Origin of the sequence: Rhizobium sp. Root1334 (assembly GCF_001426665.1) — a bacterium.
Classification (GTDB): Bacteria; Pseudomonadota; Alphaproteobacteria; order Rhizobiales; family Rhizobiaceae; genus Pararhizobium.
On sequence record NZ_LMEY01000013.1, the window covers coordinates 1 to 55,389 of the forward strand.

Annotated in this window: 49 protein-coding genes and 4 pseudogenes; 28 read left to right on the forward strand and 25 right to left on the reverse strand. The window is 59.8% G+C overall.

The features are described 5' to 3' along the window. The 6 genes from ASD36_RS17170 to ASD36_RS17195 form a co-directional block, all read left to right on the forward strand. On the forward strand, positions 1–1,260 hold a 1,260-nt coding region (locus ASD36_RS17170), incomplete at its 5' end, for a TonB-dependent siderophore receptor (RefSeq protein WP_156393878.1). Between the two features lie 67 nt (positions 1,261–1,327). After that, positions 1,328–2,314, forward strand: coding sequence for an iron-siderophore ABC transporter substrate-binding protein (locus ASD36_RS17175; protein WP_244489848.1), 987 nt, complete (start codon positions 1,328–1,330; stop codon positions 2,312–2,314). A 58-nt stretch (positions 2,315–2,372) separates the two neighbouring features. Then, positions 2,373–3,122: a siderophore-interacting protein gene (locus ASD36_RS17180; protein WP_244489849.1), complete on the forward strand. Its 750-nt coding sequence runs from the start codon at positions 2,373–2,375 to the stop codon at positions 3,120–3,122. Further along, a complete protein-coding gene (locus ASD36_RS17185) occupies positions 3,119–4,216 on the forward strand; it encodes an iron chelate uptake ABC transporter family permease subunit (RefSeq protein ID WP_060511309.1) in 1,098 nt (365 codons plus the stop codon). The genes ASD36_RS17180 and ASD36_RS17185 overlap by 4 nt, the downstream gene beginning before the upstream one ends. Next, a complete protein-coding gene (locus ASD36_RS17190; protein ID WP_082562827.1) occupies positions 4,213–5,325 on the forward strand; it encodes an iron chelate uptake ABC transporter family permease subunit in 1,113 nt (370 codons plus the stop codon). The genes ASD36_RS17185 and ASD36_RS17190 overlap by 4 nt, the downstream gene beginning before the upstream one ends. After that, the gene (locus ASD36_RS17195; RefSeq protein ID WP_060511311.1) at positions 5,322–6,125 is read left to right on the forward strand and encodes an ABC transporter ATP-binding protein; all 804 of its coding nucleotides are present in this window, start codon (positions 5,322–5,324) and stop codon (positions 6,123–6,125) included. Before ASD36_RS17190 ends, ASD36_RS17195 begins: the two co-directional genes overlap by 4 nt. Positions 6,126–6,151: 26 nt before the next feature. On the opposite strand, the gene ASD36_RS31130 is transcribed toward ASD36_RS17195, so the two are convergent. Next, entirely contained in the window at positions 6,152–6,385 is a 234-nt protein-coding gene (locus ASD36_RS31130; RefSeq protein WP_200954909.1) for a hypothetical protein, read from the reverse strand. A gap of 45 nt (positions 6,386–6,430) precedes the next feature. Here ASD36_RS31130 and ASD36_RS17205 point away from each other — a divergent pair, with 45 nt between their 5' ends. After that, positions 6,431–8,512, forward strand: coding sequence for a carboxy terminal-processing peptidase (locus ASD36_RS17205; protein WP_060511315.1), 2,082 nt, complete (start codon positions 6,431–6,433; stop codon positions 8,510–8,512). Between the two features lie 220 nt (positions 8,513–8,732). Here ASD36_RS17205 and ASD36_RS31490 read toward each other — a convergent pair. The 3 genes and pseudogenes from ASD36_RS31490 to ASD36_RS17215 all read right to left on the reverse strand — a co-directional run. Then, positions 8,733–8,891: pseudogene (locus ASD36_RS31490) on the reverse strand (IS6 family transposase); the annotation flags it as partial. 23 nt (positions 8,892–8,914) lie between these two features. Next, positions 8,915–10,369, reverse strand: a complete 1,455-nt coding sequence (locus ASD36_RS17210; RefSeq protein ID WP_060511317.1) for an amidohydrolase family protein — start codon at positions 10,367–10,369, stop codon at positions 8,915–8,917. A gap of 34 nt (positions 10,370–10,403) precedes the next feature. Continuing rightward, the gene (locus ASD36_RS17215; protein WP_060511319.1) at positions 10,404–11,093 is read right to left on the reverse strand and encodes a GntR family transcriptional regulator; all 690 of its coding nucleotides are present in this window, start codon (positions 11,091–11,093) and stop codon (positions 10,404–10,406) included. A 199-nt stretch (positions 11,094–11,292) separates the two neighbouring features. On the opposite strand from ASD36_RS17215, the gene ASD36_RS17220 reads away from it, so the two are divergent. From ASD36_RS17220 to ASD36_RS17255, 8 genes are all read left to right on the forward strand, one after another. Beyond that, positions 11,293–12,864 (forward strand): ABC transporter substrate-binding protein, encoded by a 1,572-nt coding sequence (locus ASD36_RS17220; protein ID WP_060511321.1) that lies wholly within the window; start codon positions 11,293–11,295, stop codon positions 12,862–12,864. Between the two features lie 97 nt (positions 12,865–12,961). Then, positions 12,962–13,954: an ABC transporter permease gene (locus ASD36_RS17225; protein WP_060503389.1), complete on the forward strand. Its 993-nt coding sequence runs from the start codon at positions 12,962–12,964 to the stop codon at positions 13,952–13,954. A gap of 13 nt (positions 13,955–13,967) precedes the next feature. After that, positions 13,968–14,897, forward strand: coding sequence for an ABC transporter permease (locus ASD36_RS17230; protein ID WP_060503424.1), 930 nt, complete (start codon positions 13,968–13,970; stop codon positions 14,895–14,897). Between the two features lie 4 nt (positions 14,898–14,901). Then, a complete protein-coding gene (locus ASD36_RS17235; protein WP_060511323.1) occupies positions 14,902–16,944 on the forward strand; it encodes an ABC transporter ATP-binding protein in 2,043 nt (680 codons plus the stop codon). 9 nt (positions 16,945–16,953) lie between these two features. After that, entirely contained in the window at positions 16,954–17,616 is a 663-nt protein-coding gene (locus ASD36_RS17240; protein ID WP_060503386.1) for a flavin reductase family protein, read from the forward strand. A 61-nt stretch (positions 17,617–17,677) separates the two neighbouring features. Then, the gene (locus ASD36_RS17245) at positions 17,678–18,868 is read left to right on the forward strand and encodes an amidohydrolase family protein (protein ID WP_060511325.1); all 1,191 of its coding nucleotides are present in this window, start codon (positions 17,678–17,680) and stop codon (positions 18,866–18,868) included. A gap of 9 nt (positions 18,869–18,877) precedes the next feature. After that, on the forward strand, positions 18,878–20,359 hold the full coding sequence (locus ASD36_RS17250) for an amidohydrolase family protein (RefSeq protein ID WP_060511327.1): 1,482 nt from the start codon (positions 18,878–18,880) through the stop codon (positions 20,357–20,359). A gap of 211 nt (positions 20,360–20,570) precedes the next feature. After that, positions 20,571–21,311: a GntR family transcriptional regulator gene (locus ASD36_RS17255; protein ID WP_162252463.1), complete on the forward strand. Its 741-nt coding sequence runs from the start codon at positions 20,571–20,573 to the stop codon at positions 21,309–21,311. Between the two features lie 20 nt (positions 21,312–21,331). Here the strand turns inward: ASD36_RS17255 and ASD36_RS17260 are convergent, their stop codons facing one another. After that, positions 21,332–22,099: an aspartate/glutamate racemase family protein gene (locus ASD36_RS17260; protein ID WP_060511331.1), complete on the reverse strand. Its 768-nt coding sequence runs from the start codon at positions 22,097–22,099 to the stop codon at positions 21,332–21,334. A gap of 370 nt (positions 22,100–22,469) precedes the next feature. Here ASD36_RS17260 and ASD36_RS17265 point away from each other — a divergent pair, with 370 nt between their 5' ends. From ASD36_RS17265 to ASD36_RS17280, 4 genes are all read left to right on the forward strand, one after another. Beyond that, entirely contained in the window at positions 22,470–23,486 is a 1,017-nt protein-coding gene (locus tag ASD36_RS17265; protein ID WP_060511333.1) for an amino acid ABC transporter substrate-binding protein, read from the forward strand. 66 nt (positions 23,487–23,552) lie between these two features. Further along, positions 23,553–24,701 carry an ABC transporter permease subunit gene (locus tag ASD36_RS17270; protein ID WP_060511335.1) on the forward strand — a complete coding sequence of 383 codons (1,149 nt, stop codon included), beginning with the start codon at positions 23,553–23,555 and terminating at the stop codon, positions 24,699–24,701. Further along, on the forward strand, positions 24,701–25,795 hold the full coding sequence (locus tag ASD36_RS17275) for an amino acid ABC transporter permease (protein WP_082562828.1): 1,095 nt from the start codon (positions 24,701–24,703) through the stop codon (positions 25,793–25,795). Before ASD36_RS17270 ends, ASD36_RS17275 begins: the two co-directional genes overlap by 1 nt. Then, positions 25,788–27,227: an amidohydrolase family protein gene (locus ASD36_RS17280; protein WP_060511337.1), complete on the forward strand. Its 1,440-nt coding sequence runs from the start codon at positions 25,788–25,790 to the stop codon at positions 27,225–27,227. Before ASD36_RS17275 ends, ASD36_RS17280 begins: the two co-directional genes overlap by 8 nt. A 49-nt stretch (positions 27,228–27,276) precedes the next feature. Here the strand turns inward: ASD36_RS17280 and ASD36_RS30680 are convergent, their stop codons facing one another. From ASD36_RS30680 to ASD36_RS17305, 9 genes are all read right to left on the reverse strand, one after another. Beyond that, positions 27,277–27,444 (reverse strand): hypothetical protein, encoded by a 168-nt coding sequence (locus ASD36_RS30680; RefSeq protein ID WP_156393880.1) that lies wholly within the window; start codon positions 27,442–27,444, stop codon positions 27,277–27,279. Positions 27,445–27,511: 67 nt separating this feature from the next. After that, positions 27,512–27,661, reverse strand: coding sequence for a hypothetical protein (locus ASD36_RS31030; protein WP_164491967.1), 150 nt, complete (start codon positions 27,659–27,661; stop codon positions 27,512–27,514). Then, positions 27,658–27,804 (reverse strand): hypothetical protein, encoded by a 147-nt coding sequence (locus tag ASD36_RS30685; protein ID WP_156393881.1) that lies wholly within the window; start codon positions 27,802–27,804, stop codon positions 27,658–27,660. The genes ASD36_RS31030 and ASD36_RS30685 overlap by 4 nt, the downstream gene beginning before the upstream one ends. A gap of 101 nt (positions 27,805–27,905) precedes the next feature. After that, the gene (locus ASD36_RS31035) at positions 27,906–28,052 is read right to left on the reverse strand and encodes a hypothetical protein (RefSeq protein WP_164491968.1); all 147 of its coding nucleotides are present in this window, start codon (positions 28,050–28,052) and stop codon (positions 27,906–27,908) included. Positions 28,053–28,451: 399 nt separating this feature from the next. Further along, positions 28,452–30,179 carry a biotin carboxylase N-terminal domain-containing protein gene (locus ASD36_RS17285; RefSeq protein WP_060511340.1) on the reverse strand — a complete coding sequence of 576 codons (1,728 nt, stop codon included), beginning with the start codon at positions 30,177–30,179 and terminating at the stop codon, positions 28,452–28,454. 43 nt (positions 30,180–30,222) lie between these two features. After that, complete coding sequence (locus ASD36_RS17290) at positions 30,223–31,824, reverse strand: 5-oxoprolinase/urea amidolyase family protein (RefSeq protein ID WP_060511343.1); 1,602 nt, start codon at positions 31,822–31,824, stop codon at positions 30,223–30,225. A gap of 7 nt (positions 31,825–31,831) precedes the next feature. Further along, the gene (locus ASD36_RS17295) at positions 31,832–32,638 is read right to left on the reverse strand and encodes a putative hydro-lyase (protein ID WP_060511345.1); all 807 of its coding nucleotides are present in this window, start codon (positions 32,636–32,638) and stop codon (positions 31,832–31,834) included. 22 nt (positions 32,639–32,660) lie between these two features. Next, a complete protein-coding gene (locus tag ASD36_RS17300) occupies positions 32,661–33,425 on the reverse strand; it encodes a 5-oxoprolinase subunit PxpA (RefSeq protein ID WP_060511347.1) in 765 nt (254 codons plus the stop codon). Positions 33,426–33,436: 11 nt separating this feature from the next. Further along, complete coding sequence (locus ASD36_RS17305; RefSeq protein ID WP_060511350.1) at positions 33,437–34,699, reverse strand: NRAMP family divalent metal transporter; 1,263 nt, start codon at positions 34,697–34,699, stop codon at positions 33,437–33,439. A gap of 393 nt (positions 34,700–35,092) precedes the next feature. Here ASD36_RS17305 and ASD36_RS17310 point away from each other — a divergent pair, with 393 nt between their 5' ends. Then, positions 35,093–35,761: a GntR family transcriptional regulator gene (locus ASD36_RS17310; RefSeq protein ID WP_060503373.1), complete on the forward strand. Its 669-nt coding sequence runs from the start codon at positions 35,093–35,095 to the stop codon at positions 35,759–35,761. 205 nt (positions 35,762–35,966) lie between these two features. Continuing rightward, the gene (locus ASD36_RS17315) at positions 35,967–37,358 is read left to right on the forward strand and encodes a family 16 glycosylhydrolase (RefSeq protein WP_060511352.1); all 1,392 of its coding nucleotides are present in this window, start codon (positions 35,967–35,969) and stop codon (positions 37,356–37,358) included. Between the two features lie 34 nt (positions 37,359–37,392). On the opposite strand, the pseudogene ASD36_RS17320 reads toward ASD36_RS17315, so the two are convergent. Next, positions 37,393–37,853, reverse strand: a pseudogene (locus ASD36_RS17320) (acyl-CoA thioesterase). Positions 37,854–37,983: 130 nt separating this feature from the next. Further along, positions 37,984–38,631 carry a GntR family transcriptional regulator gene (locus ASD36_RS17325; RefSeq protein ID WP_060511354.1) on the reverse strand — a complete coding sequence of 216 codons (648 nt, stop codon included), beginning with the start codon at positions 38,629–38,631 and terminating at the stop codon, positions 37,984–37,986. 189 nt (positions 38,632–38,820) lie between these two features. On the opposite strand from ASD36_RS17325, the gene ASD36_RS17330 reads away from it, so the two are divergent. The 5 genes from ASD36_RS17330 to ASD36_RS17350 are packed head-to-tail and all read left to right on the forward strand — an operon-like array spanning position 38,821 to position 43,428. Beyond that, positions 38,821–40,248 (forward strand): M20 family metallopeptidase, encoded by a 1,428-nt coding sequence (locus ASD36_RS17330; protein ID WP_060511356.1) that lies wholly within the window; start codon positions 38,821–38,823, stop codon positions 40,246–40,248. Positions 40,249–40,299: 51 nt separating this feature from the next. Continuing rightward, positions 40,300–41,019, forward strand: a complete 720-nt coding sequence (locus tag ASD36_RS17335) for an ABC transporter permease (RefSeq protein ID WP_060511358.1) — start codon at positions 40,300–40,302, stop codon at positions 41,017–41,019. Further along, positions 41,019–41,744 carry an ABC transporter permease gene (locus tag ASD36_RS17340; protein WP_060511360.1) on the forward strand — a complete coding sequence of 242 codons (726 nt, stop codon included), beginning with the start codon at positions 41,019–41,021 and terminating at the stop codon, positions 41,742–41,744. The genes ASD36_RS17335 and ASD36_RS17340 overlap by 1 nt, the downstream gene beginning before the upstream one ends. Then, a complete protein-coding gene (locus ASD36_RS17345; RefSeq protein ID WP_060511361.1) occupies positions 41,741–42,523 on the forward strand; it encodes an ATP-binding cassette domain-containing protein in 783 nt (260 codons plus the stop codon). Before ASD36_RS17340 ends, ASD36_RS17345 begins: the two co-directional genes overlap by 4 nt. Before the next feature lie 47 nt (positions 42,524–42,570). Continuing rightward, positions 42,571–43,428, forward strand: coding sequence for a transporter substrate-binding domain-containing protein (locus ASD36_RS17350; RefSeq protein WP_060511363.1), 858 nt, complete (start codon positions 42,571–42,573; stop codon positions 43,426–43,428). A gap of 77 nt (positions 43,429–43,505) precedes the next feature. Here the strand turns inward: ASD36_RS17350 and ASD36_RS17355 are convergent, their stop codons facing one another. The 9 genes and pseudogenes from ASD36_RS17355 to napE form a co-directional block, all read right to left on the reverse strand. Beyond that, positions 43,506–44,261, reverse strand: coding sequence for an MBL fold metallo-hydrolase (locus ASD36_RS17355; RefSeq protein ID WP_060511365.1), 756 nt, complete (start codon positions 44,259–44,261; stop codon positions 43,506–43,508). Positions 44,262–44,590: 329 nt separating this feature from the next. After that, positions 44,591–46,017: pseudogene (locus ASD36_RS17360) on the reverse strand (ISNCY family transposase). Positions 46,018–46,198: 181 nt separating this feature from the next. Continuing rightward, a complete protein-coding gene (locus ASD36_RS17365; protein WP_060511367.1) occupies positions 46,199–47,209 on the reverse strand; it encodes an IS30 family transposase in 1,011 nt (336 codons plus the stop codon). Between the two features lie 246 nt (positions 47,210–47,455). Beyond that, positions 47,456–48,151, reverse strand: a complete 696-nt coding sequence (locus ASD36_RS17370; RefSeq protein WP_060511391.1) for a NapC/NirT family cytochrome c — start codon at positions 48,149–48,151, stop codon at positions 47,456–47,458. 7 nt (positions 48,152–48,158) lie between these two features. Next, positions 48,159–48,662, reverse strand: a complete 504-nt coding sequence (locus tag ASD36_RS17375) for a nitrate reductase cytochrome c-type subunit (RefSeq protein ID WP_060511369.1) — start codon at positions 48,660–48,662, stop codon at positions 48,159–48,161. After that, a complete protein-coding gene (napA, locus tag ASD36_RS17380) occupies positions 48,629–51,136 on the reverse strand; it encodes a periplasmic nitrate reductase subunit alpha (RefSeq protein WP_060511371.1) in 2,508 nt (835 codons plus the stop codon). The genes ASD36_RS17375 and napA overlap by 34 nt, the downstream gene beginning before the upstream one ends. After that, positions 51,133–51,399, reverse strand: coding sequence for a chaperone NapD (locus tag ASD36_RS17385; protein ID WP_060511373.1), 267 nt, complete (start codon positions 51,397–51,399; stop codon positions 51,133–51,135). Before ASD36_RS17385 ends, napA begins: the two co-directional genes overlap by 4 nt. Beyond that, positions 51,392–51,958 (reverse strand): ferredoxin-type protein NapF, encoded by a 567-nt coding sequence (napF, locus tag ASD36_RS30220; RefSeq protein WP_347360135.1) that lies wholly within the window; start codon positions 51,956–51,958, stop codon positions 51,392–51,394. Before napF ends, ASD36_RS17385 begins: the two co-directional genes overlap by 8 nt. Beyond that, a complete protein-coding gene (napE, locus tag ASD36_RS17390) occupies positions 51,897–52,088 on the reverse strand; it encodes a periplasmic nitrate reductase, NapE protein (RefSeq protein ID WP_060511379.1) in 192 nt (63 codons plus the stop codon). Before napE ends, napF begins: the two co-directional genes overlap by 62 nt. Before the next feature lie 703 nt (positions 52,089–52,791). Here napE and ASD36_RS17400 point away from each other — a divergent pair. Together ASD36_RS17400 and ASD36_RS17410 are read left to right on the forward strand one after the other, a co-directional pair. Then, positions 52,792–54,066: pseudogene (locus ASD36_RS17400) on the forward strand (IS1182 family transposase). A gap of 502 nt (positions 54,067–54,568) precedes the next feature. After that, the gene (locus ASD36_RS17410; RefSeq protein WP_060511393.1) at positions 54,569–55,087 is read left to right on the forward strand and encodes a hypothetical protein; all 519 of its coding nucleotides are present in this window, start codon (positions 54,569–54,571) and stop codon (positions 55,085–55,087) included. The last annotated feature ends 302 nt before the right edge of the window (positions 55,088–55,389 follow it).

The following is a 55,389-nucleotide window of genomic DNA, read 5'->3' on the forward strand; positions in this document are numbered from 1 at the left end:
CGGTCATCGGTGGTGTCCTTCAGGTTGGTTCTAAGCAACCCGACCCTACCGGAAATCACCGATGGCTATGAAATCCAGCTACACCACTCCCTGGGACACGATCCCAATCCCGATGGGACGACGGACTATTCGAAGGTGGGACGCACCAAACTTAACTGGGCACAGCACAACTCGGTTTTCTCGGTCGATAACAATCTCGAGATAAACTACGACACCGGCGCCCTCCAGCATACGACACTGGTCGGCATCGACTACCGCCGCTTCCTCCGCAAATACGACGGTTACAATGACTATGCCGCGACCCCTATCGATCTCTACAACCCGGACTACAGCGCTACATCACCACGTCCTCCGCTTACTACGCGCTGGGACAACACACTGGATCAGGTCGGCATCTATGCCCAAGACCAGATCGAATGGGATCGCTTCATTTTGACAGCCGGTGGTCGGTACGATTGGTCGAGCATCGACAATAAGACACTGCCGGTAACAGCCGGCGGAACAATGATCCGGGATCAGCAGGATGATGGGGCGTTTACCGGACGGCTGGGTTTGACGTATGTCTTCGACAATGGTGTTGCACCCTATGCCAGCTATTCGGAATCCTTCCTTCCCCAGGTGGGGACCAAATATGACGGAGAATCCTACAAGCCGACGACTGGTCAGCAATATGAGGTCGGGGTAAAATACCAGCCGCAGGGAATGAATGCGCTGTTTACGCTATCGGCCTATCAAATTACCCAGCAGAATGGATTAACCGACGATTACGACCATATCGGTTACTATCTACAGGACGGAGAGACTCGCGCACGCGGCGTTGAATTCGAAGCAAAGGCCGAAGTGATCGATGGTTGGACGGTTATCGGAGGACTAAGCTATACCGACGCAGAATATTTGGTGGATTCTTATAGCCAAGGGAAAAAGACCACACAGCATGCACCTTGGGCAGGTTCTCTGTGGACCAACTACGAAATACAACAAGGCCTTCTCGAAGGGTTGAATATCGGCGCAGGCGTGCGCTACACCGGCACGAAATTCGTCGATGGGGCAAATACTTTGCGGACCCGCGCCTTCACCATAGTGGATGCTGCCGTCAGCTATGACCTCGGCAATCTCCGGCCGGAGCTCAAGGGTACGAAAGCAACCCTGAACATCGACAATCTCCTGGACACCAGCTACGTGTCCGACTGCGGTTATGCGTTCGGCTGCGCCTATGGCAAGGCGAGGACGATAAACGCCAGTCTCTCTTTCAAATTTTAATGCAAGGCCGAGGCGCGCCTGCTCGTAAGCGCGCCTCGAGTTACGAACAATTCCAACCGATAGACATATGATGTTGTTGCTACCCGTCAATTGGCTATTCCGGTCTGTGACGCTGATCATCGCAGCGGCATTTCTGGTAACGGCAGTCGAAGCTCAGGACTTATACCCGGTCACGATCACGCATGCGCTTGGCACGACTATCGTAAGCCGGCCACCGCAACGTATCGTAACCCTCGGCTGGAGCAGCGAGGATGCTGTTTTGGCGCTTGGCAAGATACCGGTCGGCATGCCGCATTATCGTTTTTTCGAGAGCGGCATCTTTCCCTGGAATGAAGAACTGCTGGGCGCGACCCGGCCGTATCTGTTCGAGGGTGATATCGATTACGAGGCGATTGCAGCGCTGCGGCCCGACCTCATCCTCGGTATTTATTCTGGCATCGATGATCTCGCCTACAAGCGCCTTTCCAGCATCGCGCCGACCGTCGCCTACCGGACTGCGCCATGGTCGGCCGACTGGAAGGAACAGATGGACCTGACCGGGCAGGCGCTTGGCAAGACCAGCGAAGCCAGGGCGATGATCGGGAAGACAGCGACGTCCCTTACCGCGATGGGCGGTAGCTGGCCGGTCCTGCGTGGCAAGACGTTCACCTTCGGGACCTATTTTGCCGGCGGATCGGGCGTCGTCGTCTATCTGCCGGATGATCCGCGCGTTGCCGCCTTGTTGGATCTGGGACTCAAGGTTTCCCCGGGCGTCGCGGCACTGTCCGCCGACAATCCCGGTCAAGGCTCGGTAACGGTTGGCATGGAACAGGTCGACCGGCTCGATGCCGATATCCTGATCATGTGGTACGGCGAAGGCGCGCGCGCTGCGGCCGAGGCGCAACCCCTGTTCATGCGGCTCGGAGCCGTCACCCGCGGCAGTTATGTCGCGCTGGAGGATCCTGTTTCGGTATGGTCGACATCGGCCTTGAGCGTGTTGTCTATTCCCTACGGTTTCCCGAGATTCTTGCCGCGTCTTGCCGATGCGGCAGAGCGGGCAGGCAAGGAACGCTGATGTCACATGACCACGAACACGATCACGAGCCCTATCGCGAGGACTATTTTTTTGTGAGGTGACTGCCGTCAAGCGGCTAACGCCGTCGATGATCCGGGTTGTTCTGCATGTCCAGGGCGGCAAGCGATTGATCTCCACCGGGCACCCCGACGAATGGGTCCGACTTGCCTTGCGGCCGGATCCGGAAACGCCGGTGACGCTTCCGGTTTTGATGGGCAACGGCGAGTGGGGACGGCCGGATGGTTCGCAGCATTGCCCAAACCGGCCCTATACGATCCGCCGCTGGAATCCAGATCTTTGCGAGATGCTGATCGATATCGTCGTGCACGAAGGCGGCGTTGCTGCCAGCTGGGCGATGGGGGCCAAGGTTGGCGATATCGTCGGCATCTGTAATCCAGAAGGCCGTTTCGAGCCGCCGGCCGATACGGCGTGGATGCTGCTGATGACCGATATTACCGGGCTCCCGGCAGTCGGCCGGGTTCTGGAAGAGCTGAGCAAAGATCAGCGCGCCATCGTGCATGTCGAGATACCGTCGGCTGCCGACCGTCAGGTGATTGGCAGCGCTGGCGACGTTTCGATCACCTGGCACGAGACCCATGGCCGGAATGAGGGCCGCAATGGTTATACCCAGCTGCCACAGATTGCCCAGGCGATCGAAAGCCTGCCGGACGGGCCGGGTTACATCTACATCGCCGGCGAGGCGCGGGCGGCCTCTGAATGCCGCAAGTATTTTCGCGATCGGCTCGGCTTTGACAAGACGCGGATCGATGCGGTGGGCTACTGGATCGAGGGGCAGGCGCGCGTATGATTACGCAAGTTGTGGAGCCAGGGGCCGATCCGGCCGGACATCCGGCCTCGGTACTGCCGGCGGCTAACCGGCCTTGTGGTGCGAGCACCTCTCAGCTGCGGTTGCAGCGTCTCGCGCTGCTTGCCCTGTCTGCAGCCATTCTGATCGTGTTTTGCATCATCAGCCTGCTGATCGGCGCGCGCCCCGTCGCGTTCTCGACGGCCTTCGATGCCCTGTTCGCCTATGATCCGGTATCTGCCGAACACATCATTATCCGCGACTACCGGCTGCCACGAACCCTGCTGGGCTTATTGTGCGGCGCAGCTTTCGGCGTCTCCGGTGCGCTGATCCAGGCGGCCACCCGCAATCCGCTCGCCGATCCCGGCATTCTCGGCGTCAATGCCGGTGCTGCCTTCTTCGTGACACTGGCCGTCGGTCTGTTCGGCTTCCATGCGGTCTCCAGCCATCTCTGGTTCGCGTTTCTCGGCGCCATCACAGTGACGCTGCTGGTCTATGCGGTCGGCTCGCGCGGACGCGATGGGGCAACGCCAGTGCGCCTGGTTCTGTCCGGCGTGGCCCTCTCGGCCGTGCTCGGCGGCATCGGCTCGTCGATCACGCTGCTTGATCCGCTCGCGTTTGACAGTCTGCGGCTGTGGTCTATCGGCTCGCTTGCCGGGCGCAATATGGATGTGGCGTCCACCGTGGCGCCGTTCATCGTCTGCGGGCTGGTCCTCTCGCTCTGTGTCACGCCTTCGCTCAACGCCATCGCGCTGGGTGACGACCCTTCGCGTGCGCTCGGGGTCAATCTCGTGCAAATCCGCATCCTCGTGGTCATCGCCGTCACCTTGCTTGCCGGTGGGGCAACCGCGGCGGCAGGTCCTATCGGCTTTGTCGGGCTGATGGTGCCGCATGTGGTTCGATGGTTCACCGGGCCTGACCAGCGCTGGATCATCCTCTTCACCATCCTGTGCTCGCCTATTCTGCTGCTGGCGGCCGATATCGCCGGCCGGCTGGTGCTGTTTCCGGGCGAGCTGGAAGCCGGTATCGTCACCGCCTTGATCGGCGCGCCGGTATTGATCGCGCTTGCCCGGCGCACGCGGGCCGGCGGCCTATGACCGAACCCAACCACAATCCATCCCCAGTTCTTCGCAATCGTGTCATTGTGCGGGTAGCCCGCTCCGGCCCAATCGATTTCGGCCGCAGGGTCGCCGCGATCCGGCTGTTTGGCGGGCGGCTCTCGATGCGGGCCGATCTGCGCAGCCTTGGTGCCGGTTCTATCCTGCTGTTGCTGGCAGGGGTGATTGGCACTGTGTCGCTTGCGAGCGGAAAGTTTCCGATCCCGCTTGTCGATGTCTTTCGCGCTTTGTTGGGCACCACTGACGACAATATCCGCATGGTCGTGGTGGAATGGCGGCTGCCGCGCCTGCTGCTTGCCTTTCTGCTGGGGACTGCTCTTGGCCTGAGCGGTGCGATCTTCCAGTCGCTGACCCGCAACCCGCTGGGATCGCCGGACATCATCGGGTTTTCCGCCGGCTCCTATACCGGTGCGCTTGTGGTCATCCTGTTGTTTTCCGGCGGCTACTACGCGACGGCAGCGGGCGCGCTGGCCGGCGGCATCGTTACAGCAGCGGCGGTCTATCTCCTGGCCTATCGGGGTGGTGCGCAGGGCTTCCGGCTGATTGTTGTTGGCATCGGTATCTCGGCGATGCTGGGCGCGCTGAACGCCTGGATGATCCGCCAGGCCGACCTTCAGATTGCGATGTCAGCGGCCATCTGGGGAGCAGGCTCCCTCAATGGTTTGGGCTTTGAGCAATTCTGGCCGGTTTTGCTGATGCTCATACTGATCGTCCCTTTTGTTCTGGTGCTGGCGCGGCCGATGCGGCAGCTGGAACTTGGCGACGATGCGGCCATGGCGTCCGGCCTCAATGCAAACCGTCTGCGCTTGATGCTGATGATCGGCGGCGTCGCGCTGACAGCGATCGTTACTGCGGCGGCTGGCCCGATCGCATTCGTCTCCCTGGCTGCCCCGCAGATCGCCAGGCGTCTTGTCCGTGCAGCCGGCGTCGCATTGGTCCCGGCAGCGCTGACCGGTGGGCTGCTGCTCACCGCCGCCGACTGGGGTGCCCAGCATGGGTTCGGCGTTCAATTGCCCGTCGGCGTCATGACGGTCAGTATCGGCGGGCTCTATTTTTTATGGCTGCTGCTGCGTGAGGCAAGGCAATGACCGACGGTTCCAACAGCAGAAGCAAAAGGCTTCAGGCTCAAAACGTTACGCTGCGCTATAATCAACGCATCATCGCCCAAGACTTGTCTGTCGCCATTCCCAACGGCTCCTTCACCGTCATCGTCGGCCCCAATGCCTGCGGCAAATCCACCTTGCTGCGCGCCCTCTCACGGTTGCTTATCCCCTCGGCCGGCACGGTTATTCTGGATGGCAAGACCATTGCCGGCTACCCCGCCAAGCAGGTGGCGCGCACTGTCGGCCTGTTGCCGCAGACCTCGGCCGCCCCCGATGGCATCCGCGTCGCCGATCTCGTCGCCCGCGGCCGCTATCCGCATCAATCCTTCTTCCGGCAATGGTCACACGAAGACGAGGCGGCCGTCGCCGCGGCAATGGCGGCGACACAGACGATGGAGCTTTCCGGCCGTCTCGTTGACGAACTTTCCGGTGGCCAGCGTCAAAGGGTCTGGGTGGCGATGGTCCTCGCCCAGCAGACGCCGCTGCTTCTCCTTGATGAGCCCACCACCTTCCTCGATATCGCCCATCAGATCGAGCTGCTCGATCTCTGCCAGGACCTGAATGCTGAGGGCCGCACCATCGTCGCCGTGTTGCACGATCTCAACCATGCGTGCCGCTATGCCACCAACATCATCGCCATGAAGGGCGGCGGTATCGCTGCACACGGTCCGCCAGCAGCCATCATGACTGAACAACTGGTCGAGGACGTTTTCGGCCTCCCGTGCATGATCATTCCTGATCCCGTCGCAAACACGCCGCTCATCATCCCGAAGCGCAGAGGGTAAGGCTCCGGCACGGGTAAAGCGGCGCGCTACCGCAAATTTTGCCGCGCGGCCTCATCGAGGATCTGGGTGATGTCGAGATGCGGAATCTGGCGGCCGCGCATCAGTACCTTGCCGTTGACGATGACGGTATCAATATCGGCGGTATTGGCGAAATGGGCGAGCCGGGTGACCGGCCATTCCTGGCGGGGTTGATAATGGACAGGCTCGGCACATCGAGGCAGCGCATTCCTCTGGTTGCCAAAGAGCCATAATTGGTCCACCACCATCATTCATCAAACGGCACGACGTTAAGAATTGGAAGCTGAATGCGTATACACTACGGCTTGCTCGGTCTGTTCCTGGCAATCGCGCCATCCGCATATGCTCTGGAAGCCGGATCGCCGCCCGTCCTGGCTCCACTGCAGCAGCAGGCGCAAGCCGCTCGTTTTAGTGCGCAATTTCTGACGCGGTTCGGCTACAGGCCGGTTCCGCTCGATGATGCCCTGTCGGTCAAGATCATGACTCGGTTCATCAAGTCCCTGGATCCGGACCGGATGCTGTTCCTACAGGCGGACATCGATACGTTCACGGCTGACAGCACAAAGATTGACGATGCGATTAAACGGGAGGATCTGCGGATTCCGTTTTCAATTTTCAATGTGTATGAGCAGCGTGTTGCCGGCCGCATGGAGTACGCGCGCAGCTTGCTCACCCAGAACTTCGATTTCGGTGTGAAGGAATCCTATTCCTTGGTGCGCGATGAAGCCCCCTGGCCGCGATCTCAAGCCGAAAGCGATGACCTCTGGCGCAAACGCGTCAAAGGCGACTGGCTGCGGCTAAAACTGGCAGGTAAGACGGACGCGGTTATTCGCGATACGCTCGCTAAACGCTATCAAAACTCCCTCGATCGCGCTTTCAAGTACAAGAGCGAGGACGTTTTCCAGGCATTCATGGATGCCTATACGACGTCGGTGGACCCGCACACGGACTATTTCGGCGCAAGGGCCGCGGCTGAGTTCGACATTTCCATGAAGCTTTCGCTGGTGGGGATCGGTGCGGTCTTGCAGGAACGCGATGACTACACGACCATCCGTGAACTCGTGCCGGGTGGGCCGGCACAATTGTCCGGCAAGCTTGCGGTCGGAGACCGCATTACAGGTGTCGGTCAGGGCAAGGATGGCCCGATAAAGGAAGTGCTGGGCACGCGCCTTGATGAAATCGTGCAACTAATACGGGGGAAGAAAAACTCCGTCGTACGATTGGACATCTTGCCAGCAGACGCCGGGCCGGATGGCAGCCACCGCGTTATCAGCCTGACGCGCGATAAGATAAGCCTCGAAAAGCAAGCTGCCAGGAAGACCATCTTGGCAGTAAAGGATGGCGACGCAACGCGCAAAATCGGAGTGATTACGCTTCCGGTGTTTTACGAAGACTTCGAAGCGCGGCAGAAAGGCGACCCGGATTACAAAAGCGCCAGCCGCGATGTCGCCAAACTTCTTGGAGACCTGAAACAGGACGATGCCGACGGCGTTGTGATCGATTTGCGCAACAACGGTGGCGGGTCGTTGAGCGAGGCGATCGAACTGACGGGACTGTTCGTCGGCAAAGGCCCGGTGGTTCAGCAACGTGGCGCCGACGGTAAAGTTGAGGTCGGGAGAGGTGATCTTGCCACACCTGCATGGACCGGTCCGGTTGGTGTTTTGATCAATCGCGGCTCCGCATCCGCCTCCGAGATCTTTGCCGCAGCGATACAGGACTACGGCCGTGGTGTGATTGTCGGCGAACCCAGTTTTGGCAAAGGCACCGTGCAGACGGTGGTCAATCTTGACAAGGCGGCCCACAACATCAAGCCGAAATTCGGCGAGCTGAAATTGACGATTGCGCAGTTTTTCCGCGTGAACGGCGGGACGACACAGTTGCGCGGCGTGACGCCTGATATCAGCCTTCCGGGCCTTTCGGACCCGAAGAGTTTTGGTGAAGCGAGCTACGACAATGCTCTGCCGTGGATACAGATCAAGCCTGCAAACTACGCGCCTGCCGGCAACTTGACGGCTTTGCTGCCGCAACTGCAAAGCCGCCATGATGCCCGGGTGGGAAATGATCGGGATTTCCAGCGCTTTGTGGAAGACATTGCCGAATTGAAAGCGCAGCGCGAAAAAGGGGCAGTCTCTCTCAATCTTACCGAGCGCCGAAATGAGCTGGCTGCTCAAGCATCTCGTCAAAAAGCGCGTGCGCAAACAAACGATGGGGTGGATCTTGGCGAGGATGACGGCCTGGAGGCAAACGAGCGCAGCCTGAGCGCTGATATCGCGATCGAAAATGCCCGCAAGAACGTAAAAGATGTTTTGCTCAACGAGGCCGCCGCCATTCTTGCCGATGAAGCGGATTTGCAGAAAAGCATGCGATAGGCAGCCAGGCACAACCGAGGAACAGGTGGAAAGGTTCTTTCCGGATCGGCTCTGGACAATTTTGTAGAGAACATAACCGTCCTGGCCGGCAGCATGCCATGGCCAGTGCTTCTTGCAGTTGATGGAAATGACCAGCTCGGCGAGATGCCAGATATCGTTTGCCTATGCACTTTTGTACAGCGAGCGATCGGCATAATCCGGACCGAACTTTCTGGCCAGCTCGGATGGCTTCGTAGGAAACGGCAATGCCACGCTCCATCAACATCTCCCCTGTCATGCGCAAGCCCAGCGAAAAACGGAAGTACAGCCACACCGGGTATGCGATGATCGACGGTGGAATATAGCCACCGCCGCTCGTTGTGTCAGGCGGGTCAGTCATTCCGGCCAGCTCACATATGACGCTCAAGGCGTATCGACTACCCGCCGGCTTGTGCGCCAGTAGGATGCCGGCTCAGACCAGAGTTGCGTCATGCCCACGCGCTCGAAAGCCAATGCCTGCTCGTGCGCGGCCTCATCGAGGATTTGCGGGATGTCGAGATGCGGAATCTGGCGGCCGCGCATCAGTACCTTGCCGTTGACGATGACGGTGTCGACATCGGCGGCATTGGCGAAATGGGCGAGCCGGGTAACCGGCATTCCAGGCGGATACATGTGCGCCTTTCGTGCATCCACCAGCACGATATCGGCCTTCTTGCCTGTCTCCAGCGAACCGAGATCCTTATCCAAACCGAGCGCGCGCGCTGCATCGATGGTCGCCATCTCGAGGGTCTTGCCGGGCGGCATATAGTCAGGATCGCGGAAGTGACGGCGGTGATAGTGCATGCATTGCGCCATGTGGCGGAACATATCGTAGCCCCGATCCGGCGCGGCGGCGTCCGAGCCGAGGCAGACCGTAATGCCGGCGTCGATCAGTTCGGGAACGGGGCAGCGGCCATAGATGGACATAATGGCGCTGGGGTTATGGATGATCGACGCACCGGTTTCCTTCAGTGCCTCGAAATCTTCCGGTGTCAGATCAACGCTGTGACCCAAGAGTGCAAACCGGCTGAGCACGCCAAGGTCGCGCGCAAGTGCGATCGAACCGTCACGATGTCCGTCCTGGGTGAAGAGGACATTCTTGCGCTGACGCAAGGCCATGACGGCGTCGCCCATCTCCCGGACGTGGCGTAGGCTTTCTACGTCGCCAACATCCTTGGCGTAATAGACCGGCATTGTCAGCGACACACCGGTCCTCCGTTCGAGTACGTCGTCCCAGCGATCGATAAGGGTCTCGCAAACCTCCAGCTGACGTTCGAAGGAAACCGGCGCGTCATGGCTTTGGCCATCGTCACCGAAACGCCGGTAAGTGCGCGGGTAGGGAGGACGGCCGGGGCCGACTGCGAGGATCGTGCGCAGGCCGGACTCGACCGTTGCGTTGCAATGGGCATCGCCGAAGGCAGGGTCGTCGGTGCGCATGATGTCGGCGCCGCCGCCCAGCAGGGTCATCGCCGTGGTGACGCCGCCCTGCAGCCGCTCCAGCAACGTCAGGCGAGCTTCGGCGCGCCAGAACGCGGTAGTCGAGCCGCGTGCATAAATTTCCTCGCAGACCTCGAACCATCGGTCGACATCACCCGAACCCGCTGACCGGACCAGGCCGTGTCCGGCGTGGGAGTGACTGTCGATCAGGCCGGGCATGGCGATCATGCCCGAGCCATCGATCACCTGCCTTGCGCCTTCCGGTGGCGCTTCGCTGGCCTCGCTTCCCAATCCGGAAATACGATCGCCCTTGACTGCGATCCAGGCGCGGTCGATGACGCGTCGATCCTCATCGACAGTCACGGCGGTTACGTTTCGCAGCAGGATGTCCGGCTGTTCCATGGTCTTGCCTTTCAGATGATGGTACGGGCGCGGATCAAAAACCGAGAATGTCTTCCAGATCCCGGGTGACGACGCGGTCGGTTTCCAGATCGAGCTGGTTTTCGATATGAGCGAGATGGTGATGCATGACGGCAAGCGCCTGCTTGGCGTCGCGGGCGACGATGCAATCAACGATCGCATTGTGCTCGTCGGGGCCGCAATTGTGGACGTCTTTCTGCTGGTACATCGCCATGATCAGCGACGTCCGGGAGATGAGGTCGCGCAAAAGGTCCGTCAGGATTTGTGACTGCGCGAGTTCCGCAATCATCAGATGAAACGCCCCGGAGAGCCGGATCGCAGAGGCAACATCGGCATTCGCATGCGCGTTGCGTTCTTCCTCGACATGATCGCGAAGCTTGTTGATCCCGGCAGCGTCGATGGTGACGCATAATCTTTCGACCAGCCGCTCCTCGATGGTGCGGCGGGCGAAGAAGACGTCGCGCGCCTCTTCGATGGAAGGTTTGGACACAAAGGCTCCCCGGTTAGGAACGAGCGTAATCAGTCCGTCGCGGGCAAGGTTCTGCAGCACCTGGCGAATGCGCGCCCGGCTTGCGGAGAAGATTTCCGAAAGCTGCTCCTCTTTCAGCCGCGTACCGGGGCTGATCTGCCGCTCGGCTATGGCGTTCCACAGCCTCTGGTAAATCTCCTGATCCGTCGCGGGCCGTTTCCCGGCTTCCATATCCATCCAGCATCCCTCCCAAGCTGCTACTGAAAATTGTGTCTGCAAGTCATCGACTGAAACACGAACCGTGTCAACATTTTTGTCAACAAACATTGTTGACAATTTTATTATCGAATGTCAGCAATAAAGGCAGGAGCGATATCCGCCGCCGGAGGAACAGGCGTGACGAGATGACCGCGCTCCGACATTGGGAGGAATTTACATGAGGAAGTTGCTGCTCGCCGCATCCACGGCGTTCCTAGTTCAGTTCAGCGCCCCGGCGTTTGCTGCCGAGCATACGCTCCGCTACGCCTCGGCTGGCGATATCTACGGGCTTGATCCGCAATCCACCACGGACAGCTTTTCGATCAATTTCCTGATGCACATCTACGAACCGCTGGTGCGCTACAACAGGGAACTGAAGATCGAGCCGGCTCTGGCTACATCCTGGGAAATCGTCAAGCCGGACGTGATCCGCTACAAGCTTCGCCAGGGCGTCAAATTCCACGACGGCTCGGATTTCACGGCTGATGACGTCGTCATGTCGCTGATGCGCGCCACCGACGACAAGTCGCCGATCAAGGGCAACCTGCCGGCACTCAAGTCCGTCGAAAAGATCGATGATTACACTGTCGAATTGCATCTCAGCGGCCCAACGCCACTGCTTAACAACTATCTGACCAACATCGCGATCTTTGATGCGCAGTGGCTTGAGAAGAACAACGGCGTCAAGCCGGTCAATGCCGAAGTCGGTGAGGAAGGCTACACGACCACCCATGCCAACGGCACTGGTCCCTTCAAGCTCGAGAGCCGCCGCCCGGATGCGCAGACCGTGCTGACTGCCAATGAAGGCTGGTGGGACAAGCCGGAACACAACCTGACGAAGATCGTCCATACGCCGATCAGTTCGGATGCAACCCGTGTCGCGGCATTGCTCTCCGGTGAGGTCGATGTCATCACCCCGTCGCCACTGCAGGATGCCAAGCGTATCGCCGGTTCGCCGGGCACCAAGGTGCTGGAATCGCCCGGCCTGCGCACGATCATGATGAATTTCAACATGCGCGACAAGTTGGCTGACGGCAATGTCGAGGGCAATCCGTTCAAGGATGCCCGCGTTCGCAAGGCCGTCTATCTGGCTATCAACATGGACCTGGTGCGCGACAAGATCATGCGCGGCAAATCCCGTAACGCCGGCATGCTGGTTGCTCCGGAAGTGCCGGGCTTTGACGAGAAGCTCAACCAGCGTTTTCCCTATGACACGGCTGCCGCCAAGGCGCTGCTGGCAGAGGCAGGTTATCCGGATGGCTTCCAGTTCAACATGAACTGCCCCAACGATGCCTATGTCAACGACGAGGAAGTCTGCCAGGCAATGACGGCGATGCTGGCTCAGGTCGGCCTTAATGCCAAGCTTGTCACGGAAGGCCGCACGCTGCACTTCAAGAAGGCGCAGGAAGGCCAGGCGGACATGTTCATGCTCGGCTGGGCGACTTTGCCGATGCTCGACGGCTTCAGCGTGCTTTCCGCCATGTTGCATTCGCCGGAAGGCAAGCTCGGCACCTGGAACCCGGGCGGCTACAAGAATGCCAAGGTCGATGAACTCACGAAGAAGATCGATGTTGAACTCGACGAGGCCAAGCGGCGCCAGATGATGGCGGAAGCCTTCGCTATCTCCGAAGAGGAAGTGGCGTGGCTGCCATTGCACCAGCAGCCGCTGTCCTGGGCCGTGCGTGACAATGTCGAGGTGGTTCAGACCCCCGACGATCTGCTGCGCCTCTGGTACGCCCGTATCAAGTAGTCGAACGGGTCTCCGCTTGTAACTCAGGCGGGGACCCGTCCACGACTGGCCGGGCCGCGCAGACGCGGCGCCGAGTGATCCCAAGGGAGTTGGGTCGATGTTTGTATTCCTCGTTCGCCGTCTTTTTCAGGCCGTGATGGTCATGCTCGCCGTGGCGTTCATTGCCTTCCTGATGTTTCGCTACCTGGGCGATCCCGTCAACAATATCGTGTCGCAGGATGCCACTCAGGAACAGCGCGAAGAAGTGCGCCAGCGGCTGCATCTGGATGATCCGATGATCATGCAGTACGGACGGTTCGTCGCCAATGCAGCCCAGGGCGACTTCGGCATGTCCTACCGCAACAGCCGTCCCGTGAGCGCTTTGCTTGCCGAACGCCTGCCGGCAACGGCCGAACTGGTGCTGGTGGCAGCGCTCCTGTCGCTGGTTCTTGGTATTCCGCTTGGTATCTACACCGCGCTGAAGCCGCGCGGGATCCTCAGTCAAGGGTTGCAGATCCTGTCCCTGATCGGGATCTCGCTACCGACATTCGTCACCGGTATTCTGTTGATCCTGATCTTTTCCGTTTGGCTCGGCTGGCTGCCATCGTTCGGCCGCGGCGAGGTCATCGACATCGGCTGGTGGTCTACCGGTTTCCTGACACTCAGCGGTATCAAGGCGCTGATCCTGCCGTCCTTTATGCTCTGTCTGTTCCAGCTGACGCTGATCATGCGGCTGGTGCGGGCCGAGATGATGGAAGTGCTGCGCGCCGACTATATCAAGTTTGCCAAGGCGCGCGGACTGCGCAACAAGACGATCCATTTCCGCCATGCGCTGAAGAACACCCTCATACCCGTGGTCACCATCTTCGGGCTCCAGCTCGGCGGCCTCATTGCCTTTGCTATCATCACCGAAACGGTCTTCCAGTGGCCGGGCATGGGCGCGCTGTTCATCCAGGCAGTCAACTTTACCGACGTGCCGGTGATGGCGGCATATCTCGTCATGGTCTCGCTGATCTTCGTCATCATCAATACCAGCGTCGATCTTCTCTACAACGTCATTGACCCACGCCTCCGCGCCGACCCGACCAGGGCGAGCGGACGTGGCGCCTGAAGGAGACATGGCCATGAGTGACACATCCTTCACCGGGCGGCTGCGCAGCTTTGCCGACAGCGACCTGTTCTATAGTTTCCGCCGCTCCAAGACGACGGTAATCGCCTCGATCGCGCTGGCATTGCTGGTTTTCTTGGCAGTCTTTGCGCCTGTGATTTCGCCCCATAACCCCTTCGATATCGCCGGGTTGAATCTGCTCGACAGCGAACTGCCACCATCCTGGCAGGAAGGCGGCAATCCCGCCTACCTGCTTGGGACGGATACGCAGGCACGCGATGTCTTGTCTTCTCTGCTTTACGGCTTGCGTATCTCACTGCTGGTCGGTTTCGCCAGCGTGATCCTGGCGGCCGTCCTCGGCGTGTTCCTCGGTCTTGTCGGCGGTTTCGTCGGCGGCATTGCCGATGCGATCATCATGCGCATCGCCGATGTGCTGTTGAGCTTCCCGGCGATCCTCGTCGCTCTCCTCATCAACGGTGTCATGCGTGGCATCCTCCCGGCCAACCAGCAGGATAGCGCGGCAATTGTCGTTCTCGTTCTGTCGATCGGATTGACGAACTGGGTGCAGTACGCGCGCACGGTGCGCGGTTCGACACTCGTCGAGCGCCAGCGGGAATATGTTCAGGCGGCTCGTACCATTGGTGTCGGCCCGCTGCGGATCATGCTCACCCATATCATGCCCAATGTGCTTGGCCCGGTTCTGGTACTGGCCACCATCAACCTCGGCATGGCGGTGCTCACGGAGGCGACGCTGTCGTTCCTCGGCGTCGGCATGCCAGCGACCCAGCCGTCACTCGGCACCCTGATCCGCGTCGGCAACGAATATCTGTTCTCGGGCATCTGGTGGGTGGTGATCTTTCCGTCGGCGACGCTCGCCGTACTCGTGCTTGCGGTCAACCTGATCGGTGACTGGCTGCGCGATGCGCTCAATCCGAAACTGAGGTGATCCCATGGCTCTGCTTGAAGTCGAAAATCTCAAGGTCGAATTCCCCACGCGCAAGGGTGTCCTGACCGCCGTCGACAGCGTCTCCTTCTCTGTCGAACAGGGAGAAATCCTCGGTGTGGTCGGCGAGTCGGGTGCTGGAAAGTCGATGACCGGCGCTGCTGTCATCGGCCTGCTCGAGCCACCCGGCCGGATCGGCGGCGGCCAGATCCGCCTCGACGGCAAACGCATCGACAATCTGCCGCCAAGCGAGATGCGCAAGGTTCGCGGGCGCCATATCGGTGCGATCTTTCAGGATCCGCTGACCAGCCTCAACCCGCTGTTTACTGTTGGCGAGCAGTTGGTCGAAACCATCCGGACGCACCTGCCGATGTCTGCGGCCGATGCACGCAAACGTGCCATCGAGTGGTTGGCGGAAGTGGGGATTCCAGCTCCCGACAAGCGCTTCGACCAGTATCCGCATCAGTTCTCCGGCGGCATGCGCCAGCGCGTCGTCATTGCGCTTGCGCTTTGTGCCGAGCCGCGTCTGATCATCGCCGATGAGCCGACGACCGCGCTTGACGTTTCGGTTCAGGCGCAGATCATTGCGCTGTTGAAGCGCGTCTGCCGCGAGCGCAATGCGGCGGTGATCCTGGTGACCCACGACATGGGCGTGATTGCCGAAACGGCAGATCGCGTTGCCGTGATGTATGCCGGGCGTCTGGCCGAAATCGGGCCGGTTGCGCAGGTACTGCAAAAGCCGAGCCATCCGTATACAGCGGGTTTGATGGGCTCGATCCCGCGTATCGGGCCACGGCCGGACCGGCTGATCCAGATCGAAGGGTCGATGCCGCGCCTGACCGATATTCCGAAAGGCTGCGCCTTCAATCCGCGCTGTCCGAAGGTTTTTGCCAATTGTCATCATAATCCGGCCCGAACTGCGGCAGATCGCCGATGGTGCGGCCGCCTGTCTGCTCTACGAAGGGGTGACGCAATGAACGCCATGCCGACAAGTTTGAAAACCGCAGACAATCGCACTCTTTTGTCCGTGAAGGGGCTGAAGAAGCATTTCGCGATGACAAAGCCCTTTCTCAACCGGCTCATCGAGAAGGAGGAGCCGCAGTCGGTAAAAGCCGTAGACGGCCTTGATCTCGACATTCCCCGAGGCCAAACGCTGAGCCTTGTCGGCGAATCCGGCTGCGGCAAGTCGACGGTGGCGCGGTTGATCATGGGGCTCTCCACGCCCTCTGGCGGCAACATCACGTTCGATGGCATCGATATTTCCCGCGCGCCTGCCGGGAGCCCTGCTGCCGTTCGCCAGCGCATGCAGATGATCTTTCAGGACCCGTATGCCAGCCTCAACCCGCGCTGGCGGGTTCGCGACATCATTGCCGAGCCGCTACGCACCTATGGTCTGAGTGGCTCCCGCGAGGAGGAACGTCGCGAAGTTGATCGCCTGCTTGAATTCGTCGGCCTGAATGCCAAGGATGGCGACAAGTTCCCGCACGAATTCTCCGGCGGCCAGCGCCAGCGTATTTCAATCGCCCGCGCCATCTCGACCAAGCCGGAGTTCCTGGTCTGCGACGAGCCGACATCAGCGCTCGACGTTTCGGTCCAGGCGCAGATCCTCAATCTGATGCGCGAGATGCAGCGCGAACTGGGGCTTACCTATCTGTTCATCAGTCACGATCTGGCTGTCGTCAACTTCATGTCGGATTGGATCGGCGTCATGTATCTTGGCCGTCTGGTCGAGGTTGCACCCGCAGCGGAACTCTTCAATAATCCGCAGCATCCGTATACGCGGCTGCTGCTCGACACGATCCCTGATCTTGGCATGTCAAAACGTGACCGGACCCCGGCTGCCGGCGAGGTGCCCAATCCGATCAGTCCGCCGCCGGGTTGCCATTTCAACCCGCGCTGCCCGCTTGCCAACGACCGTTGCCGCAGCGAAGCTCCGGTGCTTCGGGCCTATGCAAACGGTGGGCGTGTATCCTGTCATGCGGCCGAAGAGGGACGCGGACCTGCCATCGTTCCGGCAGGCATGGAACACTCCACGCAGACAGCACCTTGAGAGGGTATGATGGATTTCGATTTTACCGAATTGCCTGAGAAGGATCGCTACCGGCTGCTATGCAGCTTCGTCGGCCCGCGTCCCATCGCGCTGGTGACCACCATTGATGAACACGGCTGCAATAATGCCGCGCCGATGAGCTTTTTCAACGTCTTCTCGCACGAGCCGCCCTTGCTGATCCTTGGTATGCAGACCCGCCCCGATGGAACGGCCAAGGATACGGTCGCCAACATCCGGCGCTCGGGCGAGTTCGTCGTCCACATGGTCGATATGTCGATTGCCGAGGAAATGATCGTGACCGGCATCAATTTTCCGAGCGACGTTGATGAGATCGAGTTTGCCGGACTGACCAGCGTGCCGTCTGTCAAACTGGCGGCCCCCCGTATCGAGGAAGCCCCTTGCGCGATGGAGTGCCGGGTGTCGCAAATCCTCGATTATGGACGCCGAACCATCGTCATCGGCGAAGTCGTGCAGATGTATGTGCGCGACGAATGCCTCGATGAACGCGGCCACTATGTCCGCCCGGAGGTCTATCAGCCGATCGCCCGTCTGCATGCCGACAACTATATCGTTGCCGACAATCAGTTCGTGCTCAAACGCCCGGCCGAGCTCTTACATCACGAGGAAGCTGCCGGTTACGGCGAGCCAAAGCCGGAAAAGGCAAACGCCTGAAAAATCGCGCCGGACGCCCGGCTCCGGCATGACGTAGGTGAAACAGACGAGCGGTGCAGACATGACAGAACTTCTTCTCAAGAACGTCAGGCCCTTCGGCGGCGCCGTGACCGACATCCTCATCCGGGATGGCCGCATTGCCCGGATCGGCCTTGGCGACGCTGGTACGGTCGCAATCGAGGATGGCGGCGGAGCGATCGCTATTCCCGGCCTGATCGAGGCACATGCGCATCTCGACAAGTCGTTGTGGGGTATGGGTTGGCAAGTGCATCAGGCCGGGCCTACGCTGGAAGACAAGATTTCCACCGAGCGCCGCCTGCGCCGCGAATGGAACATCGACCCTGCCCGCCAGTCGGCGCGGCAGGTGGCTCTCGCTGCCTCCCACGGCACGACAGCCATCCGCAGCCATGTCGATATCGATACCGACCAGAAGCTCTGGTGCTTCGAAGGTGTTTCGGCAACGCGGCAGCGTTTTCGCGATGTGATGGACATCGAGATCGTTGCTTTCCCGCAATCAGGCCTGATGATCCGGCCCGGCACGCTGGAGCTGATGGACGAGGCGCTTGCCAATGGCGCGGACGTCGTTGGAGGCCTTGATCCATGCGGCATTGACCGCGATCCGAAAGGCCAGCTCGATGCGATCTTCGGCCTTGCCCAGAAGCATGGCAAACCGATCGACATCCATCTGCATGAAGCGGACGATCTCGGTGCTTTTTCGATGGAGATGATCATCGAACGGACCCGCGCGCTCGGCATGCCCGGCAAGGTCACGATCAGCCATGCGTTCTGCCTCGGCATGGCAAATCGGGCTCGGGCAGCCTCCCTTACCGAACAGTTGGCGCGCGAAGACATTGCCATTGCCACCACAGCCCCAGCGTCACGCGCCGTGCCCGCGGCCGCCGAAATGCGCGCCGCCGGTGTCCGTCTCTGCGCCGGCTCAGACGGCATCCGGGATACCTGGGGTCCTTACGGCAATCTCGACATGCTGGAACGTGCGCTGTTCATCGGCCTGCGCAACAATTTCCGCCACGACGCCGACGTCGAATATGCGCTTCAAATCTGCACTCAGGGCGGCGCCGATGTGATGGAGCTTGAAAGCTACGGCCTGCACGAAGGTGCCTTTGCCGACATCGTGCTGATCGATGCCGAAACCGTGGCCGAGGCGGTCGCCGCCCGTCCAAAACGCAAACTTGTGCTCAAGCGCGGCAATCCGATCGCCCGTGATGGCCAGGCCCTTTTCACTGTCGAATGAGAATTTGAAATGACCGAAACGCTGCTTCTCACCGCCCGCTGGATCGTTGGCCACGCCGATGGCCGTCACTGCCTTTACCCAAATGGCGAGGTTGTCGTTTCCGGCGACCGCGTATTGTTCGTCGGCCATGGTTATGAAGGCCCGGTTGCCCGCCGCATCGACTATGGCAATGCACTGATCGGCCCAGGCTTCGTTGATCTCGATGCCCTCTCGGACCTCGACACGACGGTACTCGGGTTCGATAATCAGCCGGCGGTGAAGAAAGGCCGCATCTGGCCGGATACTTACATGGAAAGCGGCCCCTTCGAAATGTATTCCGAAGAGGAACTGGCATTCCAAAAGCGCTATGCCTTCTCGCGCCTGATCCGCTCAGGCATCACCACGGCACTGCCCATCGCCTCGTTGTTCTACCGCCAATGGGGCGAGACGGTTGGTGAGTTTACCGCAGCGGCACAGGCCGCTCGCGATCTCGGCCTGCGTGTCTATCTTGGGCCGGCCTATCGTTCCGGCAATTCGCTGGTGCGCCGCGACGGTACCATCGACTTTCATTTCGACGAGGATCGTGGCTTCAAGGGCCTTGCCGATGCCGCAGCGTTTTGCCGGACATTCGAGGCGCAAGCGAACGGCCTGGTCCGGACCATGCTGGCGCCGGATCGCATCGAGACCTGTACTCCCGACCTGCTCAAGCGATCGGCCGCCTTTGCGGAAGAACTCGATGTGCCGATCCGGCTGCACTGCTGCCAGTCTCCGTTCGAATACCAGAGTGTATTGAAGCTGCGCGGCATGAGCCCGGCCGAATGGCTCGAGAGTCTCGGTTTCCTGTCGCCGCGCGCTATCCTGCCGCATGGCACCCATGTCAGCGGCCGCAACGGCATCGACCGGCCGGGCAGGGACCTCGAAATCCTGCGCGACGGCGGCGGCACGATCGTCCATTGCCCGCTGGTCTCGGCGCGACATGGCAATGCGCTGCAGTCGTTCCGCAAGTACCGCGACATGGGCATTCGCATTGGTCTCGGCACCGACACCTATCCGCCGGATATGTTCCTCAACATGCAGGTCGGCATGATGCTCTGCCGCATCGAGGAAGGTGGAACGGAAGGTTGCCGTTCCGAGGATTTTTATGACGCCGCGACCCTTGGCGGCGCCGATGCGCTCAACCGTCCTGATCTCGGCCGGTTGCAGGCTGGATCCGCCGCCGACCTGATCGTCGTCGATTTCGATGATCCATTCATGGGGCAGACCATCGATCCGATTCAGACCTTGATGCTGAATGCTTCGGCGCAGTCCGTACAGACGGTGATGATCGGCGGCCGCTTCGTCATGGAGAATGGCGTCATTCCCGGCGTCGATGATCGCGCCTACCGGAAGCGCGCGCAGGAGCAATTCGAAGGCGTCGTTGCCAAATATCCGCTGCGCACGTTCAACCACCCGCCGGCCGAGGAAATCTTTTCGTCGAGCTACCGCAGGATCGATCCAGCCTCTGGCAGTTAACGCCGGCGTCCCTGCCGATGCCGATTTTCGCGTTCGACCCCTTCTGTATACATTCGGTGGGGTTGAGTGCGGTACAAGGCTTGTATTCGTTTTCAGTTTGCGCCATCACGATTATACCTTCCGCCGCGCCGGCGATCGCCAAGCCATCAAACAGATCGGCGGTGGTCATTCGTACCAAGGCTGGGCGAGGGATCGTGTGTGGAACATCATCATGCCAAGCGTGCCGAAAACGGCTGAGAGTGCCGACAAGCCAAGCCGTCCGACAGCCGCGCGCAAGCGCACTGGCCAGACCGACGAACGCATTCACGGCGAGATTTACGCCGCCATTATCAATCATCAGATCCGGCCGGCAATGCCGTTGCAGGAAGACGCGTTGGCGACAGCTTTCGGCGTCAGCCGCACGATCATCCGCAAGGTGCTTCAGCGCCTCGCGCACGAAAAGCTCGTCGACCTCATCCCCAACAAGGGCGCCTTTGTCGCAAAACCCTCGATAGAGGAAGCCCGGCAGGTCTTTGAGGCGCGGCGCGGCGTCGAATGCATTCTTGTGGCCAAGCTCGCGGCAACCGTCACCGATGACGAAATTGGCAGGCTGGCCAGCCTCTTGGCGGAGGAAGCCGACGCACTCGCCCGCACCGACCGGAAACGCCGGCTTCAGCTGTCCGGGGATTTCCACCTGGAACTGGCGACCCTTGCCGGCAACGCCGTGATGCGCGGGTTCGTGCAGGAACTGGTATCGCGCACCTCCCTGATCATCGCACTCTATGAATCGCCCGGCGCCGTGCCGTGTTCCCAAAGCGAACATAGCGATATCATTGACGCATTGAAGCGCAGGGATGGAGCGGCCGCGGCGCGGGTTATGGAACACCATTTGCGCCATATCGAAGCGCAGATCGAGTTGGCCGATCAGCCCCTGCGTGTGGATTTCTCCACGCTTTTCAAGCCGGTCAACTGAAACGGGCGGCGCTTGGCGATTCAGCTGGCCCGGAGGACGTCGCCGCGCTGAGCCATTCCGGTCGCAGCGCCATAGCCGGAGAGTTTTCCACGATAGATCTTCGGCAGCGGCGGGGCGAGATCACCGCGTTTCGAGGTCTTCAGGCCCATGCCGACGATTGCTTCAGCGAATTTTACAGCTGCCGCGACACCATCGATAACCGGCACCTGCAGCCGTTCTTCGAGATAACTCGCCAGATCGGCCATTCCCGCACAGCCAAGCACGATTGCCGACGACTGGTCCTCCTGCAGAGCCCGTTCGCATTCGGCAAGGATCGTCGCCCGGGCGTTCGAGTCCGGGTTTTCAAGTTCGAGAACCGGCACATCCGTTGCCCGCACCCGGCGGCAATGATGCTCCATGCCGTATGTGCGCACGAGGTGTTCGGTGATGATGCGGGTACGCTCAAGCGTCGTCACGACGGAGAACCCGGTGGAGACGAATGTGGCGGCGTGCATGGCCGCTTCGGCAATGCCAAAGACGGGCGCATTGGTGATCTCGCGTGCTGCAAGCAAGCCCGGATCACCGAAACAGGCGATCACATAGGCATCTGCCGGCGGCCCTTCAAGGATTTCGTCGATCAACCCGACAATGCTCATTGCTTCATCGAAGTGGCCCTCGATCGAGGCTGCGCCGGACTTGGAGGTTGTTGCTATGATTTCGGTGCGCTCCGCTGCTACCGCACGGGCAGCAGCGCCGATCAGGTCCGTCATCGAAGACGTTGTATTCGGATTGATGAGCTTGATCCTCATGGCGTCCTCGCTGAATGCACGGTTCGCTCCATGCCTAATTGTATACTATTTTATCCACTATTGGATTTTATGCTGGATTGTCAACTTTCCGCTTGGCGCAACGATACCTTCGCCGCCGAAATGTGAGGTAATGCCCGGTTAAACGGTCTTTTCAACCTTTCGAGTGGGGAAAGTTCATTTTAGGTCCTGAGGCTGCCGGTAGCCGGCATACCGAAACGCCATCATTTCTTGGATTCGGTTTTGTTGCCAAAACACTTTTAACATTGTACACAATTTTTGCGATCGGGAGGATCGCCGATTGTGGGGTTTCTGCTGGAGGGCGGAAGCATCCTTCGATCGTAACAGCGAAGAAACCACGAGGGAGGGGACTATGAAACAAGGATTTCTGGCGATCTGCGCCGCCGCCACAGCACTTCTGGCAGCCAGCGTCGCGCAGGCGGGAACGCTCGATACCGTAAAGGACCGCGGCAAGCTGGTCTGCGGCGTGTCGCTCGCCACGCCAGGGTTTGCCGCGCCGGACGACAAGGGCCGGATGCAGGGCTTCGATGCCGACATCTGCCGCTCGGTTGCAGCCGCCGTCTTTGGTGATGGCGACAAGATCGAGTTCGTACCGACCAATATCAACACCCGATTCCAGGCGCTGCAATCCGGCGAGATCGACATGCTGTCGCGCCAGACCACGCAGACCTTTTCTCGCGAAGCCTCACTCGGGCTCGATTTTGGCCCGACGGTGTTTTACGACGGCCAGGGCCTGATGGTTGCCAAGTCACTCGGCGTTTCCAGCGCCAAGGAGCTGACGGACGCCGCCATCTGCACGCTTCCCGGCACGACAACCGCGCAAAATCTCAGCGATTTCTTCCGGACGATCGGCGGCAAGTTCGAGCTGGTGGTGTTCGAAAGCCCCGATGAAAACCGGGCAGCTTTCTTCGCCGGACGTTGCGAAGCGATCTCGTCAGATCGCTCTGACCTCGCATCGATCCGTGCGGTAGCCAATAATCCCGACGACTATCTCGTGCTGCCGGAAACCATCTCGAAGGAGCCGCTTGCGCCCGCCGTCCGTCAGAACGATTCCAATTGGCGCGATATCATGTCCTGGTCGGTCTGGCTGCTGATGGCAGCGGAGGAAAAAGGCATTACTCAGGCCAATGTCGATGAGATGTTGAAAAGCCAGGATCCGGACATCCAGCGCATGCTCGGCGTCACTGATGAACTCGGCGCCATGCTCGGCCTCGACAACAAGTGGGGCTACAACGTCATCAAGGCCGTCGGCAATTACGGCGAAATCTTCGAGCGCAGCCTGGGTGAAAAAACGCGGCTTGGGCTGACACGTGGACCGAACGCACAGTGGAATGCCGGTGGTCTAGTCTACGCACCGCCATTCCGTTGAGTGCATCGCTCGCGCGCATGAAGCGCGCGAGCTTTCTCCCGTTCGGCAAAATAGCGGCGAGTTTTCATGAGCTTCCTGAATGATATGCGTTTCCGCGCCTTCTGCTATCAGATCGGCGCGATCGGTCTGGTTGTTGCGGCGGCATGGACCATGTTTGCGACAGCGAGCGACAATCTTGCAAAGCAGAACATTGCCACCGGTTTCGGCTTCCTGGCGCGGCAGGCCGGTTTCGTCATCAGCGAAACGGCGATTGCCTACCAGCCGACCGACAGCATCGGCCGGGCGATCCTGGTTGGCATCGTCAACACGGTCAAGGTCTCGCTGCTTGCCGCGATCCTCGGCACCGTCCTGGGGCTCTTCGTCGGCGTGGCCCGCATGTCGCGCAATCCGCTTTTGGCGCGTTCGGCACTTGCCTATGTCGAGGTGCTGCGAAACGTCCCGCTGCTGCTCTATCTCTTCCTCTGGTACTCGTTGATCATCATGGTGTTTCCGCCAGTCAAGCAGGCGCTCAACATCCTGCCTGGTGTCTACCTATCCAACAGCGGGCTGGTTCTTCCCGCGGTGTTCCTGGAAAGTGGCGCTGCGATCTTCGCATTGCTCATCTGTGCCGGTATCGCAGCGGCGATCCTGATCCGGCGCATCAGCCAGCAACGGCGAGTCGCGACCGGAAAGTCCAACCACGGCATGGCCTTTGCCTGTCTCGCACTGGTATTGCCGCCCCTCATTCTCTGGGCACTGGGCCTTGTTTCCTTCGGTTGGGATATTCCGCAGGCCGGCAGGTTCCGGCTGACCGGTGGTCTGCATGTACGGCCGGAATTCGTTGCCTTGCTGTTCGGGCTTCTTCTGAGTGTGTCCGCCAGCGTTGCCGAAATCGTGCGGGCCGGCATCCAGGCCATCGGGCCGGGACAGTGGGAGGCTGCCGCAGCACTCGGGCTTCATCGTTCACGGGTGATGCGGCTGGTCGTGTTGCCGCAGGCCCTGCGCCTGATCATTCCGCCTCTGACCAATACCTACCTGACCGTCTTCAAGAACAGCTCGCTGGCGATTGCCATCGGCTATCCGGATCTGGTGATGGTGTCCAACACCGTCATGAACCAGACGGGGCAGGCGATCGAGACCATCGCCATCTTCATGGGTGTCTATCTCGGCCTGTCGATCACCATTTCGCTGGCGATGAACTGGTACAATGCGCGTGTTGCGCTGAAGGTGCGCTGATGGCCGAAACTCAAGCTCTTCCGTTGCCGGTCGGCGCTGCCAAGCCGCCCGTGCGGCGTTCTGGATGGGCCAAGGCCTATTTCGGCACGCCGCTGAATTCCATGATCAGCCTTGTCTCGATGGCTATGATCTTTTTCCTGGGCAAGCTGGCGTTTGGCTGGCTGGTGCTCAATGCCGTCTTTTCCGGTGATGGCGCAGCCTGCAAGGACAGCAGCGGCGCGTGCTGGCCGTTTCTTGCCGAAAAACTCCGCTACATGATCTTCGGCTTCTATCCGTTCGAAGAGCAATGGCGGCCGCTGTTAGCCCTGACGCTGTTTCTGACGAGCTGCCTGATCTCGATGATACCCCGCTTCTGGAGCCGGGCACTGCTGTGTGCGTGGCTGCTTGTGGTTCTGCCGGTGCTCTATGTCCTTATGGCGGGTGGGGTTCTCGGTCTTTCATCGGTCCCGACATCGAGCTGGGGCGGCTTGCCGCTGTCATTCATGCTCTCCTTCATCGGGCTGGTCTGCGCCCTGCCGCTCGGCATCGGGCTTGCGCTTGCGCGCGCCTCAAGCCTACCGGCGATCCGCGTTCTTGCAGTCGGCTTTATCGAGATCGTCCGCGGCGTTCCCTTGATCAGCATCCTGTTCATGGCAACGGTAATGCTGCCCTTGTTCATGCCGGAGGGCGTGACCATCGACAAGCTTCTGCGGGCACAGGTCGCCATCATCATTTTTGCCGCCGCCTATATCGCCGAAATCGTTCGCGGCGGCCTGCAAGATGTTCCAGAAGGCCAGTTCGAGGCGGGATCATCGCTTGGTCTGTCTTACTGGCAGGTGATGCGAAAAATCGTCCTGCCGCAAGCCTTGAAGAAAGTCATACCGCCGATGGTCGGGCTGTTCATCGGCTTTTTCCAGGATACGACGCTGGTCACCATCGTCGGCCTGCTCGATTTCCTCGACACCGTGCGCTCGGCGCTGCGGGATCCCGAATGGCAGGGCATTGCCGTACTCGAAGGCTATGTCTTCGCCGCCGCCGTCTATTTCACCTTCAGCGCCCTGATGGGCCTGTACAGCCGCTTTCTCGAACAGCATTTCAGGGTCACCCATGGCTAACGATATTCATGTCATCCGCAACGTAAGCACGATCGTCGGTTATGACGAAAACCGGCAAGGACATGCCTATATCGCCGATGGCGACATAGCCTTCGATACCGGCGGCTTCATCCATGTCGGCGGCCGGTATGATGGCACGTTCACGCACGAAATGTCCGGCAAGGACAAAATGGTGCTGCCCGGGTTTGTCAACGTGCACTGCCATTCCGGCGAGGAGCCGATCTCCAAAGGCCTGTTTGAAGATGAGGGCACGGCTGCTCTCTGGGGCAACGCTCTTTATGAATATTCCAACCTGATCGAGATCAGCGACAGCGCGGTCGAGGCCTCGTTGACGGTGATGCTCGGGGATCTGATGCGCAGCGGCGTCACGACCCTGGTCGATATTGCCGGCCCGCATGACAGCTGGTTGCCGACCTTGGCAAAGAGCGGTGCCCGTGCCTATGTGGCGCCCGGCTTCCGCGAAGCCGCTTGGCACGTCGAAGACAGCCGCCGCCTTGATCTCACGTGGGACAAGGGCAGGGGATATGAGGCGTTCGCCCGGGCACTTGAAGTTGTCGACACGGCCCGCGCGCATCCGTCCGGCAGACTGGGCGGCATCGTCTCGCCCTCGCAGGTCGAGACATGCTCCGCCGAGCTGTTGCAGGCAGCGGCAGAGGCAGCGCGGACGCGGAATGTGCCCATTACTGTGCACGCAGCCCAGACGATGGCCGAACATGAAGAACTAATGCGCCGCACAGGCCTGACAGCGGTCCAGTATCTCGACGAGCTGGGCGTGCTTGGCGAAGACCTGATCATCGGACACTGCATCTTTGTCGACGGCCATTCCTGGACGCGGCAGCGGACCGATATGGATCTCGGCCTTCTTGCGGAGCGCCGAGCCTCGGTGGCGCACTGCCCCGTTACCTTCTCGCGCAGCGGCATGGTGCTGCAATCGCTCGGCCGCTACCGCCGCCGGGGTGTCAATGTGGGGCTTGGAACCGACAGCTATCCATTCAACATGCTGGAAGAAATGCGCCAGGCAATGATCTGCTCGCGCATTGCCGGCCGTTCGGTCTTCGACGTCGGCACAGCAGATGTGTTCGAGGCCGCCACGCTTTCCGGAGCACGTGCGCTCGGCCGGCGCGATATAGGCCGGATAGCACAGGGGGCCAAGGCCGATTTCCTGTTGGTTGACCTGAAGCATTCGGCCATGCAGCCAGTCTATGACCCCTTGCGTAACCTTTTGCACTGCGCTGCAGAACGGGCCATTGACGCTGTTTATGTGGATGGCCGACCGGTGGTCGAAGCGGGCAAGGCACTTCATCTCGATTATGATGGCGCGGTGGCAGAACTGCAGGAAGCACAGGATTTCGCAGTCAGACACCTTCAGTCAAATGATCCTGCTGGGCGGTCGAGCACTCTGCTCGCAAGACGATCACTCCCGGCGATGTGAGACACGGTACCTCGTAACCTGCTTGACCACAGGTCTCACACAGTGAGCCTCACTGGTCGAGCAGGTTTTCCCGCCAGGACATTTCATCGATCCGGTCCTGGCGCGTGGGGTTCATTTTCGCATTGAACCGCCGTTGGCTGAGAATACCGTAAGCGATGGCGATGCCACAGACTGCGAGCGCTGCCATCAGTGCTATGATCCACGTTACGCTGGCCATTTTCCGTCTCCTCCGGATGGCAAAACGCGGCAGGTGTGCTCAAAGTTCCAAAAAACCGGAATACCATTCAACCATAGGGCAGCATTTCGCTGTGGACCTTGGCGGGCGGCTCGACAGCGCTGGTTGAAACGGGGCGGTAAAACGCGTTGTGTATAAGCAGGAGGGCCGTCAAAAAGAACGCGGTGACCATCAAGAGCAAGACGTCACGGGCCGTCATCGCCGTTCACCCGCTTTGCCGGTGTCGAACGGTACCAGGACCAAAGGATCGTCCCATCCCAAGTTATCTTGATCGCGGATAAGCGGCGCCCAAGTGCCGCGATTAAAGTTTGTAAGGCAAAGCGCAAAACGATTGTCGTCCATCGCAAATCTCCTCTATCGCGAGAACACGATGGACCGGTAAAAGTTCCCTGCTGTTCGACGTTGCGAACGCCGATGACAGTCGGGGACGGTTACCCAGTGAATTATTTTGGTATCGACGAGGTGATTTCGCCCGACACGCCGTCATGTGCGGCTGGCGTGCCATAATGGGCCATCGCGAAATTCAGCGTGAACATCGCAACGACCGTAAATGCGATGACAGCGAGCGTAATTCCTTTGTCCGTGTTCATATCCTGATCCCTTCGCGAGCAACTGCAACGCTTTGAAAGCCGGGATCAGGCTATTGTGCGGCACGGAAACTGCTGTTCCACCAGTGACACTCATCATGGTAAATGGCGGGTTAAAACAGAGCCGTTTGGCGTGAAAAAGCAGTCAGGATTGCGGTAAAGGAGAGAACAAGAGAGTGCACCGGCGTCTGGGCGAGGCGGCGTCTATGCGGGTTAGGCCTTCGGCTTCCACAACGGACCCTGCATCCACCTGCCCTCCCTCCGTGCCGTTTTTGAATAAGGGCATATCGCCGAAGCCGACAATGCAGGCAGAGAACCACGCCGCCCTTGTAAGGGCAACGTGGTGAATGCACCGGTTTTGTCACATGTCAGACGCGGCGAAAGGACCTGACTGGAAAAGCCTTACTCGACCCGGGCGAGGGCCGATCCGGCATTCACGTAGGCGCCTTCTGCAGCCTTGATGCGCAGCACGCCGGAGCGCGCCGAGAGGATCTGCGTTTCCATCTTCATTGCTTCCATCACGGCGATCAGGTCGCCCTCTTTGACAGTATCGCCGTCGTTGCATTTCCAGGCCTGCAACGTGCCGGAAATGGGAGCCGCAACCGTGGAGGCGTCCTCGACATTCGCCGTTGCCGCCGGACCGGACTCCTGTCCTTTCAAGCCGCCGAGACCGGCCAGCAATGTAGCCGGAATGCCAAGCGTATGGCGTTTGCCGTCGATCTCGACATGAGTGCGGATCAGCGATGTGTCGGCACCCGGAGTGGGCCGGGTTTCGGCTGCCAGGGTGTCTGCGAAATCGGTCTCGATCCAGCGCGTGTGAACCTTGAAACCATCTTCGCCGATGAAGTCAGAGGCTTCCATCGCGGCGCGGTGGAACGGCAGAACCGTCGCGATGCCTTCGATCTTGAACTCCTGGAGTGCCCGGCGCGCGCGTGTCATCGCCTGCTCGCGGGTGGCGCCGGTGACGATCAGCTTCGCCATCAGCGAATCGAACGTGCCGGGAATGGTCGAGCCGGAGACGACGCCGCTGTCGAGTCGCACGCCGGGGCCGGACGGGGCTTCGAAGGCCATGATGGTACCCGGTGTCGGCAGGAAGCCGCGGCCGGGATCTTCGGCATTGATGCGGAATTCGATCGAGTGGCCGCGCGGGGCAGGCGTCTCGGTCACCAGCAGCGGCAGGCCGTCGGCGATGCGGAACTGTTCGATCACAAGGTCGATGCCGGTGGTCTCTTCGGTGACGGGATGTTCGACCTGCAGGCGGGTATTGACCTCGAGGAAGGAGATCGTGCCATCGACGCCGAGCAGAAATTCGACCGTACCGGCGCCGGAATAGCCGGCGGCGGCGCAGATCTTTTTTGCGGCATCGTGGATCGACTGGCGCTGCGCGTCGCTGAGGAAGGGAGCGGGGGCCTCTTCGATGAGCTTCTGGTTACGCCGTTGCAGCGAACAATCGCGGGTGCCAAGCACCAGGACGTTACCGTGTTTGTCGGCGATCACCTGTGCCTCGATATGGCGCGGACGGTCGAGGAAACGTTCGAGGAAACATTCGCCGCGGCCAAAGGCGGCCTTGGCTTCACGCACGGCCGACTCGTAGAATTCGGCAATGTCTTCCATTTTCCAAGCGACCTCGATCCCGCGCCCACCACCGCCGTGGGCGGCCTTGATCGCGACCGGAAGGCCGAATTTTTCGGCAAAGGCAATAACCTCGGCTGCCGTTTCGACAGGGCCGTCGCTGCCGGCCACCAATGGCGCACCGACGCTCTTGGCGATCCGCCGTGCTTCCACCTTGTCGCCGAGCGCTTCGATGACATGCGGATCGGGGCCGATCCAGATCAGACCGGCATCGATAACCGCACGGGCAAATTCTGCCCGCTCGGAAAGAAAGCCATAGCCCGGATGCACGGCGTCGGCGCCGGAGCGTTTGGCAATGCCGATCAGCTTTTCGATGTCGAGATAGGTTTCCGCCGGCCGGCTGCCGGAAAGCCCGTAGGCTTCGTCGGCCAGTTGGACGAACAGCGCGTCCATGTCCGGATCAGCATAGACTGCAACCGAGCCAATGCCATGATCGCGGCAGGCGCGGATGATACGGACGGCGATTTCGCCACGGTTGGCAATCAGCACTTTTTTCATGGGTTCTATCCTCATTGTCCTTGTTCGGCCGGGCATCACGATATCAGGCGTTGGCAGGCTTGATATCGGCGAAGGCCGTCACGGGCCGGAAGCGGATTTTTGCATTGACCGGAATCTGCCCGGCGAGATCGAGATGGTATTCGGCGACGGTCCCGACCACAGGATAGCCACCGGTCAGCGGATGGTCGGCGAGGAACAGCACGGGCTGGCCGCTATGCGGCACCTGGATGGCGCCGGTGGCCGTGCCTTCGCTCGGCAGTTCCGCCTTGTCCTTACGCTCGAGCGGCACGTCGCCGGACAGACGGATGCCGACGCGGTTCGATTGTGGAGTCATCGTCCAGAGCTGCCCGGAAAGCGTGGCGATCCCGGCTTCTGTAAACCAGTCGCTGCGCGGCCCCATCACCACGTCGAGCGTCACGGTCTCACCCGAGGCCGGATGCTCGAAGGCCGGCGCTTCGGTGAGCGAGACAGGCGCCAGGCCGTTCGTCCCGGTCTCGATAGCCAGCACGGCGCCCGCGGTCACGGGGGCCGGACCGACGATGGCGAGCGTATCGGTGGAGGCACTACCAAGCACCGGCTGGACGGCAAAGCCGCCGCGGATTGCGAGATAGCTGCGCATGCCCTTCGGTGCCTGGCCGAGTGTGACCACGTCGCCGGGCTCCAGCGAGATCGGCTGGTAGGTTTCGGCCGTCTGAACGTTACCCGCAGCATCACGGACGAGGATGGGGCAGGGCGCGCCGGTGATGCCGAGCACCGCGCGGCCGGTGATCTCGAAGGAAAAGCCGCCGAGGGTGATTTCCAGGCAGGCGAAATCGACGGGATTGCCGACAACGCGATTGGCGGCCTTGAGAGCGCCAAGGTCGAGCGCGCCGGAGGCCGAGACGCCCTGGCCGGTCTGGCCGAACCGGCCAAGATCCTGAAACAGCGCCGGCATGGGGGCCGCCAGCACCTTCAGCGTCAGCGCATCGGCTGCCTGGGGCAGCGCTGGCTCTGCGGACGTCTTGGCGGCAGCCGTGGAGATCGTCGCGTTGGCCTTCGAGAGATCGGTGAAACGCACCCGGTAACCCGGCTGAAACAGCGCCGGCGGATCGCGTGACAGATCCCACATCTTTTCCGGCGTCGTGCCGATGATCTGCCAGCCGCCGGGGCTTGCCTGCGGGTACACACCCGAGAAGGCGCCCGCGAGCGCGACGGAACCGGCCGGTATTTTCGTACGCGGGCTCTGGCGGCGCGGCACCTGCAGGGCGGGATCGCCGCCGACAAGATAGCCAAAGCCGGGTGCAAAACCGCAGAAAGCGACAGTGAATTCGCTTTCGGTGTGGCGGCGAATGACCTCTTCGACCGGCAGGCCGGTCAGCTCGGCTACATCCGCCAGATCCTCGCCATTATAGTTGACGGGGATTTCGACGCATTTGTCGGATGGCGCGATGCGGGCGGAGAGGTCGCGGGTGGCGATTGCGCCGGCAAGCCGTTCGGCCGTCAGCCGTTCCGGACGGAAACGGATCATCAGGGTGCGGGCAGCTGGCACCATGTCTTCGATGCCGTCAACCGGATCGGCTTCGAGCGAGGCAAACAGCGCCAGCGTCTCGTCGAGATCGGCGAGTTCGACAAGCAGGACTGTCAGGCTGACGGGTAGAAAACGCATCGGAACCTCAGGCGTGATAAGCGGAATCAGGGATATCGGTGATGAACATATGACCCGGTGCATGGGTGATGGCAAACGGGACACCGGACGCCATGACGGCTGCCTGCGGGGTGACGCCGCAGGCCCAGAAGACCGGGATTTCACCTGGCTCGATCCGCACCGGATCGCCGAATTCCGGCTTGGCGAGATCCTTGATGCCGATCTCCTCCGGGGCGCCGATATGCACCGGCGCGCCATGCACCGACGGGAAGCGGCCGGAAATCGTCGCAGCGTCGGCAACGCGCGAAGCGGGGATCGGCCGCATCGACACGACCATATTGCCATGCAGGCGCCCGGCCGGACGGCAGGGCTTGTTGGTCAGATACATCGGTACGTTGGACTTGTCGGTGATGTGGCGGATCTCGATGCCGGCTTCTGCCATCGGTGTCTCGAAGGTGAAGCTGCAGCCGATCAGAAAGCTGACGAGATCGGGATGCTCGGCCCAGGCGGCGCGCGCATCGGCGGTTTCTTCGGCCAGCTTGCCATTGCGCCAAATGCGGTAGAGGGGAATATCGGTGCGCAGGTCAGCGCCAGGGGCGAGCAGGGTGGCATGCGAGCCGGGATCGGACACATCGAGAACCGGGCAGGCCTTCGGATTGCGCTGCGCATACAGCAGGAAATCGAAAGCCCAGTCGCGCGGCAGCACGATCATGTTGGCCTGGGTGAAACCGGGCGCGACGCCCGAGGTCGGCTCGACTGCGCCTGCGCGATAACGCTCGCGGGCGAGGCGCGCCTGTTCGGCATTCACGTGGCGAAGATGGTCTATCGCGATCATTGTGTTCCTCCCAAAATGTCGATCAGGCCGGCAGAAATGACTGGACGGTGATGCCGTCTGCCTCGAAGGCACGGCAAATTTCCTGCGCAATGGCAACGGCGCCCGGGCTGTCGCCGTGGACGCAGATCGACTGCGCGTCAATTCTGATGGTCGATCCGTCGATTGCTTCCAGCGTGCCTTCATGGGCAAGCTGCAGCATGCGGCGGGCGATCAGTTGCGTATCGTGCAGCACGGAACCCTGCTCGCGGCGCGACACGAGCTGTCCGTCCGGCGTATAGGCGCGATCGGCAAAGGCTTCGGCGACCGTCTTCAGGCCGGATTCTTGGGCCAGCGCGAGGATCGGGGCATTGGCGAGGCCCATCAGGACGAGTGTGGGATCGATCGCCTTGATGGCATCGATCACGGCCTGTCCCTGCTTGGTATCGTGGGCGATGCGGTTGTAGAGGGCGCCATGCGGCTTGACATAGCCGACGGTCACGCCGGCGGCTGCGGCCATGCCCTTCAGGGCGCCGATCTGGTAGATTACGTCGGCGATCAGTTCGCCGCTGGTCACATCCATGTCGCGCCGGCCGAAGCCGACGCGATCGGGATAGGAGACATGCGCACCGATCGAAACACCCTTTTCAGCTGCGGCCTTGACGGTCTTCCCGATACCGGCGGGGTCGCCGGCATGGAAGCCGCAGGCGACATTGGCGCTGGAAACGATGGCCAGCATCGTTTCGTCGTCGCCCATGCGCCAGGCGCCGTAGCTTTCACCGAGATCGCTGTTCAGATCGATGGCAGTCATGTTTATCCTCCTCAGGTGGCTGGCGACAACAGGGCGAAGATCGGGCCGATCGACTTGTAGCCCATGTACCAGGTGAGCGCGCAAGCCAGGACACCGAGCACCAGCAGCCAGCGCGGATAACGGTAGCCGGCCATGAGGTCCGACCGTGCCCAGGCGGCGTAGATGAAGATCGACAGGCCGATAGGCAGGATCAGGCCGTTGAGGCCGCCAACGAAGACCAGCATCTGCGCCGGAGGCGTGGTGATGATCACGTAGAAGAACAGCGAGACGGCGATGAAGATCACGGTCGCGATGTTGCGGGCGCGTTCGCTGATGTCCTTCTTGAAGACGGTGATGAACGATACCGAGGTATAGGCTGCGCCGATCACCGAGGTGATGGCGGCAAACCACAGAACGGCACCGAAGATGCGGTATCCGGTTTCGCCTGCGGCCGCCTGGAAGGCCTGCGCCGCCGGGTTGGCGCCCTTGCCGGATACATCGATGACGACACCGCTGGCGACCACGCCGAGAATGGCAAGGAACAGCACGTAGCGCATCAGGCCGGTGACGGCGATGCCGGTCAACGCTGCCTGATTGACGGCGCCGAGGTTCTCGATGCCGACCGTGCCCTTGTCGAGCAGGCGATGAGCGCCGGAATAGGTGATGTAGCCGCCGACCGTGCCGCCGACGATGGTGGTGATCGTGGCGAAATCGATGGTGGAGGGCAGGAAGGTCTGGAACAGCGCATCGCCGACCGGTGGAGCCGAGACGATCGCGACATAGAGTGTCAGCAGGATCATCAGGATGCCGGCAACGACGATCAGCCGGTCGATGGCAACGCCTGCGCGCTTCGAGCTGAAGATGCCGATGGCGATCAGTGCGCTGATGGCGCCGCCCCATTTTGGATCAAGGCCGATCATGGCGTTGAGGCCGAGGCCCGAGCCACCGATATTGCCGATGTTGAAGAACAGGCCGCCGACGATGACGAGAACGGCCAGCAGGTAACCGGTACCGGGGATGGCAGCATTGGCAATGTCGGATGCGCGCATCTTGGTGAGCGTCACGATCCGCCAGATATTCAGCTGCACAATGAAATCGATGAGAATTGACGCGAGGATCGCGAAAGCGAAAGCGGCGCCAAGCTTGCTTGTGAACGTGGCTGTCTGGGTGATGAAACCCGGGCCGATGGCGGATGTCGCCATCAGAAAGATTGCTGCGACGAGTGCGGCGCGGCGCGACTTGGCCGACATGCCGGGCGTTGCCGCTTTGTTGGGTGAGATAGCTGACTGTTCCATGAACCCTCTCTGTTATTTAAGGCGCCCGCAAACTCACCGGGGTTGGCCCATATCAATTTTATTGACAGTCGCAACCTTGCCGCATTTCACAATTCTGTCAATATTGTTCAACGATTATTATTTCATCGTTCTATCATACTGTTGAAATGTTGAGCCTTTCATATTTGAAGCGAGAGCAAATATGCTTCTCTGACGTGCTGTTTGGGCTCGTTTTCGACGTGGGGCGGCGCCGTTTTGTTGTCGATGAGGACAGAACCGGATGACGGAAACGCACCGTGAGAGCCGCAAAGCATACTCCTATCCATGTGTTCGCCCCAGACCCCATTTCCAAGGGAAGAAAACCACGATATCGGTCAACCATGAGATGCTAACTGCTTCGAATGAAAGACATGTATGACTGACCAGGACATGACATCCGCACTCGCGCCGCGCCTGGCGGAAGCGATCCGTAACAAGTTGATCGCTGGCGAACTCAAGCCCGGCCATCGCCTGTCGGAAGTGAAGTTGAGCGCCGATCTGCAAGTTTCCCGCAATTCCTTGCGCGAAGCGTTCCGGCTTCTGACCAAGGAGGGCCTGCTGCGTCACGAGCCGAATCGGGGCGTTTTCGTTGCCATTCCCAGCATGGCCTCGATCATCGATATCTACCGGGTGCGCCGCGTTATCGAGTGCCGTGCGGTGGCCCAGGCCTACCCAAAGCATCCCGCAGTCGGCCGCATGCGCGCTGCAGTCGAAGAGGCGCGTGCAGCCAGCATCAAGAGCGATTGGGGCACGGTCGGCAGCGCCAACATGGTCTTCCATGCGGCGATCGTCGATCTCGCCGACAGCGAGCGCCTCAACGTGTTCTATCTCCAGATCGCTGCGGAGCTGCGCCTGAGTTTCGGGCTTCTTGATAGTCCAGAACTTCTGCATGCACCTTATATCGAGCTGAACGCCGCCATCGTCGAAAAGCTCGATGCCGGCGAGATGCAGGAAGCCGCCGCGGCGCTGGAGGCGTATCTTTTGCAATCGGAACGCACCGTCCTTGCCGCCTTCTCGCGCATTCCAGACAAGGGAAAAGCCTGAACTGCGTAGCTGTTCCGAAATCGGTCACACTTGATCCAGAACGGGATCGCTTGTCTGCCTATTAACGTCGCTTGCTGGTTTCGTGCGCTTCTGCCCAATCGATGATGGGGGATCCGGCGGCCTGCTGTAGCTTGGGTGCACTGCGGCATCGTTCTCGTTTTATGTTTCCGCAGGCAATTGCCAGCAGGCCAGACAGGAGACGATCATGCGAAAAACCGTTTTGAATGCCGTTGGGCAAACTCTGCTCTACAGTGACAGTTCGACCGGGTTTTTCTCCGCAACCGGCTCGGGCCCGGTGCTGAAGGGAACGGCGGGCAACGATTCCATGTGGGGCGACAGCGCCGTCAACGTCACGATGAGTGGGGGCACGGGCGACGACATCTATTACCTCTATTCGGCGATCAACCGGGCTTATGAGGCGGCAGGTGAGGGGGTCGACACGATCAGCACCTGGATGAGCTTCACCCTGCCGGAGAATTTCGAGAACCTGACCGTCACCGGCGATCTGCGCTATGCCTTCGGAAACGCCGGCGACAACATCATCAAGGGGGCTTCCGGCCGTCAGACCCTAGACGGCCGAGGCGGCAATGACGTGCTTACCGGCGGTTCAGGCGCGGATACCTTCATTTTTACCAAGGGGAATGGCAGCGATCTGATCACAGATTTTGAAGCCGCCGATATCGTCCGGCTAAATCACTATTCGCTGACGTCTTTTGATCAGGTTCTCGCCAATGCGAGGCAGGAAGGCGCGCATCTGAGGCTCGATCTCCGCGATGGCGAAAGCCTGGTGTTTGCCGATACGGCCAAGGCCGATCTGAGTGCGAACCAGTTCGAACTGAGCCTTGACCGTTCCGCCCTGACGCAGACATTCGGCGATAATTTCAATACGCTCCGGCTGATGAATGGGACGGAGGGTGTCTGGGAGGCAAAATACTGGTGGGCGCCGGAAAAGGGCGCCACGTTGACGGGCAATGGCGAGCTTCAGTGGTACGTCAATCCCCGTTATGCGCCGACATCCGAAAGCAATCCGTTTTCCGTCAGCGACGGCGTGCTGACGATCACGGCGGAAAAAACGCCCGATGCGATCAGCGGCGAGGTCAATGGGTACGACTACACGTCCGGCATGCTGACGACGCACGCCTCCTTCTCGCAGACCTATGGCTATTTCGAAATCCGTGCCGATATGCCGGAGGATAAAGGCGTGTGGCCGGCGTTCTGGTTGCTTCCGGAAGACGGCTCCTGGCCGCCGGAACTGGATGTCGTCGAAATGCGCGGTCAGGATCCCAATACCGTGCATGTGACGGTTCATTCGAACGAAACCGGGAAGAAAACGTCTGTTGCCACCGCCGTCAGCGTCTCCGATACGCAAGGTTTTCACACCTATGGCGTCCTGTGGCAGAAGGAGGAAATTGTCTGGTACATCGATGATGTTGCCGTTGCACGCGCCGATACGCCATCCGATATGCACAAGCCGATGTATATGCTTGTCAATCTTGCGGTCGGCGGCATGGCTGGCGCGCCTGCGAACGGATTGCCCGACGGTTCGGAGATGAAGATCGACTATATCCGTGCCTATACGCTGGACGATCTGGCCTGACCTCAGCCCTGATGACGTTTCGACGCAGTTGGCATCATTCTTCTGACCCGGTGCCAGCTGCCTTGAAACGTTCCTCGAACTCGCGCCGGAGGCTGCGCCTTACTTGTGCAGCACGTTCACGGCGTTTGGCGACGCCGGTTTTTGGGCTATAGGCGGGCACATTGGTCGGGCGCCCCTCGGCATCGACGGCAACCATGGTGAAATAGCAGGAGTTGGTATGCCGTCGCTCACCGGTGCGGATGGTTTCCGCCTCGACCCGGATGCCGACCTCCATCGATGTGCGGCCGGCATAGTTGATCGAAGCGCGAAACGTCACCAGTTCGCCGACATGGATCGGCTGACGGAAGACAACCTGATCGACCGACAGCGTCACGGCATATTCCTGCGAGAAACGGGATGCGCAGGAAAAGGCGACACGGCGAGAAGGTTGAGCAGCGCACCACCATGAACCTTGCCGCTGAAATTGGCCATGTCGGGCGTCATCAGGACGACCATCTCGAGTTGGCTCGTGTCATGCCCCGTTTCCAAAATGCGCCCCGTCGTGTTTCCTGAAATTCTTACCGATTATCTACAACGAACCGGCGCTGATCAACCCGGGCCGCCGCGGGCGTACGATCACGACCGCTTATTTCGGTGTGTCGGCCGGTTGGCGGATATGCAGGGCGATGAGCCGTTTCAGCTCTTCCGCATTCCGTGCTTCCAGTGCATCGATCATCATGTGATGCTCGCGGCCGGATTTCTCGATCCGTGCACGCGTCCGCCATTGCGAAACGGGGGCTGACGACGTGCGCTGGCGAATTTCCGAGACCAAGTCGACCAGGGCCTGATTGCCGCCCAGCAGCAGCAATTCGCGATGAAAGGCCAGGTTGGCCTCGTAATGCTCCAGAATTGTTCCCGTCAGCGTCATTTCGTCAAAGTATCTCGCAAGCCCGCGCAAAGTGGCGATGCTGTCGGAGGTTGCGTTGGCGACCATCATGTCAGCAACGGCCGTCTCGAGTATGACGCGGATATCACCGACTTCCCTCGCATTGCGGTCGTCCGGTTGATAGACGTGGTAGCCGCGATTGGGCACGTGCGCGACCAGCCGCTTCTGCGACAGGCGATCGAGCGCGCGGCGGACTTCCGGCCTTGTGCAGTCATATCGCCGCTCCAGATCGATCTGCTTCAGCCAGGTGCCGGCAGGCAGCATGCCCGTCAGGATGTCTTGAAGCACAAGTTCGGTCACGTCCCGCTCTTCGGGGCCGACAGCCGTTTTACTTTGAACTTCGCTCATGAATTCTTCCTGTTGTCCTGGATCGGCGCCGTATGCCTGAGCCGCGCTTTTCTTGTAACCGAGTCTCGGCAAATGCCACGCAGATGGCTCTGATTAAAATTATTCATTGGCGCCAGTTGCGCAATTTATTTTTGTATCTTAAATTGGCGCCAATATTGGTAACTATAAGACAAGCGAGAGCCTAGCGCCATGAAAAACTCCGATTCCGTCTGGGCTTTCGTCGAAGCGAAACGTGAGGCTTTTTTCGCGCTCAGTGACCGTGTCTGGGATGTGCCTGAAACGAACTATGAGGAATTTTCCGCCTGCGAGGAGCATGCGCGATTACTGACGCAGGAGGGTTTCCGCGTCGAACGCAATGTCGCGGGTCTCCCCACGGCCGTCATGGGCGAAGCCGGCGAAGGCGGCCCGGTGATTGCCATTCTTGGCGAGTTCGATGCCTTGCCCGGCCTCAGCCAGGAAGCCGGCGTTGCCGAGGAGCGGCCGCTCATCTCCGGCGGCAATGGCCATGGTTGCGGTCACAACCTTCTGGGTTCCGGTTCGATGATGGCCGCTGCTGCGGTCAAGGAATTTCTCGCAGCCAACGGACTGAAGGGACGGGTGCGCTATTACGGTTGCCCCGCCGAGGAGGGCGGATCGTCCAAGGGGTTCATGGTTCGGGCCGGTGTTTTCGACGACGTCGATATTGCCATCTCCTGGCATCCGGCCGCGTTTTCCGGCGTCAACAACCCGATATCGCTTGCCTGCAACGAGCTGAATTTCCATTTCAGCGGCCGCGCATCGCATGCCTCTGCAACGCCGCATCTTGGCCGCAGCGCCCTTGACGCGGTCGAACTCATGAATGTCGGCGTCAACTACATGCGCGAGCATATGCCCTCGTCGGCGCGGGTTCATTACGCCGTCACCGATGCGGGCGGAGCAGCGCCGAATGTGGTCCAGGCCCGCGCGACGGTACGCTACCTGATCCGGGCTCGGACGCTGGGCGAGTTGCTTGGCCTTGTCGAGCGCGTCAAGAAAATCGCCGATGGCGCCGCCTTGATGACCGAAACGACGGTACGCAGCGAAGTCGTCAGCGGCGACGCCAATCTCGTTGGCAATACGCCGCTGGAGGAATGCATGTATGCCAATCTCCAGCGTCTCGGTCCGCCTGATTTTGATGCAACAGACAACGATACTGCATTGAAATTCCAGCGGACATTCTCGCCGGAAGACATTGCGGCATCCTATGCTCGCTTCGGCATCAAGCCGAAGAAGGGGCAGGCGCTTTGCGATCTGATCTATCCGCTCGGCAGCGGCGACGGCTCGATCGTCGGCTCGACCGATGTCGGCACCGTCAGCTGGGTTGTCCCGACCGTGCAGATGCGCGGCGCAACCTATGCTATCGGCACGCCGGGCCATTCCTGGCAACTGGTGGCACAAGGCAAGCTGCCGGCCGCACACAAGGGCATGGAATACGCGGCCAAGGTCATGGCGAGCACAGCACTTGACCTGATCGCCAATCCGGCGCTGATCGAGGCTGCCAAGGCGGATCACCGGGAGCGCCTTGACGGCAACCCGTTCGTCAATCCCATTCCCGACGACGTTTCGCCGCCTCTGCCGGAGAGCCCCAATGGCCGCTAAACCGACCCTTAAAGGCAGTGCATCCTGCCAGTTTTCCGCAAAGGGGGCGCCATGACCCAGCCGGGATTTTTTGATCTGCTGAGTTTTGGCCCGGATGGCTGGGCAAAGGCGCTGATGGCTGGCGCCTGGATGACGATCCTGATCGCGCTGTCCGGCTATACGATCGGTGCCATCATCGGCACATTCGGCGCCTGGGCGAAGATTTCCGGCGGCAAGACACTGCGTGTTGCCGCCGATGCCTATACGACCGTCTTGCGCGGCATACCGGACCTTCTCGTCATCTATCTGCTCTATTTCGGCGGAAGTGCCGCGATCACCTCGATCGGCAGGCTGTTCGGCGCTGACGGGTTCATCAGCTTCCCCGGTTTTCTCGCAGGCGCGCTTGCGGTTGGCATCACGTCCGGCGCGCAGCACACGGAAGTGTTTCGCGGGGCTTTCAAGGCGGTTCATCGCGGCGAGATCGAGGCGGCGATTGCCTGCGGTATGTCCCGTTCGCTGCGCTTCCGGCGCATCATCGCACCGCTTACCTTGCGCCATGCGCTGCCGGGTCTCGGCAATGTGTGGCAGGTCGTCCTTAAGGAATCGGCCCTGGTCTCCATCACCGGCGTGGTCGAACTTCTGCGCCAGTCGCAGATCGGCGCCGGCTCAACCGGTCTGCCGTTCGACTTCTACCTGATTGCCGCTCTGATCTATCTCGCCATCTCGACTGTCTCCAGCATCGCCATGCGGCAAGCAGAGCGTCATTTCAGCCGCGGCGTGAGGAGAGGCTGATGGATTGGGAATTTACACAGGAAACGTTTGTCAGCCTCGTTTCGGCCCTGCCGCTGACCTTGTCGCTTGCTGCCACCGCAATTGCCCTTGGTGCGATATTGGCATTGGCTTTGGCGCTTGCGCGCACCTCGGGCATTCTGGTTCTCGACTGGTTCGCCCGGGCCTATGTCTTCGTCTTTCGCGGTACACCGCTGCTCGTCCAGATCTTCCTGATCTATTATGGCCTCAGCCAGTTTCCCGCCGTTCGCCACAGCATCTTCTGGCCGGTCCTGCGCGACGCCTACTGGTGCGCGGTGATGGCGCTCAGCCTCAATACCGCCGCCTATGCCAGCGAAATCATCCGCGGCGGCCTGCTGTCGGTACCGCATGGACAGGTTGAGGCGGCGCGCGCCAGCGGCATGCCGCGATTGATGGTCTTCCGCCGTATCGTCCTGCCTCTGGCGATCCGCCAGGCGCTGCCCGGTTACGGCAACGAGATGATCTCGATGATCAAGGCGACGTCGCTCGCTTCCATCATCACGATCATGGAAGTCACCGGCGTTGCTGCCCGGATCATCTCCGAGACCTACCGCGCCATCGAAGTGTTCGTAGTGGCGGGCTTCATCTACCTGGCGATCAATTTCCTTCTGACGCGCCTGGTCCAGTTGGTCGAATTCAAGCTCAGCCCGCATTTGCGGCAACCGGAAAACGCCGCCCAAATGGCTATTGCAGGAGATGCGCGATGAACCTTCCCTTGTCCGCGGTGGAGCCGCCGGCGCTGAGCGTCAAGGATCTTCACAAGAGTTTTGGGCCGATCGAGGTCCTCAAGGGGATTTCGCTCGACGCGAGGGAAGGCGAGGTCGTGTCGATCCTGGGTTCCTCCGGCTCTGGAAAATCGACCTTCCTGCGCTGCATTAACATGCTGGAAACACCGGATTCCGGCAGCGTGACAGTCGGCAGCGAAACAATCAAAATGGCGCCTGCGCGCCACGGCAAAAGCAAACCGGCCGATATCGCCCAGGTGGACCGTGTCCGCTCGAGGCTCGGCATGGTGTTCCAGAGCTTCAATCTGTGGACCCACAAGACCATTCTCGAGAACATTATCGAAGCCCCGGTGCACGTGCAGAAAAGGCCGCGCAGGGAGTGCATCGAGGAAGCCGAAGCGCTGCTTGCCAAGGTCGGCATTGCCGACAAGCTCAATCAGTATCCGTCACATCTCTCCGGCGGCCAGCAGCAGCGGGCGGCGATTGCCCGTGCGCTGGCCATGCGGCCGGACGTCATGCTGTTCGACGAGCCGACATCGGCGCTCGATCCCGAACTTGTCGGCGAGGTGCTGCGTGTCATGCGGTCGCTCGCCGAAGAGGGGCGCACCATGCTGATCGTCACCCACGAGATGGGTTTCGCCCGCGACGTCTCCAGCCGGGTGATATTCCTGCACAAGGGGCTGGTCGAGGAAGACGGCAGCCCGAAGGACGTCTTCGAAAACTCCAGATCCGACCGTTTCCGGCAGTTCATCAAGGGATGAGCGTCGCGATATTTCCAACAACCGATCAAAAAAAGGGGAATGCAACAATGAAAACCATCAGATCCATCTTCAAGGCGGCCTGCTTTTCGGCGCTGATGCTGGCATCGGCCGGTGCGCATGCGGAAGAAAAGAAATGGACGCATGTGACGATTGCCACCGAAGGCGCCTTCAAGCCCTACAACTTCACCAAGCCGGACGGCACGCTCGACGGTTATGAGATCGAGCTGACGAAATATCTCTGCGCCCATATGAAGGTGGAGTGCGAAGTTGTCGTCCAGAATTTCGACGGCATGATCCCGGCGCTGAATGCAGGAAAATTCGATGCGATCATTTCCGGCATGTCGGCGACCGAAAAGCGCGAGAAAGTCATCGACTTCAGCAATTCCTACGGCTCAACCGGCCAAGCATTCGCAACGCTGAAATCAAGCCCGCTGGCCACCATGCCATCGAAAGGGGAGGTTTTCTCGCTGGCCTCCAACGAAGCTGGCGCCCTGAAAATCCTTGAGACGATCAAGCCTGAGCTTCAGGGCAAGATCATCGGCGTGCAGATTGCGTCGACCGGCGCCTCTTTCGTCGACAAATATCTGAAGGGCGTGGTTGAGGTTCGCGAATACAAGACGACCGAGGAGCATGATCTCGATCTGGCCGCCGGCCGCGTCGATCTTGTCATGGCGTCGATGGCCTACCTGACGACGGCATCGGAAAAGCCCGGCAACGAAGACATGACGACGGCCGGTCCGCGCTTCCAGGGCGGGTTCCTCGGACGTGGCAGCTCGGTCGGCCTGCGAAAGACCGACCCGGAACTGAAGGCGATGTTCAATGCCGCGATCGAGGCCGCCAAGGCTGACGGCACGATCAAGACATTGTCGGAAAAGTGGTTCGGGTTCGACGTTACGCCGCTGTGAGACGCAACTAGTTGTGTAGCCGCTATTGCGATGGCGGCTACAGGATGCACTAAAAGGATAGGAGAGAGGCGGGCCGATCAAGGCCTGCCGAGTACCACCGTCTCGCCATCCGCTGGGATCACAAGCCGCGAGGGCGCGATACCCTGTTCCGTTGCGGCGTGGCGCAGATCCTGGCGGGTGATCGTGGCGTGATCGAGTGCTTCCATATGGGTGGCGATGACGATTGCGTCCGGCGCTGCCTCGCACACCGCGACCGTCTCCAAGGCGTCCATGACAATGAGGTCGCCATCCCAGCGCGCGCCGCAAGAGTGGGTAATGATGATATCCGGCTTGGTGTCGCCGATCACCGCCGCCACTGGCGGGTACAGCACCGTATCGCCAGCCCAGTAGATCGAAGGCTCGCCCGCCGCCTCAAGGCTGAACCCCATGACCGAGCCCATCAGTTCGACCACCGGCCCAAGGCCGTGGCTGCCCTCGCGGCGCGTCAGCGTCAGGCCTTCCCACGTTGCACTGCCGGTCAACGGCGTCACGTTGGTAAACCCGGCCTCGCGGATCGTTGCCTCATCGCCCGGCTGACAGAAAAGCGACAGATGTTTCGGCACGCGCTGCATGGCAACGCTATCGAAATGGTCGTCATGCAGATGCGATACAATCACCAGCTCGACGCCATCCAGAATATTCTCGATCCCGGCCGGAAGCTCCACCATCGGATTGGGCGACCGGCCGGTAAACGATGGAAGACTGTGTTTCGGCGCCAAGTAGGGATCAACCAGAACGGTGCGTCCGGCATAGTCGAGCTTTAACGTGGCATTGCGGATCGACTGGAGTTTCATACGGGTTTCCTGACGAAGGACTGGCGGAAAAATCAACGCCCATCGTCACGAATGCAGTGATAAAATCAATCCCGAAAACGGCTGTCGTGGTGATGACGGTCGCACTTGGAAATAGATGCTGGTGCTGTCACAGCTATTTAAAGATGAGACAAAGTAAGCAATTTAGAGACGCGGCACCATCCTATTCGTTATTACTGATTTTGCAAGATTCTATATTTGCTGATACACAGACGTAAGCCGCCGCCCGGGTGAGCTGGTCGGGGTTGCGTAGGCCGGGCGGTGGCGGATAGCTCCAGCTGGAAGAGTAAACTTTAGCTTTGACACCCCGATCAGTCCGCCGCTTTCAACTGCGCAAGGGCTTGCTGTCGCCGGGCGATTACCACTGGATCATTGGTAAAATCCGTCCTCCTGCCAGGCTTGGTGCCGCGCTTTTGGTAGCCATTGGCTGTACTGCCGTCGCGAATGCCGAACATATGGTCGGTCTGACCGGTGCGGCGTGGTCCACTCTGGCTGCGCTGTTGCTCACGTCCGGCCTGCATCTCGGCCACCAGGGCCAGCATGTCATCAAGCCGCTTGTTCTCAACCACCTCGGAGCGGTGCACCGAGCGCAGCGTGTCGAAGGTTTTGTAGGGCAGGGACGTCCCCTCGTGGGTGATCTCGAGGCGACCATCGGGATAGTCGCAGACAACGACCTTGTTACCGGCGAGCGTCTTGGCGAGATCCGTCGGATCGAGGATGAACAGCACCTTGTCATAGCGCAGCGTCAGGGCCTGTGACAGCTTGCGCACTTCCTTGCGGCACATGGCGCGATCGAGGTTCTCATGCGCGGCAAACGACCGATGCATGTCCTTCGGATTGCGAGGCTCCTTGCCAAAGCGGCGATTGAAGTCGGCCATGAATTCCGACGCATAGGCATTGGCCGCCGCGATCGTGTCGATGCCACGCAGCCGTAACTCCTTCACCAGCCGATCCTGCAGCGTCTGGTTGGCACGCTCAACGCGCCCTTTGGCCTGCGGGCTATTGGCGCAGATGATGTCGATGTTGAGCTCATAAAGCGCCCGCCCGAATTGTGTCAGGCCGCTGGTTCTGTCCTGCTGCGAAGCATGGGTGGTGCGGAAAACCCCATGCTTGTCGCTGTAGAACGCGATCGGCTTGCCCCATTGCTGCAAGTAAGCCTTCGTCGCGTGCAGATAGTCGAAGGTGTTCTCCGAGCCGGCAAAGCGCAGATGCAACAGCTTGCCGGTGGCATCGTCGATATAGACGAGCAGGGCGCATTTGGGACCGCGATTCTCAAACCACCAGTGATGCGACCCATCAATCTGCACAAGTTCGCCAAAGCAGTCGCGCCGGCCGCGCGGCTGGAAAACCCGCTTCTTGCGTTCGCGGCGCGACACCCAGATGCCGGCTTCCATCATCCAATGACGCAGCGTCTCCTTGCTGACCGCAATCCGGTGGCGCTCGAGCAGCTTCTCGGTGGCCAGGGTCGGTCCGAAATCCACGTAATGCTCACGCACCAAGTCGAGCACCAGGTTGCGGAAGTCCTCGCTGTGACGCCGGTTGCTCGCACGGCCGCGTTTCTTCGAGACAAGACCATCGGCGCCGGCCAGGTCATAGGCTTGCAACAGACGGTGGACCTGACTGCGGCTGAGACCGAGCAACCCAGCCGCCTCGACGACAGTCAGCCTCCGGCCCGAATCTGCTGGATTAGTTCAAGACGATGCAATTCCTTCTGAGACATAACAATCAAACAAGACATGACGACTCCGAACACAGATGGCCTCGACCACGATGCACGTCGCTTATCTTGCTTCCCAATGCTGACGTTCGACCAGCATCCCAAGAGGCGACGATTGTCGCGTCTCTAACTAGCCTATATGTCGCATTTCTAAAATGCCGTGTGAGTTCATGCTGAACCGCGACCTGCGGGCTTCGAGAGGCTAACCGGTGCGTCGGCCTTGCGCGAGGAGTTTCTGGCGGAAGACTTCGGCGGGTGTTTTGTAGCCGAGGCATTTGCGTGGTGTGGCGTTCAGGTGATTGCAGATCTTGGTGAGATCGCGGTCGCTGAGGGACAGAGGATCCACCTCTCTCGAAAGCCATTTCCTGGCCCGTCTGTTGGTGTTTTCGACGGTTCCCTTCTGCCACGGGGATTGTGGATCGCAGAACCATGTCTGTGCGCCAATACTCGCCTGCAGGTAGGGCCAATCGGTGAATTCGGTGCCACGGTCGAAGGTGATCGAACGACGGGCGAGGTGAGGGAGGGACTGGAGAACCTGGATCAGGCCATCCATCACCGGCCGTGATTGCCGGTCATTGTTGCGCAGGAAGACGGCGAAGCGACTGACCCGTTCGACCAGTGACGTCACATTGGCCTTTCCGAACTTCTTGCGAAACTGGATGAGATCGCACTCCCAATGCCCGAACTGTTTGCGCTCGGCGACGGCGGCTGGCCGGTAGAGAATGTTGACATCCGGAGTGAAACGTCGGCCATGGCGGCGCCTGGCATGCCGCGGCCGACGTCTGGCACGGTGCTCCGGCAGATGTCGCCATAGCTTGATCGCCTGTCCGTCTGAGGAATAGGCGAACTTGTAGATCGTCTCATGGCTGACGGAGATCGGGTGACGCTCAAGCTGCAATCGACCAGCGATCTGTTGCGGCGACCAGCCATGTATGATGCGCTCAATCACCGATTGGCGCAGATGCGAGAACCGGGCAAGTTTGCGCAGCTTGGCACGCCGTTCTCGCGCCATGTCATTGGCCATCACGCTGTAGTAGCCGTTGAGGTCCGGCATCTCACCATCTTCGAACGTATTGCGGCGCAGCTCACGGAAAATGGTCGAGCGGTGTCGATGCAGTTTCTCGGCGATGACGTCAACACTGATTCCAGTCGCACGCCAGCGCGCGATCTTGCGGCGTTCATCCAGATCAAGCTGGGAGTAGGTGCGTTTCATGTATCGTTCCTTGCAGGGGATAAACCGTTGTTATCTATTGCAAGTCGCACTTCATCCTTGAACCCACCCCGCTACAAAAGAAGATCACGTAATCTGAATTATGGAACTAGAGAAGGAAGCTCTCAACCCAACACACAGTTAAGGGTAGAAGAATTTGCGCTCGGTCGGCGTCTCAGGGCCGTGCGACTCCTCGCGTTGACGTCCGCCACTGCACATTCGGCGCAGTTCCGTGTGGCCAACCGAACTTCAGAACATCCCCGCGTGAGCATCCGCTACGAACTTTCGCAGCTCCTCGACAGGTGAATCTTCGGCCATCTTTTTTCCCTCGAGTTCTTTCGGCATTTTCCAGCCAGGATCGATGCCTTCCATGTTCGGCAACTCGTGGGCAATCCCCTTATGGCAATCGATGCAGGTGGCTTTTCCCGTCAGGAGGTATCGCGTGTGGATTTCAGCGGCCCGCTGGGTCTGCTTTTGCAAATCCATCGCCACCGAAGAGTGGCAGTTGCGGCATTCCAGACTGTCGTTGGCCTTCATGCGCGCCCATTCGTGCTGCGCCAGTTCAAGACGGTGCTCAAGAAATTTCGATCGCGTGTTGATCGTCCCGAACAGCTTGCCCCACACCTCCTTCGACGCCTGCATCTTGCGGGCGATCTTGTCCGTCCACTGGTGGGGCACGTGACAATCGGGACAGCTCGCGCGAACCCCTGAACGGTTCGAGAAGTGAATCGTGCGCGTCAACTCCTCGTAGACGTTCGCCTTCATCTCATGGCATCCCGTGCAGAACTTCTCGGTATTGGTCACTTCGAGGGCGGTGTTGAAAGCGCCCCAGAACATGACGCCGCCGATGAAGCCACCAAGGGTCAGAAACCCCAGCCCAAGCGTCACGGCAGGCGTGATCATGATACCCCATGCCCACAGCACGACTTTCCGTATCCAAGCGATCATGGCCTCACTCGCTTCCCGCTGGCTTGAACCCAAGTTCGCTCATGTCTTTGAAGGTGCTCGGAACCAGCGACTGGACGTCTGCCTGGGGGACATGGCACGCCGTACAGAAGTACCGCCTCGGGGAAACGTCTGCGATCATCTGCCCCTCGCGCGTCATGTAATGCGTCACGCTGATCATCGGTGCACCCGAGTCTTGTGTGAATTCGCGCTTGTGACAGGTCAGGCATCGGTTGGCGTTGACCGACAGTTCGTAACCCTCGATCGAATGGGGAATGATCGGAGGCTGGTCCGGATAAGCGCGCATCTTCCGTTTATCGTCGATCACCCATTTCGGGAGGACGGCCGTCGCTCCCGATTCCATGGCATGGGTCTGGCCTTCGAGCTGCGGGACGTTCTGCGTCGCCACCTGGGCGATCGCCGCGGTCGCGATGAACACGAAAAGGCCGCCCACGATTGCAGTCCATTCGGGGCGCATCAGACGACGACCGGTAGAATCTTGACCGCGCATTTTTTGAAATCCGTCTGTTTGGAGATGGGATCAGTTGCGTCGAGGGTTACCTTGTTGATTAGCTGGCTGGCGTCGAACCAGGGAATGAAGATCACGCCCGATGGCATCCGGTTTCGACCTCGGATGTCTATGCGGGTGCGTATCTCGCCTCGGCGCGAAACGATACGGACCTCCGCACCCTGGTTGATGCCACGCTTTCGGGCGTCGTCAGCATTCATAAAACAGCGTGCGCCGGGGAACGCCTTGTAGAGCTCCGGAACCCGCATCGTCATCGATCCCGAATGCCAGTGCTCGAGAACCCGCCCCGTCACGAGCCAGAAATCGAACTCTTCATCGGGCGATTCCGCAGGTGGTTCGTAGGGCACAGCCAGAATGACCGCCTTGCCATCCTTTTGTCCGTAAAAGTTCACGCCTTCGCCCGGCTTGACGTAGGGATCGTATCCCTCCCGGTACCGCCACTTCGTCTCTTGCCCGTTCACAACGGGCCAACGCAGTCCGCGAACTTCGTGGTAGACGTCATAGGGTGCGAGATCGTGACCGTGTCCCCGGCCGAAAGCAGCGTATTCCTCGAAGAGGCCCTTCTGGACGTAGAACCCGAAGTCCTTGGACTCGTTGTTGTCGTACTCGCCGTTGATCTCGGTGAGCGGGTAGCGATCGACCTCACCATTGCGGAACAGCACGTCGAAAAGCGACTTCCCCCGATGGGTCGGGTTGGCGTCGAGCAGCTCCGGCGGCCAGACGTCTTCCGTCACGAACCGCTTTGAGAACTCCATCATCTGCCAGAGATCGGATCGCGCCTCTCCGGAAGCCTGCACCAGCTGGTGCCAGACATGCGTCCTTCGCTCGGCGTTGCCATACGCGCCTTCCTTCTCCACCCACATCGCGGCGGGCAGAATGAGGTCGGCGCTCATCGCCGTGATGGTCGGGTAGGCATCGGAGACGACGATGAAGTTGTCAGGATTTCGATAGCCCTGATATGTCTCGTTGCTGTTGTTCGGCGCGGCCTGAACGTTGTTGTTGCATTGGACCCAGTAAAAATTGAGTTTGCCATCCTTCAACATCCGATCTTGCTGAACGGCATGATATCCCGGCTTCTCGGGGATGATGCCGTGCGGGATGCGCCAGATTTCTTCCGCATGCTTGCGATGTTCCGGATTGGTGACAACCATGTCAGCAGGCAGCCGATGCGCAAAGGTGCCCACCTCGCGCGCCGTGCCGCATGCGGAAGGTTGTCCGGTTAGCGAAAACGGGCTGTTGCCTGGTTCGGAAATTTTTCCGGTGAGCAGATGTATGTTATAGACCATCTGGTTCGCCCAGACGCCGCGGACATGCTGGTTGAACCCCATCGTCCAGAGCGACATGACCTTCGTTTTTGGATCGGCATAAAGCTCCGCCAGCTGTTCCAGAAACTCCGGCTCGACCCCCGTCATCTCCGCCGTTTTCTTCAGCGTATATTCGGAGACGAACTCCTTGAAGGCATCGAAGTCCATCGGTTCGGTCTTGCCGGGATCGGCCGAGTTTGCGGCATTCACTTCTTTCGGATCATCGGGCCTCAGCCCGTATCCAATATCGGTCACGCCGCGGGCGAACTTGGTATGCTTTTCAACGAACGCAGTGTTCACGCGCCCCGTCTGGATAATGTGGTTCGCGATGTAGTTCAGGATAACGAGATCGGTGCCCGGCTTGAAGATGATCGGGATATCGGCCAGATCCATGCTTCGGTGCGTGAACGTGGAGAGTACCGCAACCCGGACATGATCGTGGCCGAGACGGCGATCGGCGACGCGTGTCCACAGGATCGGATGCATCTCCGCCATGTTGGAGCCCCAAAGCACGAACGCGTCTGCGTTCTCGAAGTCGTCGTAGCACCCCATCGGCTCGTCCATGCCAAAGGTACGCATGAATGCAACCGCGGCCGATGCCATGCAGTGGCGCGCATTGGGATCGAGGTTGTTCGAACGGAACCCGGCCCGCATCAGCTTCGTCGCTGCATAGCCTTCGAATATGGTCCATTGGCCGGAGCCGAACATGCCGACCGCTGTCGGACCTTTCTCCTTCAGCACGCGCTTCGCCTGCTGCGCCATCACGTCGAAAGCTTCGTCCCATCCGACTGGTTCGAATTCGCCGTCCTTGGCGTAGACTCCGTCGCGCTTGCGAAGGAGCGGGGTCTTCAACCTGTCCTCGCCGTACATGATCTTCGAGAGGAAGTACCCCTTGATGCAGTTGAGGCCGCGGTTGACCTCAGCCTGCATGTCACCGTGCGTGGCGACGACCTGCCCTTCCTTCACGCCGACCATAACCCCGCACCCGGTGCCACAGAAGCGACAGGGAGCCTTCGACCATTTGATCTGGAGCGCGCCTACCCCGCCGGGAACTGGCTGGGCTGCGGCGGGCAGTGAAATTCCGGCCGTCGCCGCGGCGATGCCTGCAGCATGGGCTTTTAGAACCTGGCGTCGGGTCAGTGCTTCGGTCATCTGTCTGCGCTCTCCGTTTCGACATGTTCGAAAACCATGTTTGCCGCGATGACACCGTCAAAAAGGGATATCCTCGACAGGCAGTCGCCCATCATCCCGGTGCTGGTCCCCTCGATGACAAGTACTATCTTTCCGCGCTCGCAGCCGTGGACTTCGACGTTTTCCATCCGGTCAAGCTCTTCCAGGACTTTGTCGGTGGCCGCGGGCATGGTGGCGACGACCGCGCTCGAGATGTGGTAGTAGGTGGACCGGAGTTCAGGCATCGGCAGCCTCCAATTGTCGAATTTTCACCGTTATCGCGCTGACAGGACAAACTCTAACGCAGGCCCCGCAACCGATGCAGGCGTGTTCGTCGAGGTAAGGTATGAAAGGCCCGCCCAGGCGCGGCTTGAACCGGATCGCGTTCTCGGGACAGCTCTCGCCGCACGACTGGCAGGCGATGTCGCGCTTTGCCAGACAGGCATCGGTTATCGATGCGAAATGGTCGAAGCGGAGGGCTCCCTCAGGTTCGAAGACGGGTTCAGGGCATGCCAGTCTGCACTCGCCGCAGAAGGTGCATTCGGCCGACGTGAAATCAAGCGAGGGTCGTCCATCGACGAGTTTTATCACTCCGGTGGGACAGCGTTCGACGCAGAGGCCGCACCCGGTGCAGGACTGGAAATTCGAAGAAATTGTGCCCGGAGGCCGAATTAGATCGGATCTTTTGGCGGTAGTGCCAAGGAGAAATGAACGTCGTGTGGAAGTTCCCTCGCGCATGACTCTAATGCCCCAAGGGGCCGGGAGGGCCGAAGACGATCTGCCACATCCAGACGGCAAACCCATAAGAGCCCACAACGCCCACAGCGATGATTGGCCAGATACCGAACGCAAGGACAAAGAATGTCAGCAGTTCGCTGCGCCTCCGGCGATGCGCCATCCCATTCGCCGAGTTCGCATTCACCGGATCGGACATGACGCGCTCCCACTCAATCTGCAGTGCATTCTAACGACGCAATAGATTAAATAAAGTGCAAAACAATACTTTTTATCGGGTGGTGGCCTATCCCGTGGAACAGGGTGTTACCTGCGACGAAAGGCCACTTTGCTGAAATCTTTTGCACGTCAGTTGCGTTTCTTACCTGTTCAACCAGCGAGTTAGTGAAAGCGCATACTGAATGATTGACTCTGGTTGGTTTGCATGGAAAGTAAATGCGGCATAGGTTGGCAGGTAAGTTGGAAGTTGGGACTGGCAGCGGTGTGGCAAGCGATTTACGTGGTTGAATTCCACAAAACTCTGTTTCGCTTTTTAACCAAGCCGTAATAGTTAGACTGACCCGCTCGTGCTGCCACCCCATTGCGAAAATGAGGGTGTGGGATGGTGCGTTAATCACGTTACCTGGGATTACATATTTTTCCCCTGCTTTTGCCTGCGACAGCCCCGACAAGGCAATAGCTCCGGTTGACCCGGTATCGCCCTTCTTCCTTTTCCAGGACATGTCGATCAGTTATTGGCATGAGTTCAATGCCGCCGAGCCCGGCATTGGCACCGGCATTCAGAAGGACATCATCAGCCTTACGCATTTCGACGCGTGGATACACTGGCCTTCCTAGGAGGCCGTCCACGATTTCGTTTGGAAGGGGTGGACGTTCAGGCTTTGATTTGATTCACTCCATTCATGAGCAAGAGTTTTCTCCCTTGGAATGTTGAGAAGGTATCGCTGTTTCCAGCGTCAGTTCTCGATTACGTGCCGCTGTCGCACCCCGCACACTTTGTTCGGGATCTGGTGCGCGATGAGCTGAACCTCGATGGGATTTATGTCTCTTATGAAGATGCGCGCGGAGCGCCGGCGTTTCATCCGGCCATGATGACGGGGCATTGTTGTTGTACGCTTACACGCAGGGCATTTATTCCTCACGGCGGATCTCGCGCGCTTGCGAAGATAGGCTCGATTTCCATGCAGTTACCGCGAGTTCGAAGCCTGATTTCCGGACGATTTCGGAGTTTCGCAAGCGTCACCTCAAAGCCCTGTCAGGCTTGTTCGTGCAGGTGCTGAAGCTGTGTGCGCAGGCGGGCCTGGTCAAACTGGGACACGTGGCGTTGGATGGAACAAAGATCAAAGCCAACGCCTCGAAGCATAAGGCGATGAGCTATGCTCGAATGCAGAAGGCAGAGATTGCCTTGGCCGCTGAAGTTGCCGGTTGGCTGAAGGCGGCCGAGCGGTGACGAGATGCCGGACTGGGTTGCCGACAAACAGAAGCGGTTGGCCAAGATCAAAGAGGCCAAGGCAGCGCTTGAGGCAGAAGCCAAGGCGCAGGCAGATGCCAAAGCAAAAGATAACGATGATGGTTCAGGCAACGGGCCGCGGCCCGGCCGCAAGCCGAAGCATCCTCCCGGTGAGCCCACGCCAAAAGCACAGCGCAATTTCACCGACCCCGACAGCCGGATTATGCCTGGTAGAGACGGGTTCATTCAGGCCTATAACGGGCAAGCGGCTGTGGACGCGACCGCACAGATAATCGTTGCACATTCGTTGTCGAATTCGCCCGCAGATGCGCCTTGCCTGGTTCCGCTTAAAGATGCGATCACGCTGAATATGGGGAAGTCACCCAAGGAGATTTCGGCGGACGCTGGCTATTGTTCGGAAGCAAACCTCGCCGCCCTCGAAGAACGTAAGATTTCCGCTTACATCGCAACCGGTCAGGCAAAGCGGCCGGCGATTGGAGGCAAGGTGGGCGGCCCGCTCACCCAGGCAATGCGTCGCAAGCTAAAGCTCGGCGGCCACCGAAGTCGCTATCGTCTTCGCAAGCAATTGCCCGAGCCGGTTTTCGGCCAGATCAAACAGGCGCGCGGCTTCCGGCAGTTTCTCCTGCGCGGTCTTGATAAGGTGCGAGACGAGTGGAGCCTCATTTGCATCGCCCACAATCTCACCAAGTTATGGGCGGCTGGGTAAGAAGCCCTCTCAAAAAGTGCGCTAACGGCGATGCAAGCGCGCTTGATGCTGCATCCGACTGCCTTCAATTGCCGCAACACAACAAACCTTTTCGCCAATGCTCATGCCGACAAAGGATCCGCGGACACAAAATCAATTCGTGGACGCGTTCCTAGGTTGCTCGGATAGGCCGCGCCGATCGTCACGAGCCATGGCTGACTTGTCACTTCGTAGGCCTCTTGGCCTGCCGCTTCGATGCAGAGCGCTGTCGTCGTTCGCGCCAGCGTTGAAAGCGCAGTATCGAAATCAGTTCCGTTTTCCATCTATAGGAGGTATATGTATGGTTGTGGTCGGTTCGGGCCATAGTTTTGTGGCTGAGGATCCTAACATCTTTAACCGGATTTTAGGGATATCCCCCAGGAAACGCGCCCAACGAGCTCTCGACCGTCTTGCATCTGGATATTTTTCTGACGCTATCTCTTCCGGCCATCACGACGGCAGAGCAATTCAAAAGGGGATATCAATGAAAACCTTCCTGACTTTCATCGCTGCGACAGCGCTCGCGCTTTCATCAGCAATGACAGCCTACGCACAAACTCCCGTTCCCACGGCAAACGACGCTCTTGTCAAATATGGAGAGGTCGAGGGCTGGACCGTGTACGCAAACCAGACCCGCGGTGATTGCTTGATCGTGCGTGATTTTGGTCTGGGCTCGGTGCAGATGGGTGTCACCGTAAATGAGGAGGTAGGATACCTTGGTGTATTCACCAAGGCTGATCTCGGCCTTCAGAACGCGGCCAAGTCGGAAGTCTTCGTTTCGATCGATGGCCACCTCTATGCTGGGATCGCCACCGCTACCCACGGAGAACTCAAGGGCGGATATTCTGGCGGCTACATCCTGTCGGACGACCCGAATTTCAAACGCGACCTGGCTAAGAAATATGAAATGCTCGTGTTTCCTGAAACCAAAGGAGCGTTTGCGGTCGACTTAAAAGGGACATACAAGGCAATGGCGTTGGGGGCCAAGTGCCTCAAGCATTGACCGCGTGTGAGCGTCGCCGAAAAGTAACCCACCGCGCCGCTCAGCCTGACCCAAGATTCAGCTAATCGGCGAGCGGCTGCCGCTGGCCTGGTGCCGGATGAAATGATCGAGGCAGTCTGGATTCTGGGTCGGAAAGGCCGCGAAGTGGCGCCGTGATGAAATCTGCGACAAGGGCATCCGCATTGTGAAGTCTTTTTTCAGCTTAGAGGCTGCCTCAAAAAGAGGTGGGTGATTTCAGTAGGTTATGATTCCTTCGGATTTGCAAAGATTCGATGGAGTTCACGATGGCCTGGACCAAAATC

Coding starts and splice junctions, on each gene's coding strand:
- ASD36_RS17175 (WP_244489848.1), top strand. CDS start 1,328: ATGATGTTGTTGCTACCCGTCAATTGGCTATTCCGGTCTGTGACGCTG.
- ASD36_RS17185 (WP_060511309.1), top strand. CDS start 3,119: ATGATTACGCAAGTTGTGGAGCCAGGGGCCGATCCGGCCGGACATCCG.
- ASD36_RS17190 (WP_082562827.1), top strand. CDS start 4,213: ATGACCGAACCCAACCACAATCCATCCCCAGTTCTTCGCAATCGTGTC.
- ASD36_RS17195 (WP_060511311.1), top strand. CDS start 5,322: ATGACCGACGGTTCCAACAGCAGAAGCAAAAGGCTTCAGGCTCAAAAC.
- ASD36_RS17205 (WP_060511315.1), top strand. CDS start 6,431: ATGCGTATACACTACGGCTTGCTCGGTCTGTTCCTGGCAATCGCGCCA.
- ASD36_RS17210 (WP_060511317.1), bottom strand. CDS start 10,369: ATGGAACAGCCGGACATCCTGCTGCGAAACGTAACCGCCGTGACTGTC.
- ASD36_RS17215 (WP_060511319.1), bottom strand. CDS start 11,093: ATGGATATGGAAGCCGGGAAACGGCCCGCGACGGATCAGGAGATTTAC.
- ASD36_RS17220 (WP_060511321.1), top strand. CDS start 11,293: ATGAGGAAGTTGCTGCTCGCCGCATCCACGGCGTTCCTAGTTCAGTTC.
- ASD36_RS17225 (WP_060503389.1), top strand. CDS start 12,962: ATGTTTGTATTCCTCGTTCGCCGTCTTTTTCAGGCCGTGATGGTCATG.
- ASD36_RS17230 (WP_060503424.1), top strand. CDS start 13,968: ATGAGTGACACATCCTTCACCGGGCGGCTGCGCAGCTTTGCCGACAGC.
- ASD36_RS17235 (WP_060511323.1), top strand. CDS start 14,902: ATGGCTCTGCTTGAAGTCGAAAATCTCAAGGTCGAATTCCCCACGCGC.
- ASD36_RS17240 (WP_060503386.1), top strand. CDS start 16,954: ATGGATTTCGATTTTACCGAATTGCCTGAGAAGGATCGCTACCGGCTG.
- ASD36_RS17245 (WP_060511325.1), top strand. CDS start 17,678: ATGACAGAACTTCTTCTCAAGAACGTCAGGCCCTTCGGCGGCGCCGTG.
- ASD36_RS17250 (WP_060511327.1), top strand. CDS start 18,878: ATGACCGAAACGCTGCTTCTCACCGCCCGCTGGATCGTTGGCCACGCC.
- ASD36_RS17255 (WP_162252463.1), top strand. CDS start 20,571: ATGCCAAGCGTGCCGAAAACGGCTGAGAGTGCCGACAAGCCAAGCCGT.
- ASD36_RS17260 (WP_060511331.1), bottom strand. CDS start 22,099: ATGAGGATCAAGCTCATCAATCCGAATACAACGTCTTCGATGACGGAC.
- ASD36_RS17265 (WP_060511333.1), top strand. CDS start 22,470: ATGAAACAAGGATTTCTGGCGATCTGCGCCGCCGCCACAGCACTTCTG.
- ASD36_RS17270 (WP_060511335.1), top strand. CDS start 23,553: ATGAGCTTCCTGAATGATATGCGTTTCCGCGCCTTCTGCTATCAGATC.
- ASD36_RS17275 (WP_082562828.1), top strand. CDS start 24,701: ATGGCCGAAACTCAAGCTCTTCCGTTGCCGGTCGGCGCTGCCAAGCCG.
- ASD36_RS17280 (WP_060511337.1), top strand. CDS start 25,788: ATGGCTAACGATATTCATGTCATCCGCAACGTAAGCACGATCGTCGGT.
- ASD36_RS30680 (WP_156393880.1), bottom strand. CDS start 27,444: ATGGCCAGCGTAACGTGGATCATAGCACTGATGGCAGCGCTCGCAGTC.
- ASD36_RS31030 (WP_164491967.1), bottom strand. CDS start 27,661: ATGACGGCCCGTGACGTCTTGCTCTTGATGGTCACCGCGTTCTTTTTG.
- ASD36_RS30685 (WP_156393881.1), bottom strand. CDS start 27,804: ATGGACGACAATCGTTTTGCGCTTTGCCTTACAAACTTTAATCGCGGC.
- ASD36_RS31035 (WP_164491968.1), bottom strand. CDS start 28,052: ATGAACACGGACAAAGGAATTACGCTCGCTGTCATCGCATTTACGGTC.
- ASD36_RS17285 (WP_060511340.1), bottom strand. CDS start 30,179: ATGAAAAAAGTGCTGATTGCCAACCGTGGCGAAATCGCCGTCCGTATC.
- ASD36_RS17290 (WP_060511343.1), bottom strand. CDS start 31,824: ATGCGTTTTCTACCCGTCAGCCTGACAGTCCTGCTTGTCGAACTCGCC.
- ASD36_RS17295 (WP_060511345.1), bottom strand. CDS start 32,638: ATGATCGCGATAGACCATCTTCGCCACGTGAATGCCGAACAGGCGCGC.
- ASD36_RS17300 (WP_060511347.1), bottom strand. CDS start 33,425: ATGACTGCCATCGATCTGAACAGCGATCTCGGTGAAAGCTACGGCGCC.
- ASD36_RS17305 (WP_060511350.1), bottom strand. CDS start 34,699: ATGGAACAGTCAGCTATCTCACCCAACAAAGCGGCAACGCCCGGCATG.
- ASD36_RS17310 (WP_060503373.1), top strand. CDS start 35,093: ATGACTGACCAGGACATGACATCCGCACTCGCGCCGCGCCTGGCGGAA.
- ASD36_RS17315 (WP_060511352.1), top strand. CDS start 35,967: ATGCGAAAAACCGTTTTGAATGCCGTTGGGCAAACTCTGCTCTACAGT.
- ASD36_RS17325 (WP_060511354.1), bottom strand. CDS start 38,631: ATGAGCGAAGTTCAAAGTAAAACGGCTGTCGGCCCCGAAGAGCGGGAC.
- ASD36_RS17330 (WP_060511356.1), top strand. CDS start 38,821: ATGAAAAACTCCGATTCCGTCTGGGCTTTCGTCGAAGCGAAACGTGAG.
- ASD36_RS17335 (WP_060511358.1), top strand. CDS start 40,300: ATGACCCAGCCGGGATTTTTTGATCTGCTGAGTTTTGGCCCGGATGGC.
- ASD36_RS17340 (WP_060511360.1), top strand. CDS start 41,019: ATGGATTGGGAATTTACACAGGAAACGTTTGTCAGCCTCGTTTCGGCC.
- ASD36_RS17345 (WP_060511361.1), top strand. CDS start 41,741: ATGAACCTTCCCTTGTCCGCGGTGGAGCCGCCGGCGCTGAGCGTCAAG.
- ASD36_RS17350 (WP_060511363.1), top strand. CDS start 42,571: ATGAAAACCATCAGATCCATCTTCAAGGCGGCCTGCTTTTCGGCGCTG.
- ASD36_RS17355 (WP_060511365.1), bottom strand. CDS start 44,261: ATGAAACTCCAGTCGATCCGCAATGCCACGTTAAAGCTCGACTATGCC.
- ASD36_RS17365 (WP_060511367.1), bottom strand. CDS start 47,209: ATGAAACGCACCTACTCCCAGCTTGATCTGGATGAACGCCGCAAGATC.
- ASD36_RS17375 (WP_060511369.1), bottom strand. CDS start 48,662: ATGCGCGGTCAAGATTCTACCGGTCGTCGTCTGATGCGCCCCGAATGG.
- napA (WP_060511371.1), bottom strand. CDS start 51,136: ATGACCGAAGCACTGACCCGACGCCAGGTTCTAAAAGCCCATGCTGCA.
- ASD36_RS17385 (WP_060511373.1), bottom strand. CDS start 51,399: ATGCCTGAACTCCGGTCCACCTACTACCACATCTCGAGCGCGGTCGTC.
- napF (WP_347360135.1), bottom strand. CDS start 51,958: ATGGGTTTGCCGTCTGGATGTGGCAGATCGTCTTCGGCCCTCCCGGCC.
- napE (WP_060511379.1), bottom strand. CDS start 52,088: ATGTCCGATCCGGTGAATGCGAACTCGGCGAATGGGATGGCGCATCGC.
- ASD36_RS17410 (WP_060511393.1), top strand. CDS start 54,569: ATGAAAACCTTCCTGACTTTCATCGCTGCGACAGCGCTCGCGCTTTCA.